The organism is Mucilaginibacter gracilis, assembly GCF_003633615.1.
Classification (GTDB): Bacteria; Bacteroidota; Bacteroidia; order Sphingobacteriales; family Sphingobacteriaceae; genus Mucilaginibacter; species Mucilaginibacter gracilis.
This window is the reverse complement of record NZ_RBKU01000001.1, coordinates 5,189,904-5,247,574: the sequence shown is the minus strand read 5'-3', so window position 1 is coordinate 5,247,574 and position 57,671 is coordinate 5,189,904. Positions and strand designations below refer to the sequence as shown.

At 43.3% G+C, this 57,671-nt stretch carries 46 protein-coding genes, 1 tRNA gene and 3 pseudogenes (2 of these 50 cut by a window edge); 37 read left to right on the top strand and 13 right to left on the bottom strand.

The features are described 5' to 3' along the window. Positions 1–743: the 5' portion of an ROK family protein gene (locus tag BDD43_RS23255; protein WP_121200225.1), read on the bottom strand. The gene continues 487 nt to the left of window position 1, outside the view; only the first 743 of its 1,230 coding nucleotides appear in the window; its start codon is at positions 741–743; the stop codon falls past the left edge of the window. Positions 744–896: 153 nt separating this feature from the next. Here BDD43_RS23255 and BDD43_RS23250 point away from each other — a divergent pair, with 153 nt between their 5' ends. After that, complete coding sequence (locus BDD43_RS23250) at positions 897–3,086, top strand: glycoside hydrolase family 3 N-terminal domain-containing protein (protein WP_121200223.1); 2,190 nt, start codon at positions 897–899, stop codon at positions 3,084–3,086. A gap of 398 nt (positions 3,087–3,484) precedes the next feature. Here the strand turns inward: BDD43_RS23250 and BDD43_RS23245 are convergent, their stop codons facing one another. The 6 genes from BDD43_RS23245 to BDD43_RS23220 all read right to left on the bottom strand — a co-directional run bounded on the left by BDD43_RS23245 (position 3,485) and on the right by BDD43_RS23220 (position 12,494). Further along, entirely contained in the window at positions 3,485–5,203 is a 1,719-nt protein-coding gene (locus BDD43_RS23245) for an OmpA family protein (protein ID WP_121200221.1), read from the bottom strand. A 4-nt stretch (positions 5,204–5,207) separates the two neighbouring features. Next, positions 5,208–6,194, bottom strand: a complete 987-nt coding sequence (locus tag BDD43_RS23240; protein WP_121200219.1) for a PorP/SprF family type IX secretion system membrane protein — start codon at positions 6,192–6,194, stop codon at positions 5,208–5,210. Next, entirely contained in the window at positions 6,194–8,680 is a 2,487-nt protein-coding gene (locus BDD43_RS23235; RefSeq protein ID WP_121200217.1) for a T9SS type B sorting domain-containing protein, read from the bottom strand. The genes BDD43_RS23240 and BDD43_RS23235 overlap by 1 nt, the downstream gene beginning before the upstream one ends. Positions 8,681–8,930: 250 nt before the next feature. Then, entirely contained in the window at positions 8,931–10,535 is a 1,605-nt protein-coding gene (locus tag BDD43_RS23230; RefSeq protein WP_121200215.1) for a Na+/H+ antiporter, read from the bottom strand. Positions 10,536–10,618: 83 nt separating this feature from the next. Then, complete coding sequence (locus tag BDD43_RS23225; protein ID WP_121200213.1) at positions 10,619–11,305, bottom strand: DUF2461 domain-containing protein; 687 nt, start codon at positions 11,303–11,305, stop codon at positions 10,619–10,621. A 13-nt stretch (positions 11,306–11,318) separates the two neighbouring features. Then, positions 11,319–12,494, bottom strand: a complete 1,176-nt coding sequence (locus tag BDD43_RS23220) for a metallophosphoesterase (protein WP_121200211.1) — start codon at positions 12,492–12,494, stop codon at positions 11,319–11,321. Positions 12,495–12,692: 198 nt separating this feature from the next. Between BDD43_RS23220 and BDD43_RS23215 the strand changes: the two genes are divergently transcribed. Together BDD43_RS23215 and BDD43_RS23210 are read left to right on the top strand one after the other, a co-directional pair. Beyond that, a complete protein-coding gene (locus BDD43_RS23215; protein WP_121200209.1) occupies positions 12,693–13,847 on the top strand; it encodes a phosphotransferase enzyme family protein in 1,155 nt (384 codons plus the stop codon). A 152-nt stretch (positions 13,848–13,999) separates the two neighbouring features. Continuing rightward, positions 14,000–14,431: an Hsp20/alpha crystallin family protein gene (locus tag BDD43_RS23210; RefSeq protein WP_121200207.1), complete on the top strand. Its 432-nt coding sequence runs from the start codon at positions 14,000–14,002 to the stop codon at positions 14,429–14,431. Between the two features lie 115 nt (positions 14,432–14,546). On the opposite strand, the gene BDD43_RS23205 is transcribed toward BDD43_RS23210, so the two are convergent. From BDD43_RS23205 to BDD43_RS23190, 4 genes are read right to left on the bottom strand one after another with little or no spacing between them, the layout of a single operon-like run. Further along, positions 14,547–16,934 (bottom strand): hypothetical protein, encoded by a 2,388-nt coding sequence (locus tag BDD43_RS23205; protein ID WP_121200205.1) that lies wholly within the window; start codon positions 16,932–16,934, stop codon positions 14,547–14,549. Positions 16,935–16,938: 4 nt separating this feature from the next. Then, positions 16,939–18,123 carry a DUF4249 domain-containing protein gene (locus BDD43_RS23200; protein ID WP_162847157.1) on the bottom strand — a complete coding sequence of 395 codons (1,185 nt, stop codon included), beginning with the start codon at positions 18,121–18,123 and terminating at the stop codon, positions 16,939–16,941. A 4-nt stretch (positions 18,124–18,127) separates the two neighbouring features. After that, complete coding sequence (locus BDD43_RS23195; RefSeq protein WP_121200202.1) at positions 18,128–20,899, bottom strand: TonB-dependent receptor; 2,772 nt, start codon at positions 20,897–20,899, stop codon at positions 18,128–18,130. Between the two features lies 1 nt (position 20,900). Then, entirely contained in the window at positions 20,901–21,626 is a 726-nt protein-coding gene (locus BDD43_RS23190; RefSeq protein ID WP_121200200.1) for a hypothetical protein, read from the bottom strand. Positions 21,627–22,205: 579 nt separating this feature from the next. Between BDD43_RS23190 and BDD43_RS30240 the strand changes: the two genes are divergently transcribed. The 20 genes and pseudogenes from BDD43_RS30240 to BDD43_RS23100 all read left to right on the top strand — a co-directional run bounded on the left by BDD43_RS30240 (position 22,206) and on the right by BDD43_RS23100 (position 45,683). Beyond that, positions 22,206–22,292: transfer RNA gene (locus BDD43_RS30240), tRNA-Ser, on the top strand. A gap of 250 nt (positions 22,293–22,542) precedes the next feature. Continuing rightward, complete coding sequence (locus tag BDD43_RS23185; protein ID WP_121200198.1) at positions 22,543–23,760, top strand: site-specific integrase; 1,218 nt, start codon at positions 22,543–22,545, stop codon at positions 23,758–23,760. Positions 23,761–23,870: 110 nt separating this feature from the next. Beyond that, positions 23,871–24,650, top strand: coding sequence for a hypothetical protein (locus BDD43_RS23180; RefSeq protein ID WP_121200196.1), 780 nt, complete (start codon positions 23,871–23,873; stop codon positions 24,648–24,650). Between the two features lie 172 nt (positions 24,651–24,822). Further along, positions 24,823–25,119, top strand: coding sequence for a helix-turn-helix domain-containing protein (locus BDD43_RS23175; protein ID WP_121200194.1), 297 nt, complete (start codon positions 24,823–24,825; stop codon positions 25,117–25,119). 111 nt (positions 25,120–25,230) lie between these two features. After that, positions 25,231–25,497 (top strand): annotated as a pseudogene (locus BDD43_RS23170) (helix-turn-helix domain-containing protein). After that, positions 25,494–25,805 carry a hypothetical protein gene (locus tag BDD43_RS23165; RefSeq protein ID WP_121200192.1) on the top strand — a complete coding sequence of 104 codons (312 nt, stop codon included), beginning with the start codon at positions 25,494–25,496 and terminating at the stop codon, positions 25,803–25,805. The pseudogene BDD43_RS23170 and the gene BDD43_RS23165 overlap by 4 nt, the downstream one beginning before the upstream one ends. 16 nt (positions 25,806–25,821) lie before the next feature. Next, positions 25,822–25,980: a hypothetical protein gene (locus tag BDD43_RS30235; RefSeq protein ID WP_162847156.1), complete on the top strand. Its 159-nt coding sequence runs from the start codon at positions 25,822–25,824 to the stop codon at positions 25,978–25,980. 250 nt (positions 25,981–26,230) lie between these two features. Beyond that, complete coding sequence (locus tag BDD43_RS23160) at positions 26,231–26,644, top strand: plasmid mobilization protein (protein ID WP_121200191.1); 414 nt, start codon at positions 26,231–26,233, stop codon at positions 26,642–26,644. Then, positions 26,641–27,537: a relaxase/mobilization nuclease domain-containing protein gene (locus tag BDD43_RS23155; RefSeq protein ID WP_121200189.1), complete on the top strand. Its 897-nt coding sequence runs from the start codon at positions 26,641–26,643 to the stop codon at positions 27,535–27,537. The genes BDD43_RS23160 and BDD43_RS23155 overlap by 4 nt, the downstream gene beginning before the upstream one ends. A 50-nt stretch (positions 27,538–27,587) precedes the next feature. After that, positions 27,588–28,271, top strand: a complete 684-nt coding sequence (locus tag BDD43_RS23150; protein WP_121200187.1) for a hypothetical protein — start codon at positions 27,588–27,590, stop codon at positions 28,269–28,271. A gap of 597 nt (positions 28,272–28,868) precedes the next feature. Further along, on the top strand, positions 28,869–29,294 hold the full coding sequence (locus BDD43_RS23145; RefSeq protein WP_121200185.1) for a type IV pilin protein: 426 nt from the start codon (positions 28,869–28,871) through the stop codon (positions 29,292–29,294). A 33-nt stretch (positions 29,295–29,327) separates the two neighbouring features. Then, on the top strand, positions 29,328–29,810 hold the full coding sequence (locus BDD43_RS23140; protein WP_147425724.1) for a hypothetical protein: 483 nt from the start codon (positions 29,328–29,330) through the stop codon (positions 29,808–29,810). After that, the gene (locus tag BDD43_RS23135) at positions 29,811–31,244 is read left to right on the top strand and encodes a GspE/PulE family protein (RefSeq protein ID WP_121200181.1); all 1,434 of its coding nucleotides are present in this window, start codon (positions 29,811–29,813) and stop codon (positions 31,242–31,244) included. Continuing rightward, the gene (locus tag BDD43_RS23130) at positions 31,244–33,169 is read left to right on the top strand and encodes a type II secretion system protein GspD (RefSeq protein WP_121200179.1); all 1,926 of its coding nucleotides are present in this window, start codon (positions 31,244–31,246) and stop codon (positions 33,167–33,169) included. The genes BDD43_RS23135 and BDD43_RS23130 overlap by 1 nt, the downstream gene beginning before the upstream one ends. 45 nt (positions 33,170–33,214) lie before the next feature. Beyond that, on the top strand, positions 33,215–34,426 hold the full coding sequence (locus BDD43_RS23125; RefSeq protein WP_121200177.1) for a hypothetical protein: 1,212 nt from the start codon (positions 33,215–33,217) through the stop codon (positions 34,424–34,426). A 6-nt stretch (positions 34,427–34,432) separates the two neighbouring features. After that, positions 34,433–34,954 (top strand): hypothetical protein, encoded by a 522-nt coding sequence (locus BDD43_RS23120; RefSeq protein ID WP_121200175.1) that lies wholly within the window; start codon positions 34,433–34,435, stop codon positions 34,952–34,954. 545 nt (positions 34,955–35,499) lie between these two features. Then, complete coding sequence (locus tag BDD43_RS23115; protein WP_147425723.1) at positions 35,500–39,474, top strand: DUF5977 domain-containing protein; 3,975 nt, start codon at positions 35,500–35,502, stop codon at positions 39,472–39,474. Positions 39,475–39,484: 10 nt separating this feature from the next. Continuing rightward, positions 39,485–39,925, top strand: a complete 441-nt coding sequence (locus tag BDD43_RS23110; RefSeq protein ID WP_121200171.1) for a hypothetical protein — start codon at positions 39,485–39,487, stop codon at positions 39,923–39,925. A 36-nt stretch (positions 39,926–39,961) separates the two neighbouring features. After that, positions 39,962–45,175 carry a DUF6443 domain-containing protein gene (locus BDD43_RS23105; protein WP_121200169.1) on the top strand — a complete coding sequence of 1,738 codons (5,214 nt, stop codon included), beginning with the start codon at positions 39,962–39,964 and terminating at the stop codon, positions 45,173–45,175. Position 45,176: 1 nt separating this feature from the next. Then, positions 45,177–45,683 (top strand): hypothetical protein, encoded by a 507-nt coding sequence (locus BDD43_RS23100; protein ID WP_121200165.1) that lies wholly within the window; start codon positions 45,177–45,179, stop codon positions 45,681–45,683. Between the two features lie 96 nt (positions 45,684–45,779). Here the strand turns inward: BDD43_RS23100 and BDD43_RS23095 are convergent, their stop codons facing one another. After that, positions 45,780–46,193, bottom strand: coding sequence for a helix-turn-helix domain-containing protein (locus BDD43_RS23095; RefSeq protein WP_211339718.1), 414 nt, complete (start codon positions 46,191–46,193; stop codon positions 45,780–45,782). Between the two features lie 85 nt (positions 46,194–46,278). Between BDD43_RS23095 and BDD43_RS23090 the strand changes: the two genes are divergently transcribed. The 7 genes and pseudogenes from BDD43_RS23090 to BDD43_RS23060 all read left to right on the top strand — a co-directional run bounded on the left by BDD43_RS23090 (position 46,279) and on the right by BDD43_RS23060 (position 51,650). Then, on the top strand, positions 46,279–47,898 hold the full coding sequence (locus BDD43_RS23090) for a hypothetical protein (protein WP_121200163.1): 1,620 nt from the start codon (positions 46,279–46,281) through the stop codon (positions 47,896–47,898). Between the two features lie 3 nt (positions 47,899–47,901). Beyond that, positions 47,902–48,795 carry a tyrosine-type recombinase/integrase gene (locus tag BDD43_RS23085; RefSeq protein WP_121200161.1) on the top strand — a complete coding sequence of 298 codons (894 nt, stop codon included), beginning with the start codon at positions 47,902–47,904 and terminating at the stop codon, positions 48,793–48,795. Further along, positions 48,782–49,642 (top strand): tyrosine-type recombinase/integrase, encoded by an 861-nt coding sequence (locus tag BDD43_RS23080; RefSeq protein ID WP_121200159.1) that lies wholly within the window; start codon positions 48,782–48,784, stop codon positions 49,640–49,642. Before BDD43_RS23085 ends, BDD43_RS23080 begins: the two co-directional genes overlap by 14 nt. A gap of 584 nt (positions 49,643–50,226) precedes the next feature. Further along, entirely contained in the window at positions 50,227–50,385 is a 159-nt protein-coding gene (locus BDD43_RS30230) for a hypothetical protein (protein ID WP_162847155.1), read from the top strand. Between the two features lie 100 nt (positions 50,386–50,485). Beyond that, a pseudogene (locus BDD43_RS30900) lies at positions 50,486–50,602 on the top strand (RHS repeat-associated core domain-containing protein); the annotation flags it as partial. A gap of 33 nt (positions 50,603–50,635) precedes the next feature. After that, a complete protein-coding gene (locus BDD43_RS23065; RefSeq protein ID WP_121200167.1) occupies positions 50,636–51,142 on the top strand; it encodes a M91 family zinc metallopeptidase in 507 nt (168 codons plus the stop codon). Position 51,143: 1 nt separating this feature from the next. Next, on the top strand, positions 51,144–51,650 hold the full coding sequence (locus BDD43_RS23060; RefSeq protein WP_121200165.1) for a hypothetical protein: 507 nt from the start codon (positions 51,144–51,146) through the stop codon (positions 51,648–51,650). A gap of 96 nt (positions 51,651–51,746) precedes the next feature. Here BDD43_RS23060 and BDD43_RS23055 read toward each other — a convergent pair whose 3' ends face one another. Continuing rightward, positions 51,747–52,160: a helix-turn-helix domain-containing protein gene (locus BDD43_RS23055; RefSeq protein ID WP_211339718.1), complete on the bottom strand. Its 414-nt coding sequence runs from the start codon at positions 52,158–52,160 to the stop codon at positions 51,747–51,749. Between the two features lie 85 nt (positions 52,161–52,245). Between BDD43_RS23055 and BDD43_RS23050 the strand changes: the two genes are divergently transcribed. The 7 genes and pseudogenes from BDD43_RS23050 to BDD43_RS23025 form a co-directional block, all read left to right on the top strand. Next, positions 52,246–53,865 carry a hypothetical protein gene (locus tag BDD43_RS23050; protein WP_121200163.1) on the top strand — a complete coding sequence of 540 codons (1,620 nt, stop codon included), beginning with the start codon at positions 52,246–52,248 and terminating at the stop codon, positions 53,863–53,865. Between the two features lie 3 nt (positions 53,866–53,868). Continuing rightward, a complete protein-coding gene (locus tag BDD43_RS23045; RefSeq protein WP_121200161.1) occupies positions 53,869–54,762 on the top strand; it encodes a tyrosine-type recombinase/integrase in 894 nt (297 codons plus the stop codon). Then, entirely contained in the window at positions 54,749–55,609 is an 861-nt protein-coding gene (locus BDD43_RS23040) for a tyrosine-type recombinase/integrase (protein ID WP_121200159.1), read from the top strand. The genes BDD43_RS23045 and BDD43_RS23040 overlap by 14 nt, the downstream gene beginning before the upstream one ends. Before the next feature lie 584 nt (positions 55,610–56,193). After that, the gene (locus tag BDD43_RS30225; RefSeq protein ID WP_162847155.1) at positions 56,194–56,352 is read left to right on the top strand and encodes a hypothetical protein; all 159 of its coding nucleotides are present in this window, start codon (positions 56,194–56,196) and stop codon (positions 56,350–56,352) included. Positions 56,353–56,452: 100 nt separating this feature from the next. Beyond that, positions 56,453–56,572: pseudogene (locus BDD43_RS30895) on the top strand (RHS repeat-associated core domain-containing protein); the annotation flags it as partial. Positions 56,573–56,581: 9 nt separating this feature from the next. Further along, positions 56,582–57,271, top strand: a complete 690-nt coding sequence (locus BDD43_RS23030; protein WP_246001752.1) for a hypothetical protein — start codon at positions 56,582–56,584, stop codon at positions 57,269–57,271. A gap of 2 nt (positions 57,272–57,273) precedes the next feature. After that, positions 57,274–57,671, top strand: partial view of a hypothetical protein gene (locus tag BDD43_RS23025; RefSeq protein WP_121200153.1) — the 5' portion only. 106 nt of this gene lie beyond the right edge of the window; only the first 398 of its 504 coding nucleotides appear in the window; it begins with the start codon at positions 57,274–57,276; its stop codon lies off the right edge, out of view.

Below are 57,671 nucleotides of genomic sequence, written 5' to 3'. Positions count from 1 at the left end.
CACAATTTGCCATTCTTAAACAAGGGGATATGGCTAAACTCGCCCGCTAAACCGTTATGGCCCCTAAAAATTTCGCCATTTAAAATCATACCGAGGCCAATTCCCCAGCCCAGGTTAATAACCATTACATTTTTTTTATCGGCAGCAATGCCAAATTTTTGCTCGGCCAGGGCAATTGCAGTGCTATCGTTATCAATAAAAACGGGCAGCAGCGTGCTTTTTTCCAGATGGCTTACTAAAGTATCGTCGGTTAAGCGCAGGTAACTGTGGTTGATGCCTTTTTCAACATCAATGAAGCCCGGCATAGAAATACCCAAGCCAAGTATTTTATTGCGGGCTATGCCCGAGTTTTCAATAAATTTATTAATATAATTGGTTAGGGTATCAATACCTTCGGTTTGGCGGTATAGGTCAAACTTATAATAACCTACCGGGGTTACAAACGTGTTGTTAATATCAACAATAACCATTTGCGTAGCAAACTGATCCATGGCTACCGATAAAATAAATAACTCGTTGGGTATTAACGAGTAGGTGAGGGGCTTGCGCCCACCGCTTGAAATGCCTAAACCATTCTCTTTAACATAGCCGTCCTTAATCAGTTCGTTTAAAACTTTTAAGGTATTGGGAATGCTTTTGTGGATATACGAACTAATATCTGTGTTAGAGGCAACTTTGTTATAATATAAATACTTTACTATTTCGCTGTAATTTACCAGCGTAGTAATATCATCCTTCACCATTATCAATTAAATTATAGTACATATTTAGCAATTAAAAACAAGAATTTAAAAAACTTTATAAATTTTTTAAAAAGTTTTTAATAGTTTAGCTCATACAAATAGAAGCAATTGGTTGTTTTGAAACTATTATCAGCATTTAATTAAATTATAAGCATGGCACCCATCCATTACCCAATTAAAACTAAAATAATTTTAAGGTTAATAACATACAGTGCCCTGCTGCTGTTAACGGTTAATGCGCATGCGCAAAATTCCGAAAGCTACAAAGATGCCGGGCAACCTATAGAAAGCAGGATTAAAAATTTAATAAGCCAGCTAACCCTGGCCGAAAAGGTATCGCTTTTAGGTTACCGCGCGGAAGCGGTTCCACGGCTGGGCATACCTGCCTATAACTGGTGGAACGAGGGTTTGCATGGTGTAGCGCGCGCCGGGCAGGCAACTATTTTTCCGCAGGCTATTGGCATGGCTGCTACCTTTAACCCGGCGTTATTGCAGCAGGTAGCTACAGCCATATCCACCGAAGCGAGGGCTAAGTATAACCTCACATCACAACAAAACAAGCATTTGCAGTATATGGGCCTCACATTTTGGTCGCCCAATATTAATATTTTCCGCGACCCGCGCTGGGGCCGTGGCCAGGAAACCTACGGCGAAGACCCTTTTTTAACGGCTAATATGGGCGTAGCCTATGTTAAAGGTATGCAGGGCAATGATGTTAACCATTTAAAAACATCGGCCACAGCCAAACATTTTGTAGCCCATAGCGGCCCCGAAGCTGTGCGCGATTCGTTTGATGCCATTGTGGATGAAAAAGACCTGCGCGAAACCTATCTGCCAGCATTTAAGGCATTGGTTGATAACGGAGTTGAATCCGTAATGACGGCCTATAACCGCGTAAACAACGAACCAAATTCTGTAAGTACATCGTACCTTAAAAATATACTGATGAACGAGTGGGGTTTTAAAGGACACGTAGTTACCGATTGTGGTGCGCTTGATGATGTTTTTTTAACCCACAAGGTTATGCCATCGGGCGTGGAGGTAGCTGCTGCCGCCATTAAGGCTGGCGTGAGTTTAGATTGTTCGAGCATTCTTCAGAATGATTTGTTACAGGCCGTAAAACAAAACCTGGTTACCGAGGCGGAAATTAATGCGGCGCTTACCCGTTTGTTGCGCACGCAGTTTAAACTTGGTTTTTTTGATGATGCCGCAAAAAGCCCCTACGCCACCTATGGTGCCGATAGCATTAGTAACGCAGCCCATGTTGCATTATCGCGCAGGGCGGCGCAGCAAAGCATGGTATTGCTAAAAAACAGCAATAATATTTTACCCTTAAAAAAAGGCAATTACAGTAGTATTACTGTATTGGGCAGCAACGCCACATCTATGGATGCCATGGTTGGTAGCTACCACGGTGTTAACAGCCAAATGGTTGATTTTGTTGAAGGTGTAACGGCTGCCGTTGGTTTAGGTACCCGCGTTGAGTACGATTTAGGTTGCAGCTATACCGATACCACACATTTTGGTGGGATATGGGCCGCAGGTAATAGCGATGTTGCTATAGCCGTTATTGGCCTAACGCCTGTTATGGAAGGCGAGGCCGGTGATGCCTTTTTATCGCCAACGGTGGGCGATAAGGCTAGCTTGAGTTTGCCCGCCGGTAATATTGCCTTTATGAAGGCACTGCGCAAAGGTGTACCCAATAAGCCTATTATTGCAGTAGTTACCGCAGGCAGCGCGGTTGATATTGCTGCTATTGAACCTTATGCCGATGCTATTATATTGGCCTGGTACCCCGGCCAGCAAGCAGGTAACGCATTTGCCGATTTGCTATTTGGGGAGGTTTCGCCGTCGGGCCATTTGCCGCTTACGTTTTATAAATCGGTTAACGACCTGCCCGATTTTAAAAGCTATGCCATGAAAAACCGCACCTACCGGTACTTTAACGGTGCTGTAGAATACCCCTTTGGCTTTGGCTTGAGTTATACTCAATTTGCTTACAACTGGATTGAAAAACCCGCAGCCACCTACAGCTTAAACGATGTAATAAACTTGCAACTTAACGTAAAAAACGTAGGTAATTTGGATGCCGACGAAGTGGTGCAGGCCTACATTGAATACCCCAATGCCGAGCGGATGCCATTAAAAGAATTAAAGGCATTTAAGCGGGTAAGCATATTAAAAGGTTCGCAATCGGCAGTTAATTTAAGGGTGGCTTTAAAGGACCTGCAAAAGTGGGACTTGAAAAAGCATAGCTGGAAACTTTACCCCGGAACCTATCAGGTTTTTGTTGGTAGCAGTTCTACCGATAAAAAGTTAACGGCTGCTTTTACCGTAAATTGATTGATGGTTGCTTAACTTTTTATTCAAGTATTAGTTGTTTTAAGATAAACCACCAACGAGGATTTATCAATCAATGTAGTTTAGTTAAGCTATTTAAGAATGCACCATCGGTGCAAAAGGTCGGTAGTCAATTAATAAATGCATGTTTGCATGCCTTAGGTATGCCACTTATACAGGTGTTGTACCTACGGCACAAATTTTTATTTAATTCGTTTTGCTACCGACCTGTGACCCCGATGGGGTCGTCCCTTAACTAAACAATATTGAATACTAATAAGATACTCATTATGCTGTGTGTTTGTTAAACATCATGATGTTTTTTGTGAGTGATAAGAAAGGGGCACGCCTAACCAGCGTTGCCCCTTTTTTTTATTTGGCGAACCCGGGATGAAAAATGGTTATTGCCCGGCTACTTTAAATTCGGTACGGCGGTTTAGTTGATGCTCGGCCTCGGTGCATTGGGCCGGTATGGCGCAATTATTTACCAAATGTGTTTTGCCGTAAGCGCTTGTTTTTATGCGGTTTGCTAAAATGCCATGTTGCGAAAGGTAGTATAAGGCGGCTTTGGCACGCCGCTCGGAGAGGGCCTGGTTGTAGCTGTATGAGGCGCGCGAATCGGTATACGATGCCAGCTCAATTTTGATGTTGGGGTGTTGCGTTAAAATAGCAACAAGCTGATTGAGCTTCATAGCGGCATCCGGCCTTATGGTTGCCTTATCCAAATCATAATAAATGGTTTGCAGTACAAAGCCCTCCTGTGGAGGCGCAGGTGCTATTGGCGGTGGTGTAACCGCCAGTATTGGCTTTGCAGGCAGCGTATCTGCTATAGCGGTAAAGCTGTAAATATCGTCGTTACCCTGGCCACCCTCGCGGTTTGATGAAAGGTATCCACTTAAACCATCACGGGTTATACAGTAAAAATCATCACTGGTGGAGTTGATGGGGTACTTTAAATTTTGCGGAGTGCTCCACTGGTTTTTTGCGCCTGTAGCACTGTAAATATCATAACCGCCCATGCCCGGCAAGCCTTTGCTGGCATAATAAAGCGTTCCGTTGGCTGCAACAAACGGAAAATTGTCTTCCTCGTTTGTATTGATGGTTTTACCGCAATTGGTTGGTGTGCCCCACGATCCGTCGCGCTGTTTCTCGCAATACCAAATGTCGGTTTTTCCCTGGCCGCCCGGCATATCCGAGGCAAAGTAAAGCACTTTACCATCTGAAGATAAGCAGGCATTACCAACAGAATATAGTTGGATTTTGTTGTATTTAAAGCTGTTAAATACCGTCCACTTGCCTTTGTTTTTAGCTGCCGCCAATAACTGCAAACGGCGCGTAACAACCCGCTGGCCCTTCTGGGCAGATGGGTCGATAGGTAATTTGCGGAGATCCTCTTCCGTAGTAACTGTAATATACGCCGTATCTGCACTGCTGTTTAGTGCTATTGGGCCTAAATGGTACGAGTTTGCTAATTCGTATCCATACATATCGGTAAATGCCATCTGTTTGGCCTGGCCGTTCCCCGTAGCACTTTGGTACAACTTGAAAAAGTTATTGCCGGTGCGATTATCGGTTTCGGGGTACTGCGCGTCCCTGTCGGAAGTAAAAATTAGCGCGGTGTTGCCTGCGTAAGTTGCTCCCCAATCGGAAGCGGCACTGTTTAACCCTTTTACGGCGTTTACCGCGTAACGTGTTGTTTGTTTCATCCAAAGTGCAGCCGAATCGCAGTTACCCAATTTAAGGTTTAGTGTTGCTGTGTCGCTTGGCAAAGCAAGTCGGTACTGTTGTTTGGCCAGCTCAAACTTTTGGTTGCGAAGTAAAACATCCGCGTAATGGCAATGTGCGGTTTTGGATGCTCTGGGTTTTGCTACAACTTTGGCGTACCACTCTTCGGCATCGTTATAGCGGTTTATGTTGAGGTAGCAATCGGCAATGCGCTCCAATAACTTAACATCGTTTTTATTACCGGAGGCCAGTTTTAGGTAATAGCTCAGGCTTTTAAAATACTCAAACCGGTTATACAGTATATCGGCCTGTTGCTTTACGCTGAGTTGTTCCTGCGCGTTGGCGTAGCCAATAATTAAGGTGATGAGTATAACGGTTAAACTGGCTTTTTTCATGCTGCTAAAAATATCGTGGACTAACAACCCGTTGTTTTTTACCGGGGAAACCAATGCTCAACGAAAGCTCGTGCGAGCCTGATTGATAGCTGGCAAGTTTGCTCGTAGTAAAATCGAACGAATATCCTATCCGGAAATGGTCGTTCACGTTAATTTGTAAAATGGCGGCAACGGCATCATCGGTACTCAGGCCGCTTTGCAAATCGCTGTTGCTCCATACCGGAACGCTGGTGCGGTATGACGAGCCAAGCCAAACCGTTTTATTAAAAACAAGGTAGGCACCAACATCTAAATTACCTGGCCCCTTAAAATCCGACTTTAGCATGGCCGATGGTTTGATGTCGATATAATCCGACAAAGGTAGCATAGCACCCGCTGTAAAATAGGCTGTGCGCACCTGCCTAATCAATTGCATATTATCAACCAGGTTAGTATTTAATCCCGAAAGAACGTTAAAAAGAGATGCCCCTGCATAAATATGCGGCGAATAGTAATACACACCCAGGCGAAAATCGGGAGTTAAATTGCTTTGAGTTCCGGCGGGTATGTTAGCGTCGCCGGCATCGGTAGCACTAAATACATCGCCGTTTAAGCGGTATTGAATTACGCCCAGGCCAATGCCAAAACAAAGGCGTTTGGTATCTAAAGCATCTAACCTTAAACGATAGGCATAGTTGGCGTAAACAGACGAGGTTGTTTCGGGCCCTAACTGGTCGAAAGTGGCAATAAGGCCCAGGCCTACATTTTTATCGGTAGTATTAAGCAAACCATCTATTGATGCCGTTCCGGTTTTTGGCGCGCCGGGGAAGCCTACCCATTGTATGCGGCTGCTTAGGTTTAGCGTTAAATAATCTTTATAACCAGCGTATGCGGGGTTAAGTGCCAGCCCGTTAAATACATACTGGCTAAACTGTATGGTTTGCTGCGCCTGCGCGTGCCGGGCCAGCAACGCTATAGATACAATTAGGATGTAGTGTTTTACGTGCCTCATTATTTATTGCGTTTTAAAAACACCCATCCCTTTAGGGGAGTAATTTGACCATCGCGATCGCGGCGATTTAAAATGTAAAAATAGGTTGCTTCGGCCAGGCCGCTGCCGTCCCAATTGTTGCGGTAATCGTCGGCGCGGTAAACTTCGCTGCCCCAGCGGTTAAAAATAATTAATTGCGTGCCCGGATAAGCTTCTAAACCGCGTATCCTGAAAACATCGTTTTTCCCGTCGTTATTGGGTGTGATGATGTTAGGTATTTCGAGGTCGGCGCGTATTACCTTTAACGTCACCGAATCGGCACAACCGTTGCTGTTGGTATAAGTAAAATGGTAAAGGCCCAAATAATCAAGTCCGGTTATTGTGGTTGTGTTGCTCAATTTATTGGTAATGGTTACCTGGTTAGCATCCGTTGCCAATTGCGCCCATGTACCGGTGCCTATAGCGGCCATTGTTGCGGGCAGGTATTGAAAAATGGTTTGATCGGGCCCGGCATTGGGGGCGGCGGCTATAACCGTGGTATTAACAATAACATTATTACAACCCGTGCCCGATGGTGGCGAATTACATTCGTTTACCGCATCGGTTGGGGCTGCGGCATCGGGGTTTGTGGCATCAGGGTCGGTAACATCGGCGGGGCGCAAAACCGAAGCTGTTACCCCTAAACCGCCGCTTGCAGTTAAGGCAACTTTTCCGCTTATGGTAAAAGTACGTATCGCGCCATTGGCCATATCAATACCGGTTGTATAATTACCGGCGGTAAATACTTCGGAATTAGTTGACGACGTGCCGCTTGTTGATACACTGCTAACCGTTAGGCCGGTAATATCAGCCGGGTAACCGAAACTAAATTTTGCCCCCGCCACATCGCCCGGCCCTTTATTGCTTACGGTTACGGTGTAAACAATAGGCTGGCCCGCGCAATTGGCTACCACGGCAACATTATCAACAGCCATATCGGCCTCGCGCAGTTGCAAACTAACCGAACTGTAAACAGGTTTGCTGGCTATATAACCCCAGGTATCAATGCTTTTGTTATTGCCAAAATCGGCATCGTTGTTAGGGTCGGTAGTGGTGGTGCCCCATTTGTGGCCGTTGATGGTGCTGCTTATACCCGTTAAGTTTTTTAAAGGATTTGATGGTGTACCCACTTTGGTAATGGGAGTATCATCCCAATACAAAGTATCATCGGGTGCATAAATGCCGTTAATACGGGATAACAAAAGGCCGTTTACATTACGTTCCACATCAAAAAACGGAAAATGGACCTCGCCCGCCACCGTGGTAATGCCTACACTAACGTTAAAGTTTGTGGTACCGCCTGCGCTTACCTTGTTGCCCAAGCCATCTAAGCCGTCCCAATGCACCTGGTTAATGCCCGAATTTGCTGTTCCGGTTATTTTACGGTCAATGGCATCGGTATAACTTCCGTTTTGGTTCACATCAATAACAATTAAATAACTGCCGTTGCCACTGGTAGTAAAGGCAAAGTTGCCGCCCAAAGGGCCGGTACCGGCTTTGCCGGGTGTGCCCTCGGTGCCGGTAAAGGTAACGTTGCTAACGGTTGGCAAAACCGGGGCAGTTAAAAGCCATGTTGTGCCGCCGCCAGGCGTGTTTGCGGTAGCAGGTAAATCGGCAGCGGGTGGGTTAAAAAATATTTTTTGGGTAATATCTGTAGGTGTATCGGCGGCGCGCGGGTCTTGCACGTTAACGTTGGCGCTGGCACCATCAACACTTTGGTAAGATGGTAAGCCTGCTGCATTTCTAAACCCCTTGTTGTTTACAAAAAAGCCAAAACCATTGCCTGCCTGGCCGTTATTGTTGAGGGTGTACTGATAGCCGTCTTTAGTAAGAATATTAAATATGCCGTTAAAGCCCACATCAAATGTGCCTAAAATGCCCGAGAATACGTTTGTAAACACGCGCCCGTTAATAAATTGTGTATTGGCGGTATTACGTACAGATACATCAAAGGCGGTTATGTACTGTGCGATGGGCTGCGTCCAGTTGGCGTTGGCAGCTACTGCGGGCGGATTGCCAGTTAGTGTTGCACCATTATTTTCGGGAATAAAATCAACCTCCCATACGCCCTCTTGCGCGGCGGTTACTTTGATGATAAAAGGTGTATAGCCATTTGCATTGGGCAGCGGGCCCGCTGCTTCCTGCGCCCGGTTTTTGATTAAGCCAATGTTAGCATCGTTGCCGCTGGTGTAGCTGGTGCCATCCGGAGCGCGGAAATTCATGGTGCCCGTGCTTATTCCCTGTGCGCTGGAACCGGCGTAAATGCTTTCGCCCGCTTTTACGTAAACCTTCATGGTGCCCAAGGTGGGGAAGGGCGACGAAGCAGTGGCAACCGTTGTAGAAAGCAGATAAGCCCGGTTACCGCCGTTTGAGGTTATCTCTTTACTGCCTTCGGCATATGCTGCCACCGAAAGAAAAGAAAATAGCAACCATAAGTAAACGGAAAAAAATACTGATTTAGGCTCCATAAATTATAAGGCTCAATTTATGAAATATAATTTACCTGCTAACCGGCCGGGTTATAAATTTTGTTTTTTTGCTGATATTACTGTTAAGTTAATAGTACTACGTCTTGAATCAAAAGTTTGATGTCTTTTTTTTTACTTAAATCTTGTGGCTGAAGACTATCCGCCATTACACAATTAAAATAATACTCTTCCTTTTTGGGGGACTGATGCTGCTTTTTTGTTTGCCTTATTGTTTATAAGCGGTTTAATATCACGCTTCAAAATGTTGCCGCAGTTTCTCTTCCTCTAAATCCAATAGGTCCATTTGTTGCTTTACCAGTTCGTCGCTAATGTTTTCTTTTTTGTTTAGGGTTTGCAACAGGGCGCGCTGCTCTTTAATTAGCCGGGCCATAATCATGCGGTAATCTTTATAAAAGTCATCGGCGCGGGCCTCATTGCCGTCTTTGTTCCAATCTTTTAATAAATCCATATCGGCGGTGTAGCGTAGTTTGAGGGCTTTTACCATGTCGTTGTTTTCGGTCTGCTCTTTATAATTACCATCTAAAATGGATAGCGAGAGGTGCGATAACTTTTTGCGCACCAGTTGCCGCTGTTGTTCCATGGTAATGGTTAAGTCGGGATCGGGCATGTTAACCCATTTAACCAGTGCGGGCAGGGTTAGGCCCTGTAATACTAAGGTAACCATGATAACCGCGAATGTAATAAAGAGAATAAGCTCCCGATTAGGGAATGCCTTGCCCGAACTTAAAGTTACAGGTATGCTTAACGCTGCCGCCAGCGAAACCACGCCCCGCATACCCGTCCAACCCAATAAAACGGGAGCTTTCCAGCCCGGGTTTGGATCTACTACGGTAATAACTTTGCTCATCACCATGGTGATAGCCGTGGCACCAAAAGTGCTGGCAAAACGCGTTAATATTAATACGCCGGTTATAATAAGGCTATATGTAACGGCTGGCCAAACGTTGGTGCCCAGGTTTTTAACAATAACCGGAAACTCTAACCCGATAAGAATAAAAACAAAACCGTTTAATACAAAGGCTACGGCTTCCCAAACGTTTACACCCTGCAAGCGGCTTCGGTGTGTTAAAAACTGGTGCCGCCTTGCGGAGAGGAAAAGGCCGCCACTTACAACCGCCAGCACGCCCGAAAAATGAAATTCTTCCGCAAGCATGTACATGGCGTAGGGTGTAACAAAGGTAAGCACTACATCAATATTAGTTGAGGTTGGCAGCCAACGGTGAAGGGTATAAAATATAAGCGCAACAGCAAGGCCAATAACAATGCCCATTGCAATTACCAATACAAAATCGGTAGCGGCTTGTGTAAAAACAAAAGTGCCCGTTAATACCGCCGCCAGTGCAAAACGGAACACAACCAAACTGGATGCATCATTGGCAAGGCTTTCGCCCTCTACAATAGTAATAAAGCGTTGGGGTACTTTAATGTTTTTTAAAATGGCGCTGGCCGAAACAGCATCGGGCGGCGAAACAATGCCTCCCAATAAAAAACCTGTTGCCAAAGTAAAGCCGGGTATTAACGCCGATGACACAAAGGCCACTACGCACGAGGTTAAAATTACCACCGGGAAGGCAAAACTGCTAATAACTCGTCGCCATTTCCAAAAGTCTTTCCAGGATGTGTTCCATGCGGCTTCGTATAGCAGGGGTGGCAAAAAAATCACAAAAATGAGTTCGGGTTGTATCTCAATTCCATGTAAAAAGGGCACAAAGCCCAATGGTAGCCCAACCAATACCAATAAAATAGGGTAAGCAACCTTTATTTTTTGTGCCAGCATCACCACAAATAAAATAACGATAAGCAGGCAGGCGTATTGAACAACGGTTTGATGCATAGGCTAATACAATAATTAAATTACACTATTAAAGCGGGGGCGGTGCTGCCCAACTTAGCCGGCGCAATACCCTGTATAATTGTTTAAATGCTAACGCCATTTACATCGGCACTTAGTACCTCGCTCATGTAATTTAAAAAGGGTCGCATTTCGCGGAAGGTTTGGCAGGCGGTATCAAAAAAAGGTTGGCTCAAAACTTCTTCATCGGTAAAACGCCGTATAACCAAAAATTGTTTGTAACGCAGTAAATCTATAGCATTATGAGTAACATCGTACCCTTTAGGGCTGGTTTTTAAGGTTTCGCCCTGCAAGGTGCCAAAATTTTTGACGAATGATGGTGAGTTTAAAATGTTGCGCAAAGGCTCGGCACTAAAGGCAATATCATCACGAATTAACTTTAAATCCTGCGCGTTTGGGCTCCAAAAACCAGCTAATAAAAAGTTGTTTCCGGGTTCAAAATGGTAGTAATAACCGCCGCGCCTATATTTAGTGGCGCGGCGAAAGCCGCCCGTCCAGTTGGCTTTAAAAGGTGTTTTATCTTTAGAAAAACGCACGTCGCGGTAAATACGGTGAAGGCTTTTTTTGCCGCTTGGCGTTTCAATAACATCGTGCGTGTTAAGGTTTTGCAGCATAGCGTGGGCAAAGCCTTCAACCAGGGCTAACTCCTTTTGGTAAGCCTCTTTGTTTTGGGCAAACCACTCGCGGTTATTGTTAAGTTTGAGCTGCCTCATCAAATTAAAAGACGAGGCGGGGAGTACAGGGCTAATCATGCCTGCAATTTAGTTATTTGCGCCTTAACGTAATAACGGCAACCTCCGGCCAAATGCCAACACGGCCCTTTAAGCCTAAAAAGCCAAAGCCCCGGTTAACATACAGGTAGCGGTTTTTTTTATGATACAAACCCGCCCATTGCTTGTAAACGTATTTAATAGGGCTCCATTTAAAGCCAAATAACTCAATACCAAACTGCATCCCGTGCGTGTGGCCTGCAAGGGTAAGATCGATCCGTTTTTCGTGGAGCAGGGTTTTGGCCTCCCAGTGGGAAGGATCGTGCGACATGAGTATCTTAAATTGGTCGTCGTTAACGGTTTCGGTGGCTTTAAGCAGGTCGCCATATTTATGGAAACCGCCTTTGCCCCAATTTTCTACACCAATTAAGGTGATAGATGCGCCGTCTTTCTCAATGCGCACGGCTTCGTTTAATAACAATTTAAAGCCTATTTGGCTATGTACTTGTTTGAGCTGGTTAAGGTTGGCTTGTTGATGTTCGGGGCTTTCCCATCGGATATAATCGCCATAATCATGGTTGCCTAATACCGAATATTTGCCGAAAGGCGCAGTTAATTTTGAAAATGCAGGTATCCACGCATCCATTTCCGAAGCCTTATCGTTAACCAAATCGCCTGTAAACAATATCAGGTTGCTGTTTTGGGCGTTTGCCAAATCAATGCCTTTGTTTACGCCTTTTTCGCTGGTAAAGCTGCCTGCGTGAATATCAGAAAGCTGGGTTAAGGTAAAGCCATCAAAAGCCTCCGGCAAATCGGTAAAATAGAGCGTTTCGCGGTGTACCCTGTAGTGGTGCCTGCCACGTGTTAGGCCAAACAGCAAACCAAAAAACGGTATGGCGGCAACAACAATGGTTAACTGGCTCACCCATGCGCTACGTTGCGGAAAGCTGCGAAACAAACGGGTTATATCTTCTAGCAACAATACAGGGATACCAATAAGTTTAGGAATAAATGACAACAGCATCAACGCCATTAACCACGAAATAAGCTTAGGTGAATGCTTGACACCCAAACTTATAACGGCAAACAGAATGCCGGCGGCAATTAAAACATCGGCCAGCCAGTAAGCTAAAAATACGTTGCTGTTGTTGGTGAGGGTATGGATGGCATTAAAAAAATACAGATCGGTAAAGAGCCAGAGTAAGATAATGATGGGAATGCGTTGTTTCATGTAATGGGTAAACGATTGAAAGCCAAAAATACTTTAAAGCTAAGGGCCGTTAAATTTTATATAACGGCTTTTTGGCAAAACAGTTGGGATAAAACTACACAATTGTTGCCCTAAGTTATTTTATTTATTTGCATTGGCCCTGATGTTTGTATTTTAGTAGCAGCCGTGTATGGTTAAAGGTAAAACAGCGTTATAGTTATGGAAAACGACATAGAAAAAGATCAAAATATTATTAAACTTGCTAATAACTTTACTATTACCGGAGTGATAGGAGGTATAAAACCCTTTGGTTCGGGACATATTAATGATACTTACCGCATTTGTAATGCTGATAAAAACGAGCCCGATTTTTTGTTGCAACGCATTAATCATCATATTTTTAAAGATGTTGGGGCTTTAACGGATAATATTTTATACGTAACCAATCACATCAAAAACAAGCTCAGGCTTATACCTGGCGCCGATATTGATAAACAGGTACTCACGCTAATAAAAACCGGTAACAATTTATTTTACCACAAGGATGAAAACGGCAATTACTGGCGCATGTACCGTTTTATGCAAAATACAAAAAGTTACGATGTGGTAACCACCACCAGGCAAGCCTACCAGGGTGGTTTGGCCTTTGGTAACTTCCAAACCATGCTTGAGGATGTTGATGCATCAAAACTGACTGAGATTATTCCGGATTTTCATAATATTTTGTTCAGGCTTAAACAGTTTGAGCAAGCCATGAGCGAGGATAAATTTAACAGGGTAAAAGATGTAAAGCCCGAAATTTTATTCATCAACCAACATGCAGATGGCATGGCCGAGATTGAGCGCATGGGCAAAGCAGGCCAATTACCGCTGAGGGTAACGCATAACGATACCAAGTTTAACAATGTTTTATTAGACGAAAATGATGTTGCCCAATGTGTGATAGACCTTGATACCATTATGCCCGGTTACACTGCTTTTGATTTTGGCGATGCCGTTAGAACCATCATCAATAGGGCACCCGAGGATGAAGCCGACCTTGAAAAAATACAATTGAATATGCCGCTTTTTAAGGCATTTGCCGAAGGCTTTTTGAGCCAAACCGTGCAATACATGGGTGCTGCCGAAATCCGCTCGTTGGTAAAGGGTGTGCTGTTGCTTCCTTACATGATTGGTGTACGTTTTTTAACCGACTATTTAAATGGCGATGTTTATTATAAAGTAAAGTTTGCCGGGCACAACCTTCAGCGTGCGCGGGCGCAGTTTCAACTGGTAAAAAAACTGGAAGAAAACTATGCGGAGTTATATGCCATTGTAATGCAAACCGTAAACGATAATAAAAGCAGTAACGGAACCGAAGATTTAACAAGTTAAAATAACGGTGCAGGCATAATGGCGGGTATTTATTTGCAGCGGCGTTTGTTATTTAATGTTGGTGATAAAAGTCAGTATTAATTGTGACAACCGTCATGTAGTTTGGTGGGCAAAGTGCCGAGATTTACATTGTAAATTAAACAGTATCAGCCATGTCAACAATAACAAAATCAACAGCTATTCCATCAGTAAAATCAATGATGGAAGATTTTTGGAGCCCGGATAGATTTTTTGATAAGCATATCCGCGAGCGCGAATTATTACCTGCCGTAAACGTGCGCGAAACAAAAAACCATTACCAGGTAGAACTTGCTGTGCCGGGTTTTAAAAAGAACGATTTTAAAATAATAACCGAAAACGGCTTTTTAACCATTGCCGCCGAAAGCGACGAAGAGAAAACCGAACATAAAGAAAACTATACCCGCAAGGAGTTTTCGTACTCGGCCTTTACACGCACTTTTAATTTACCCGACGATGTGATAGAGGATAATATTAATGCCAGTTACCATAACGGCGTTTTGAGCCTTGAAATAAAAAAATCGGGCAAACAGCTAACGGCAAAAAAACAAATTAAAGTTGATTGAGAATACCCAAGCAAATTATTTAGGGTTTTGTTTGAAGATTTTATAAACACCAATAGATACCTTAAAGTGCCTATTGGTGTTAACAAATTTAGAGCTAACCTTAGGGGTTTAAAAGCTATTTTTCTACATCAAAAATAAAGGTTTTGCTGCCTGTATAGCCATCGGCGGTAATTCCTTGTACAATACCAATATAACGACCGGGTTCATCTGATGTATAAAACGACATTTGGGTATTGCCCTTTAAATCGGTAATTACGCCTGGCGACCAGTAAAGCAAATTCCTAAAATCGGGAATACGGCTTTTTACCTTGTCATCAGTATCATACACGGGCGAGTAAAACTCCCTTTGCAATTGCATGCCTTCATAATCAAGCACAACAGCATGAGGGTTAATTTCAAAACCAGCCATATCGCCTTTGTAGGTAGTAAAGTTTAATATACCTTCAAACGTTGATGGGCCTAAATAAAAGCGGCGGTCAATATCTTCCAGTTTTCGTACTTTAAGTGGGTCAATGGCCATAACCCTATCCATATTAAATATGGGCACACCGTCAAGCATCACCAAAGGGTCGTCGCTTAAAAACACACCCTGGTCGCTTTTTACTTTAATATGAAAGCGTTTTTGAGTTTTTACCACGTTTAATTCGGCCACGTATTCGCGTAGTACCTCTTCCATTGTTGTAAAGCGGGTAAAATCATCAAGCAGGTAGGTTTTGCCTTTGCCATAAAAAGCCATACTATCAACACCGGGGCTGTAGTACTGTTTTAGTTTGGCACCCGAGTACAGGTTTTGCGTCTGCATGTTGATACTGTTATTTTCGAGCGAACGTTTCAGGCTGGCGTTCAGGCTGAAATTAGACAAGGTATCGGTTGAGTATTGCTCGGAGAAGGGGCTTAAAATATCCAGGTGGTAAACACTATCTTTTTCGATACCCAATTGTAAAACCAATTCGTTTGGCCCGTAAAAGTCTTTGGTGTTAAATAGCAGCCTGCCCGTACTGTCAGATACGGCACTGTACAATTGTACCTTTTTACCTGTAGCTGCCAGGTAGGCAATCATGCTCGGCACAGGCTTATCAGTACCGGCCTCAGTTAGTTTAGCAGTTACTAAATGACCATTGTATTCGGGCGAAAATTTGAAAGCGGGTGCGGGGCCGCTAAGTACATCGTTCCATTTAAATCTGCTCCAGCCCTGGGTCATCATCAAATTATCCAAAGCTTCGTCGCCTTCTGCATTGTTGTTTTTTAAATAATAATCTGCATTTTCAATATTGCCTTTCAATTCGGCCTTTAGCCACAAGTAACTTGATATTTGAGCCGGTTCATCCGTTTGTAACGAATCGAGCTTGTAAACCGATACCGATAAGTTTGCCGGTAATGGTTTTTCAGCGTCATTTTTGGTATTTACATCCACGCTAACTTTTTTACGCATATGGTAGGTTACCCTATCGGCGCTGGCACTTACCACTAATTGTTTGGGCCTTTTAAAGTATAAACGTTCGCAAAGCGGTGTTTTTTGGCTATTAAATAGAGTAATGTGCGATACACCATCGCCCAGTTTGCTTTTATCTATCATCAATTTAGCACTTCCGTTGCTTAACATAGCCGTTTCGGCAACCTTAACAAACTGGCCACTATTGGCCAAAACATAAATGGGTTCGTTTTCTTTACCGCTCAGTTTAGCATTAATGGTAACCGCCAACTGGTCGGTTCCGGCGTCGGTTAATTGCATTACATAGCCTTGTTTATTAATTTCGGGCAGGTCTTTAATTAATGCGTTGGTTTGGCCTATGCGTATTACCGCTTTGTAGCTGTTATTGGCCAGTGGTGTAAAAGTAAAACGGCCCATGCCGTATTTAAAGGTGTTAAACTTTGCTACGGTATCGTTACGCTGGTTTATCACCACGCCGCTTATATCAATACCTTTGCCATTAGGGCCAACAGCTTTAAAGGCAACCCTGCTTTTTAAGCCGTTAACCAAATACCCGCCTTCGGGAAAAAACCTGATGTCGTTATCGGCAACACTTTGCCGTACTGTTGCAACCGGCGGCGTTAGCGGATTAACGATAGTAATAGCCTGCTCAAAATAGAGGTTGGCATTAAAGTTTTTCATTAAGTTGGTATAGGCCCGCAATTTATAGTTGCCGTTTGTTGCCGTTATGGGTATGTAAAACGAGCCGGTGCCAATGCCGTTAATTAAATTTATTTTGGCCTGCAATAAAGGTGCGTTTTTATTATCAAGCACTTCAACATAGGCAATTTTGCTAATATTAACCGGCTTGTTTAAAGTTGCGCTAACGGTATAAACCTTAAACCACAATATTTCGCCGGTTAAAAAAAAGGATTTATTAACGTGTACAAAAACTTTCTCCTGCAAAACCTGGCTGTGGTATTGGTTAAAGCTGCTGGTTATCCCATCTACTATTTGGGCGCTTACCGCTAACGGGAGTGTTAAAAGCAACGCTAACACTGTTTTTTTAATTGTATATCTAATATATTTCATAGTGTTATTTCCAAAATGCAGGTTGTTTATTTACCCCTCTTAATGTGCAATCGCCACACAATCTGCTGGTTCGCGAATAACCCTTAATTTGTGTTCCACCCAAAACAGCATCAATTGCGATATATAGTGGCGGAATTACTTCCAGAGCTGCTTTAACATCATTGGAGCCACTCTTTGGGTTAGAAAAATAAAGCGTGTCTATTGTACTGCATTGTGTTGTACCCGCCACAAGCCAACTGGAGGGCAAGCTACTTTTACTTATAAACACTCTTTTGCTTTGAACCGTACCAACACTAAGGTATCCAATTACAGGTTCGGTGGCATCTGCAGTATTGTGGATGTTTCCTTGAATAGCACTTGGCTGCGAGTCAAAAATACTGCCTAAGTCTTCGGTATTTTTCTTTAGCATGGTCCAAAAGTTATAAGCGTCGGTGGTAAGTGCATATTGTTTTAAAATGATGCTGTATTTTATACCTATTTTTTCGGAGTTTGAAGGGATTGCTATTATTGCATTTTGATAAATTACATCTTGCGATAATTTGGCTGTTGAGCCTAATAATATGGTACTTGAGGAATTGCTTGCCCAGCACGTAAATATCTGCTGATCGGCAGTGCGCGGAACCATGGTTATACTGGTTGGAGTTGATTGTTGCGGCATGTAATTAGATACGTAATTAGCCTGAAACTGCCACGTTTCCTGGTAACTCCAACGGTAATAGCGGGTGTTGTTAGTGGCATCATGGGCGTTATTATACACAGTTATGCCATCGCTATTCATGGTATAGCCAATGCTATCAATAGGCGGTGCGTTTTTTACCTCAACATAATCAGATAAGTAAGTTTTGCCGTTTGTTGTTTTTATGCTTAGGCGATACTTTCTCGAGTTATCCAAATTTAAACCTATAGCCACATAATTACCGTTTGTTGTTTCTGTTAGGTTATAAGTATTGTTTTGATCGCTTTGCACGGTAACTATTGCCTTTAATTCGGGCTTGGTTGTTGTTTTTGCGGCAAGGGTTACGGTGCGGCTCAGTTTTATTATCGTTGAATCGGCACCCGAGTTAATTGCGCCGTCTACAACTAAATAATTATAGTTGGTAGTAGTGGCGTCGGGCAAATAAGGCTTTTTACACCTTAAAGCTATAAGCGATATTATTGTTAGTAAAACGTATATATATGTTCTCTTCATTACCTTAAAACCTAATGTTGTAATTAATAAACGGAATAGCCGAAGCAAATATGGATAGCTGGTACCCATTAATTACGCCGCCTTGCGAGCTAAAATAGGTAGAATATGCATTTTGCCGCCCTGTAACGTTGTATATACCAATGGTCCAGTCGCTATGGGTTAATTGTTTTATGTTGTGGTTACCATCAATATTGATAGAAAAATCTGTTCTAAAGTAGTCGGGAATACGGTAGGCATTCCGGTCCGAATAAATTACCCTGTCCGATCCGGCATAGTTAAACTTAGCTATGGGCAATGTAATTGGCCTGCCCGTGCTGTATGTGGTGTTGAGCGAAAAACTTACGCGGTGTGTAAACCTGTAATTACCCGTAAAGTTAAAATCGTGTGGTTTATCATAATTGGCCGGATAGTAGTCGCCGTTGTTTATCAGTTCGCCGGCAGTTGGGTCGTCTTGTTTTAAGAAAGTGCGCGAGTAGGTGTAGCTTAATAAACCGTTTAATTTACCGCTTTTTTTACGGATCAAAAACTCAATGCCATAAGCTTTACCTTGTGTGTTAATTACATCGGTTTCTATGTGGTGGTTAAGCAGCAAATTGGCGCCGCTTTTATAATCCAGATAGTCCTTAATGTGTTTATAATAAACCTCTACCGAAGTTTCGATCGTATTTGATCTCAAATTTTTATAAATCCCAAACGAAAGCTGATCGCCGTATTGGGGTTTGATATTAGGATCGCTCAACTGCCAAACATCGGTTGGAGATATGGAGGTTGTATTGGTAAGCAAATGAATATATTGCCTTAATGTGTTGTAGGAAGCTTTTAGCGAAAAATCGCTGCTAACGCTGTAGCGTATGGCAGCCCGTATTTCGGGACCATGGTAGGTGTTAATAATCTGGTTCTTTTTATAAGTTACGCTATCTACCAGGTTTGCACTTGTGCGGGGCAGGTTAGGCGCATAGTAATTAACCGTTCGCGGCCCTAAAAAGTTATATAACGAATACCTCAAGCCTAAATTAAGCGATAGCTTATCGGTTATGTCAAATTTATCTCCGGCGTATATAGCACTTTCTAAAGCTTGTTCGGCAGGTAGCACATCAGGTTTTTCCAGCGATGCTGTACCTACCGGCTGTAAATTGCCTTGTTGTAAGTTGTAATAAATAGAGCTAACACCAAAATCAATAGTATGCTTGGCACTGGCGTAATAATTAAAGTCGGCCTTAAAATTCGATTGGTTGATTTTGAAATCTAAATTATAAGCATTGATAGGCACGGCAGCACTGTTAATGCTATATTGGTAGCCCTGGTAAGCCCCCGTTACAACACTGTATAACTTATTGTTAAAAGTATGCTTCCACTTTAAGGCAAGGTTTTTATTGCTGTAACTGTATGATGTATCGCCATTAAGCTTAAAGCTATCGCTACTGATGTAGCCATACAGGTACAAGTTGTTTTTCTCGTTTATTTGATGGCTAATATCAAGGTTTATATCATAAAATGATGCTTTACTGTGTTTATAGGTTTCGGGTAAAAATTGAAGCAGCCAGTTAGAGTAGGTGGTACGCGCGCCAAATAAAAACGATGTTTTATCTTTCACAATAGGTCCTTCAAAACTTATGCGGCTGGTTAGTAATCCTAAACCTGCCGTGCCTGTAAATTTCTTTTTATTGCCTTCGCGGTCGTTCACATCTAAAACCGAAGCTAAACGGCCACCAAATTTTTCGGGAATGGTACTTTTGTAGAGTTGTACATCCTTAATAATATCGGGGTTAAATGCCGAAAAGAAACCGAAAAAGTGGGCCGGATTATACACTACGGCATCGTTCAATAAAATCAGGTTTTGATCTGCCGAGCCGCCGCGCACATTAAAGCCGGTAGTGGCCTCGCCAACAGTTTGCACGCCGGGTAATATTAAAACAGCCCTTAACACATCGGCTTCGCCAAAAATTGCGGGTATTTCTTTAATACTTTTAATATCCAAACGGTTAACACCCATTTCCAGGCTCCGTACATTCGCAATTTTTTCGGCAGAAATCTTTACTTCTTTGAGCGTTAAAATTTGTTCCTGCAATTCAATATTCAGTTTACCATCCGAGTATAAAATAACCTGCCGACGGGTATCGCGGGTAACCATTGAGCGGATTGAGAGTATATGTTTACCCTTAGGCATGGTTAGTGAGTAAAACCCAAACTGATCTGTAGCTACCGCCGATTTACTGTCGGCCACGTAAATGGTGGCCCCAATAATAGGTTCGCCGGTTTTAACATCGCGTACATAGCCGGCAATGGTGGCGTTGCCGCTTTTAATGTCGTTTGTTTTTATACCAATCTCGTAGGTTTTGTTTTCGGTAGTGGCTTCGGGTATTTTTTTCTCTTTTTCGTCGGTAATAAAATCAAGCGACTGTGTACCGTTTAATTGAGGCGTTTTTGCACGGTGCCCAAAAAAACCATCGGCAAGTTCTGTTTTTATTTCGTGCCCTTTGCTTAACAAAACACGTTGGCCAGGTACAATAGCATAATAATAGTTTGTGTTTTGAAAAGCAAGGTTAAGCACCGTGGCTAGCGGTTTTTGATTAACCTGTAGGGTTATTTTAAGGCTATCAAACAATTTGGGCTCAAAATAAAAATGATAACCTGTTTTAGTTTCCAAATCATTAACAAACTGCTGTATATCTGCATTTTGTAAACTTACACTAATGGGCTGCTGCTCATTTACCTGGGCGCGTACCAATTGGCATAAAAAAAACGAAAAAATTATTGTTAGGTAAATATGCCGCATATTAATTTGTTAAGCTGTCGTAAAAAGCAGCTAATAATTTGGCGCTGCCGGCAGGGTCTTTTTTAAACTTAATGTTATTGGTATCAATGTATTGCTTCAATTCTTTCTTTTTGTCTTTTAAAACACTTATCAAGGCTCCCTCGCTATTTATGCTATAATAGGTATTACCTTTTTTTAAAAAAAAGGAAGCGTTTTTACTATAGTATTTTTCAACATGCTGCTCAACCGATGTTATTTGGATAATTTTTTCGGTTTTTTTAAGTACCCTCAGCTTTTGGTTATAAAGCTCGTCGTAAAAGCCGGTTTTTAGGTTGGTGGTATCGCCGGTAATGCGCACGTAATGGTGGTTATCCATGTTAAAATAATTAACAAACTCGTTTACCAGGTTATATTGCGATACCTTATTGGGCAATAACGATAACAAAACACCCTTATAAATATCGTATACCAAGGGCACGTTTTTATACACTATACCGCCGTAGTTAACCTGGCTGTTTACAAACCGCAGTGTATCCTGCAAATAAACGTTTCCCTTAACTGTTGGGTCGTAAGGTATGGGTTCAAAACCAACATACAATGGCGATTGCTCCCCAATTATTTTATAAAAGCTGGCCACCGAAGCATAATATTGCAAACTATCGCTTTTTGCAGCCTGGCCATAACCCATGTTAATGGCCGTTACGCTTAAAAAGCTTAGTAATGCAATTTTTTTAATTGTTTTATTCATTTTTTAGAATAGATGATTGCAAAAACATGTTTTATTTAAAAATATGATATTTATATCTTAAAAAAACATACAGATTTTAAAGGTAACAAATACTATGCAACATAAAAATTTATATCTGTTTGTAACATTAGTTTTATACAAAAAATCTTAAAGAGGCGTGTTTTGACAAATTATTTGCAATTAAATAAGTATTCTACAGTCTTTTTTATCTGAAAAATTGAATTAAGCGAAATTTTGGAAATTGAACAATTCGGGCTTGTGAAAACCAATAAACACGCCTAAGCCACCAAAGTGGAAGTTAAAATGCTGAGCTATGTTTTGTAATGATGATTATGATATCGGCATATCAATACCCTAAATAGCGGGTTTGGTTTTAAGCTTAAGATAATTATCTTTGCGGGCGTTTACAAAACAGCAGTTGGCAGTAAGTTGCGAAAAGGCTGTAGTAAACAAAAAAAAGCAACACGTAAGGTACTGTAACAGGATATTTGAAATTGGACGCAAATCCATTTTTAGTTTAAACTAGCAAGCAAAATCCTGCCCCTCAGCGGGATTTGTTTTTTGAATTACGTGTTATCCGGAGAGGTGTCAGAGTGATCGAATGTGCCTGATTCGAAATCAGGTGTACTGTTAAAGGTACCGGGGGTTTGAATCCCTAGCTCTCCGCAAATAACCCTGTCAAAAACAGCTAAAAGCCTGCAAATCAAATGATTGCAGGCTTTTCTTTTGGTGCCAAAACTCCATTTTATGCACCAATTAGCAACAAAAAAGTGCGTATTTCGGTGCGTCAATTTCCAGTTATACCCTACGCACCGAATTTGATATATTTATTTGATTATCAGCATGTTCAATCATTGAACATCTTGACAAAAGTTAATTGCAGACTTAGTTTTGTTTCACTTTTAATGTTATTATTATGAAAACTAAATTCAGTTTGTTATTTTACATCAGAAAGCCAAAAAACTACGTAAGCGGCCCCATGCCGGTATGGGTACGTATCACCGTGAACGGCAAACGTTCCGAAACCCCGTCAGGTCGGGATTGTGAACTGGCGCAATGGAACAGTGCCGCAGGCCGCCAAAAAGGCACAAAGGAAGAAGTAAAATCCTTTAACGCATATTTAGACGACCTGCAAAGTAAAGTTTATGAGGCCCACCGTCAGTTGACCGAAACGGATGTGCTTATTACTGCTGAAACCATCCGTAATAAATTCATGGGCAAGACCGAAAAGCCCCGCTCCCTGATTGCTATTTTTAAGGAGCATAATCAAAAGATGGAAGCCCTGTTAGGTAAGGAATACACCAGAGGTACATTGTGTCGCTATAAAACCTCTTTAAAGCATACGCAGGACTTTTTAAAGTGGAAGTATAACCTGACCGATATTGACATTAAGCAAGTTGACCACGCCTTTATTACGGAGTATGAGTTTTATTTGCGTTCCGAAAGAAAATGTGCAAATAATTCCGCTGTTAAGTACATTAAAAATTTTGGCAAGATCATCCGTATTTGCCTGGCTAACCGCTGGCTGACCTACAATCCATTTTTAAGCTATAAGAACAAGATCAAAACCGTTGACCGGGTTTATTTAACAACCGAAGAATTACAGGAAATGGCGGCTAAGGATATGGCTACCGACCGTTTGACACAGGTGCGTGATATTTTCCTTTTCTGCTGTTTCACAGGTTTGGCTTATGCGGATGTAAAAAAGTTGCGCAGGTGGGAAATTGTAACCGGTGTGGATGGTGAAAAATGGCTTTCAATCAACAGGCTAAAAACCGATGTACCATCCCGCATCCCGCTATTGCCAACAGCTATGACTTTGATACAACGTTATGCCGATCATCCTCATTGCGAGAACAGCGGGCGCGTTTTACCGGTATTGAGCAATCAGAAAATGAATAGCTATTTAAAAGAGATAGCGGACGTATGCGGCATTAATAAACCCATCACCTTCCACATTGCCCGCCACACATTTGCCACTACGGTAACGCTGTTAAACGGCGTGCCGATTGAAAGCGTATCCAAGATGTTAGGCCATACCAACATTCAGACTACGCAGCACTATGCTAAAATATTGGATATTAAGGTTGGTGCCGATATGGCTTTGCTAAGGCAAAAATATTCAGCGGTGTAACAGGCTTCTTTTTCTATTTTGTCTAACAAGGGCGGTCATTGATATGGCCGCCCTTGTTGCTTTTCTGTTATTTATAATAAAGCTTTATTTTTGAATAAATCTATCTACTTATGAGCGTCACCTATTTTAAACCGCGTGATCGTTTTGGTTTTTCAAAGGATACGCTGGACATCGGTAATCCCTTGCAATGGGATCGTAAACATTTTTTGAAGCACCTTTTTAAAAGGGTGTTTGCGATCAGTGAAGATCGCATTGAAGAATTTTACCAACGCCACCTGGCTCATTACTTGGCAAAACATACCGATGGCAGTGAAGAGATTTTCTTTAAATATTTATGGGGTTTGATCGAAAGGCAATTAAAAGTATTGATGGGAAAAAACATTTACGATAAAGACCACATCGAAAACGAGCGGCAGATCAGGCAGCTTAACCTATTTACCGACATGCTGATCTCTGTTGACCGCTGGAATATTCACAAATCCAACGATACGGTCGTTGTACGGCAAGAGTTTGAAATCATTGCGCTTAAAACACAGGTGGCAGACTTAACAGCGGAACTGAAAGAGGCCCGCCAGTGGGACGGTTATATTATCGTCAGAGATGGTCAGGGGTTGGCTGTACTTGACCTCTGCATACAAATGCAGGAACTGAAATCTACGGATGGTAGAGAATTATTGATCACCCCTGCACAGAACACCTGGGCAAAGATGATCAGCAAGTACTTTAGGGAGATTGATGAAGAAAACACAGGTCAACTAAAAGAAATTAAAGTAGACAAATTAAGGTATTATTTGCGAGGCCTTGATCCTAAAGATTTGCTAAAACGGGAGAATGAAATACCCGCAAAACACAAACTTTACACGATCATACCAAAAAAAAAAGGCAAATAGTCCTTTATGTTGCTTGTTGGCATATCCAAAAGCAATAGTTCTATATCAAATTGATATAGAGTATTTTAATTGTCTGTTTTAGGTATAGCCAAACCCCTTCAAATTTACCACGCAGTCGTCGTGGTAACAAAAAGACAGTTCCATAGCATTCTTTTGTTCCAAAACAAAGGCTATGGAAATTATCAACGAACAAGCCCTTAGCCAGTGCGTCAAGGATGCAGTAAGGGCAGAACTACAACAACATTTTAAAACAGCGGGCAGCCCAGGCCGGGCAGCCGAAGAACGGCTATTGTCCAAACAGGAACTTGCCGCCGATTTAGGCGTGTCGCTCGTGACATTGACCGATTGGATGAAAAAGGGCCTGCCCTTTTTGCGGCTGCATAAACGGGTTTATTTCAAAAAGAGCGAGGTGCTGGAAATCATGCAGCAAAACAGTAAGGTTAAGAAAGGAGGTAAACCATCATTGTAAACCAGGCGCTTACATACAAAATTAGGGGACACCCCATACAAGTTACCAAGCAATAAAAAATGACTTGTACAAATTTGCACAAGGATTATTCATCATCAACATATATCAGCTATGACAGCAATTGAAATCGTGACCAGGGAAGATTTAAAACAATTTAAAAGTGAATTATTAACGGAGATCAAACAGCTTGTTAAACCGGAACAAGGGCAAGCTAAACAATGGCTTAAAAGCGCAGAAGTACGTAAGCTACTGAATATCTAACCGGGCACCCTGCAAAATTTAAGGATTAACGGAACGCTCCGTTATACCAAGATCGGCGGGATGATCTATTACAAATTGGAGGACATTACCAAGCTATTAGAGGGAGGCCAACCATGATACCAGCAGCAATCCAACAGGAAGCAGCCGACTATAGCCGATGGGTTAGGCGCATGAGCGTAGACAGCAGAATACTGGCTACTCATGTAAGCCTGTTTGCGGGCCTGTTCGTTTGCTGGCAGCGGAGCGGATTTGAAGATCCGTTTCCCGTTAACCGGAAAACGCTAATGGCTTACAGCCGTATCGCATCAATAGCGACCTATCACAAGTGCATCCGGGAACTGGACGAGTTTGGGTACATCCGTTACATGCCATCCTACCATCCGATAAAGGGAAGTTTAGTTTACTGGCCGGATTGGTCGGGCTAAGATTCGCTAAGCCCAGATGCAGCACCAAAGGTGCTTGCATCTGAAAGAACAACGGTCAGATCAGCAATACCGCAGGCGGTATGCTGAAAGCCTGGCACCCGTAAGCGGGTGTACAAACAGCTCCGGCGGCAAGCCGCCGAATACAACGGGCGGCACCTTTGGTGCCACCGTTTAAACAGCCCGATAATCGCTTGCGATTATCGGAGAACCGCGAAAGCGGCAGGCCGCTTTTGGCGGGGCAGCACCTTTAGTGCTGCATCTACATCCTCTATATATATGGCGATAGCCATATATATAGATAGCGGAACAGGCCCTTGGCCTGTAAGCGGAGCCAGCTATGTTTCGGCCATGCCGAAACTTGCTGGCCCCCGCTCATGCTATCGCATTCGGGGGGGGGGTAAGGATTTTTTAACGAATTGAAGCTTATGGAAAGTGTAGTTAAAAAGATAACAAACATCAAAGACCCGGCCCCGTTGGGCCGGATTAATAAAGGCGGCCGCCCGAGCGTACCGCATAAGCGGCGCAGTAGTGTGAGCGTCATGTGCACGCTCATCGAGAAAAAGATCATTGAGGCCAACGCGAAACGCGTAGGCATGAATCCGTCAGTTTTCCTGCGGAACCTGGGGTTGAATACACGTATAGAAGTCAGGGTCAAGACGCTGCCCAAACCGGTTATGGAAATGCGCGGCACGCTCAATCACATTGCCGCCAACCTCAATCAAATCGCAAGGCGTCGCAATCGGGGCGATGATCTGAATGCGATGGAAAGGGCTTTGCTCGATCAGGATGTGCGAAGCCTGCGGGGCTTGGTGAAGAACATTAACGCCTATGTATCATGATCGGGAAAGTTGGCACAGGTAAAAGTTTTCGGGGTGTGTTGCATTACCTTTTTGAGGGCAGGCGGCAGGAAAGTAAAGAGTTGCAAATGCAGGAATTGGAAAAGAAGCTGGTAGAGGTCATTGCTTATAACCAATGCTTCGGCACTCGGCTGGAACTGGTACGGGAGATGATTGAGGTTTCCAAACTGAACCCTGAACAATCCAAGCCAGTGTTTCATTTTTCATTGAGCTTCGCTCACAGCGATGCGGGGAAGTTAGGCTTGCAGAATAAGATCGACATCGTGGAAAAACTGGCCGAAAAATTTGATTTTAAAGACCATCAATATGTAGTCGTAGCACACAGAGATACCGATCATGAGCATTTGCATATTGTCGCTAACCGTATCGGCTTTGATGGCAAAACCGCCAGCGATAGTAATAGCTATAAGCATGCGGCCGAGTTCGCCCGGAAAATGGAATTGGAATACAAATTAGAGCGGGTATTAAGCCCGAATAAGTTTTTGAAGCCTGAGCAAAGGGTTGCACAAAGCCAGCGTATTGATAACCGTAAGGAAGCCTTGAAAAAGCACCTGCAAGCAGCCATCAAGCAAAGTAAAGATGTGCAGCAGGTGAAAAAATACATGGAGCAACGGGGCTACGCAGTGGAGTTAGGCCGGGGTATCGCTTTTACCGATGCGCAGTACGTTCGTTTCAAAGGCAGTCAGGTCGGCTACGCCTTGATGGATATTGAGAAAAAGCTCAAACAGGAACATCTTTTACAGCAGCAGCAGGAACAAAACAGGCAGGCGCAGTTACTAAGACAACAGCAGGAGGAATTAAAGAAACAGCAACAGCAGGAAAAGGAACAACAGCAACAACAAGTACATCAGCATACCCCAAGCATAGGCCGGTGAGCGATACTTATTTACAGTGAACAGATTTATTACTATTTAATGATAACATCATGAAACCAAATGAAGAAACCCCAATAGATGAGATCACCTTAACATCTGTGTTAAACGAGCATGCCACAGACTTAAAGGAGATCAAAAATTTCATAAAAGAACAACAGCAGCAGATCGATCAAAAGAATGCGCTTATTGCGGAAAAGGATAATCATACCCAAAAACTGATTAGCAACTTTGAACAAAAATATCAAAAGATCGAGGTAACGGTACCCGCACCGAGTACTTCAACCATTTCCAAAATTGCTAGTGACGGTATGGAAAATACCAAAACGTCTGTTATGCAGGTATTGAATGCGGCCTTTTCCAAGAACAGGATCTTGGTATTGCCGGAGGATGCTGGCAAGGGTTTTATAAAGACTATGGCAAAGCGCAGTATGTACTTAACTGCCATAGCTATTGTGGTTGGCCTTGTTAGTTGGTTCGGCTTCCATAATTGGTATAAGGACAGCCAGAACAGCCGTTTCCGCAAAGCCTGGTACTGGAATTATTTGATTGCAGATACCACTAAAAGGCAGAAATTACAGAACCAACTGGATAGCCTGAATATATCGACTATCAATGAATACCGGACGGATAGTATACAACGGTATCTGAAAGTACAGGCAACGGAATTGAGGATTAAGCAATTAGAAAGGGAGGCAGACAGTTTGAGGAAAATAAAGGGGCAAGCCCTGAAATAATAAACTTCTTTAAAGTTAGATGAAAAAAAATTAATTTTATCGGAGTTTTATATAGTAGGCACCAATTTATTTGATCAAATTGAATGATTACGTTATTGAAAAAACACAAACTTGGTTTAACTAATAGTTACAGAAGTGGTGCGATTTTTAGCTGGTTGCAAGATCGGCTTTCCGGTAGCCCGATGGACTTATAGGTAGTAATTACCCTCTGCGATTATGGCGCCAGGTTCTATGATCCTGTGATGGCACGTTCTACCACAGTTGACCTGAATATTAAAGATGGGCGGAAAGCACATCGCCTTATGATTATGTCTTTGATAGTTCCTGTAAAACTAACTAATCCTGATGGTAGAGTACCTACTGATAATTATAATTAACGTGTTGTGCGATTGCAATTAAGAATAAAAACGGATAAAAAGTTTCTTGTTTTCAACCGCACAGCACGATATGAGTTAAACGCCTATTTCAAATCCTTTTTATTGTTTTTATTAATAGAGCAAATGGTTGTTTAGAAATACCCATGATCAGATATAGATTGCAAACTCCCCTTGTATTATTCCATCCAAATAAATACTTTTAGGCAATATTAAAAAAGAAATGGTTATTGATACGCCCATTCATCAAAGAAAACTTAAAGCTTATACCTTAACAGAAATATTAGTGGTGCTTTGCATTATTGGAATTCTGACTTTATTAGCACTACCCGTACTTATGCCCTTAATAACCAAAGCTAAAAGTACCGAAGCCAAACTCCAGTTAGAACACTTGAATGGTTTAGAAAAAAGTTACTTCTATGAGCATTCCAGATACAGCACGGATTTAAAAGAGCTTGGTTTTGTTCAGGAGAAATTAAGTACAGACAGCAAAGACGGAAGAGCTAATTACCGTATCGAAGTTGTGAGCGCCACCAACAATACCTTTGTGGCCAGGGCAACCGCAGTGGTTGATTTTAATGGCAATGGCACTTTCAATGTATGGGAAGTGGATCAGGATAAAAATATTCGCGAAGTAACACCCGATTAAGTGCCGGTTATACAAATTTCTACCATCCTGGTATTGCTTGCGATTTTCAAACAGGATATGCGGAGCAGGGCTGTTTACTGGTATTGGTTCCCTATATTAACCATATTGTTTTTAGTACAGGGCATCAAACAAAAACCGTTTCCCGAAATATTAGCGACATCGGCCATGAACATTGGGTTTGTGCTACTTCAACTTTTGCTGATCTCCGTTTACTTTTCAATTAAAAACAAAAGAGCTGTAAATATTACCCATAGCCTTTTGGGTTGGGGCGATATTCTGTTTCTGCTCTGCATCGCAACTTATCTTTCTACTATCAATTATATCCTGTTTTATATTTTAAGTTTAGTGATCGTTATCATCATGACGGGCATTTACTTACTGTTTCATAAAAAAGCCGAACAAATTCCGTTAGCAGGCTTGCAGGCAATGATATTTATTGTATGTTTAATACTTGATTGGTTGAGTCCCCGAATCGATCTGATCCATGATGATTGGCTAACGCCTTACTTGTTATAAATGAACACTACCGAGGACATTATATTACTTACTGATAATATTCACCTGCTTACTAAGGATCAGGCCTGGCATTATCGCGTCCTGCCCAAACAAAAAAGCAACGGCACTTTTACGCTATACTGCGAAGACGGTGCTAATCAGAACGAAATCATTTCGGAACTCGAAATTTTGCTGGGATTAACCGTTAACCTGGACGCAATCCCACCGGTACAGATAGCCCGGTTGCTTTCTAAATATTATATTAAAGATAATGCTGCGCAGGGAGCTATTCAATTACAACTGCATAACAATGCCGATGATTTTTTGCTGAACCTGATTAGCGAGGCCAAAAATCTCAAAAGCAGTGATATTCATATCGAAAGCTATGAAAACAAATGCCGGGTACGCATACGTATAGACGGGATGATGGTAGAACGCTACCTGTTAAAACGGGACGACTATCCGGCCCTGATTAATAAGATCAAGATATTATCTAACCTTGATATTTCAGAAAAACGTCTGCCGCAGGATGGCCGGATTAATTTTAAACACAAAGACCAGCAATTCGACATTCGTGTTTCGATATTGCCGACTTTGCATGGTGAAAAAGTGGTGCTGCGTTTATTAAATAACGATGCTACCGAGATAGACCTAAATAGCCTTGGTTTTTCGGCTTTCGACCTGGATAATTACCTGCAAGGAGTTAAACGACCTAACGGCATCTTGTTAATCAGCGGCCCGACAGGATCCGGCAAGACGACAACACTTTACGCTACTCTAAAACTACTCAATAAAGAAACCCGCAATATTTTAACGGTAGAAGACCCCGTTGAATATACCTTAGAGGGTATTAATCAGGTACAACTCAAGGAGTCTATAGGCTTGGGTTTCGCCGCTGCGCTCAGGACTTTTTTAAGACAGGACCCGGATGTAATTATGGTGGGTGAGATACGCGATACCGAAACCGCGAATATGGCCATAAGGGCTGCGCTCACAGGCCATTTGGTGCTATCAACCATCCACACCAATTCCGCCTGGGGAACGGTGTCGAGGCTCATTGATATGGGTATACCATCTTTTCTGGTAGCAAACACCTTGAACACAACGGTGGCGCAGCGGCTAATCAGGCTGCTTTGCCCGCATTGTAAAAAGGAACAGGATTTTAAAAGCGACATGTACCCCAAGCAATTCAAACCCTATTCCGAAGTAACAAAGCACTATGTACCGAACGGCTGCGAAGTTTGTTATTACACGGGCTATAAAGGGCGTAAAGCGGTTTATGAAGTTATCCCGGTAGATCAGGATCTGGCCCTTGAGATCAAGAACGGGAATATGTATATTCAGGAACTTTTAAAAGAGCGTGGAATACAAACACTGGCGGAAAACGCCTTTTATATTTTTAGTGAAGGAACGACAAGTCTGGAGGAGATTTATCCTCTGTTATTTAATTATTAATGCGTACGAATCAAAAGTTTACTTTTTTTATTTCCTTTTTTCTACTTTTTACGGTGCAGCTTTTTGCGCAGCAGCCCGACCGTATCCAGGCTATTCAGGATAAACTGGAACAACTGTCGTCAACAGTTCCCGGCCTTCATGATAAAGTCCAGCTATCTTTCAACAGCGTATCCATACAAGACTTTTTAGGTGCCTTATCCAAATCAAACGGATTGAGCATCAATGTTGACACAAAACTGAGCATCAGGATCACCAATAACTTTACTAACGTAACGGCACTCAACATTCTTGTTTTCCTGGTTAAAAACTACAATCTCGACCTTTCCTTTACCGGCTCAATTATAACCGTTACACCATACCAGGATCCTAACCAAAACTTTCGCCCGGTTAAGCAAATAAAAGCCAGTTACAGGCCAGGCGATAACACCTTATCATTTGAACTGGATAACGATAGCCTGTATACCGCAGCCAGGAAAATAACGCAGGTTTCGGGCAAAAACATTGTGGTTACACCTTCGCTGATGGGTAAACGGGTGAGCTCGTTTATCTCTAACGCGCCCTTTGACAACGCGCTGGAAAAACTTGCCTTTGCCAATGATATTAAAATGGTCAAAACCAGTGATAACTTCTACCTGTTCCAATCCTTAACCGATGGGGAGGAATTGTATGTTAACGGCGATAAAAACACCAGCGTACGTAAAGCTTACAAACCGGTCAATAATACAGGCGGCGGCAACGTGGGCTTATCCAGCCGTACGGTGCTGGGGCAAAAGCTTATTTCCTGCGATGCTGTTAATGCTTCCATACTCGACCTCGTTAAGGCCGCATCCCAGGAAATGGGCAAAAGCTATTTCCTGTATTCGGATATCAAAGGAACGATCACCTCACATGTAACAGATATAAGTTATGATAATTTCCTGGGTTCTCTTTTTAAGGGTACCGATTATACGTTCAGGGTAGAGAACGGTATTTACCTTTTGGGCGACCGTAAACTGGAAGGCCTTCGAACGAGCCGGATCATCGCTTTACAAAACCGCTCGATAGATACCGTACAGGCGATGATACCCGCAGAATGGAAAAAAGGCGTGGAGATCAAAGAATTTAGAGAACAAAACACCCTGCTGCTATCAGGCTCCGGTCCTCAGATTGCCGAACTGGTTGACTACATTAAACAGCTTGACCAATTGGTGCCTATGGTGATGATCGAGGTCACTTTGGTGGATATCAATAAAAGCAAAACCAATTCATCGGGCATAGCCCTGGGCGTTGCCGACAGCGTAAAAACCGGCGGAACGCTTTTACCGGGTGTTAACTTTACATTCGGCGCATCGTCTATCAACGGCTTGCTGGATAGGCTTGGCGGTTCGTACCTTAACCTCGGTCATGTGGTGCCCAATTTTTACGCCACCATCAGCGCGCTGGAATCTCATGACAATGTTGAGGTTCATTCCGTACCCAAACTTACCACGTTGAACGGCCACACAGCATCACTCACCGTGGGCAGTTCGCGCTTTTACCTGGTGCAAACCCAGAATGTAATCCAGTCCATATCATCGCCAACCATCAACTTCACGCAGCAATATAATAAGATAGATGCCAATATGGTTATCAATATCAAACCCATTGTATCGGGCGACGACCAGGTAACACTTGGCATTAAGATAGACATTACCGATTTTATAGGAACCCCGCCGGCAAACGCCCCTGCACCTACCTCGACCAGTAAATTTGAATCGATGATAAGGGCGCATAACGAAGATATGATTGTGCTGGGCGGACTGGAAAGAACGCAGGAAAGCGAAGGTTCATCAGGCACGCCCATCCTCTCCCGGATACCCTTGTTAAAATACATTTTCAGCACCCGAACCAAAACGGTCTCCAAGATCGTAACGCTGATGTTTATCAAACCAACTATCATCCGCTAACTATCAAGAATAAACAAACCATCGAGTACAAACAACAAAGTAGATATGCTTAAACAGTATTTTGGGATAAACACGGCAATTGGCATACAGCTCAACATCCTGAGCGATGGTGCGGTAACCGTGAGTGCCTGCCAAATACTGAAACAAGGTAAGCAACTTGATTTTGAACACAAGATAACGGGTTTAAATTCGCTTAAAGAGACCAGCAAAACGCTAAGTATTAAAGTACCTGTGGCTTTTAATATCTGCGGGAAGGGCGTGCTTATCAGGCAAACCGAAAAGCTGGCCGAATTAACATCGCTTAATTTTGGGCAGGTATTGCCGAACGCAAATTTCGATGATTTTTATATCCAGAACTTTGTTTCCGGTGAAAGGTCATTTATAGCCGTCATCCGCAAAAGCGAAGCCGATAAATGGATAACGCAACTGGAAGAGATTGGCTACCGCGTTGTTATGTTAAGCCTCGGGCCGTTTGTGCTTGACCATATTTTGCCGCAGCTTAATTTTTATGACGGCGAGGTGGTTTTTGACGGACACACAGTTCAAAGAGACGAGCAGAAACATTGGAAATTATACCGTTTTGAAGAAACAACTGCTGCACCATTCCCACTTAAAATAGAATCTGAAAAGATCGACGAGAAACTGGTACTTGCTTATGCATCCGCCTTTCAGTTGATTATGGCGGCTCAACTGGAACCCATACAGGCCCATCATAACACTGTTGAACAAAATTATAAGGATGCGCTGACAACAAAATGGATCAAAGCTTTTGGTTCGATAGTTATTGTCCTAATCTTCATCCTGCTGCTGATTAATTTCGTCATCTTTTCCTGGCTTGGCAGCGAGAATACGAAATTAGCTTATCAGGTAAGCAGATCGGCACAAAGCACGAGCGATATGAAGGGAATAGAGGAGCAGGTTAAACTGAAAGAACACAAACTAAAAATACTGGGCTGGTATGGCGGCATCAATAAAGCACACCTGGTGGATGAACTTGCGGCAATTTTGCCGAATGAGATTATCTGGAAAAATATAGAGATCAACCCTATAGATGCACAAGGTAGTCGCGATCAAAAAACACTGGTGTTTAAGGATCGAAAAATAAGGGTGACGGGCTTATCACAACAGGTTATCCCCGTAAACGAATGGATGGCACGGATTAAAACTAAAAGCTGGGTAAAAACAGTGGAGTTAGAGATCTATAGCCCTAACCAGGAGTTAAATACAGGAGAATTTACTATTATAATTACCTATTGATTTGATATGCTAAAAAACCTGTCCATTAACAAACGGTATCTCGCTATAGCAGCATCGGTTCTCCTGCTGATTATCTGCTACCAATTAGCATTTAAAAGCACTATAGCCGCCTGGCAAACCAACCGCGAACTCTGTTCAAAACTAACCGCGGTATCAGACCTGTCTTACCAGCCCGGACTATTAGAGCGAAAAAGTAAAAATCTGGATTTGATCCTGAACCGCTACCGCTCTGATTCATCAGCCTTCCGTGGTAACACCATTACCGCCATTTCTCGCATCGCCGAAAAGCAAAACGTAAAACTATCCGGCATCCCGGTAGACGACCCTAACCTGCACACCGATCAATTTGTGATCGAGCGGCTGAATTTCGAAGGCGATTTTGTTTCGTTGGTTAAAGTGTTAAATGATTTAGAATCGGCGAATAAGTTAGGGATGCCGAGATCAATCGCCATAAAACCTTTGAAGAAAGGGATTGCGTTTGATGTGAAAAACCTTTCGATGGAAGTATGGATGGAAATTGGGAAGTAGTTATATTACCATTCATGTGCCATCATGATTGTTTGTCCATGCCGTTGCGTGAACATGCTCATCTTTAAAATACTTTCACTCAAAATATCCGGGGGATTTCGCGCTGGAATTCGTATTATCATAGCATTCAGATAAATGATTGGTTTATTTAATATTCCCTTGTGAAAATACTTTAACTGTTAGTTACAGGAAATCATAAGTTGATCATTATTAAAAAATAATGCAATTAAACCTTAAAAATATTTTTTTATTCATTGATAATTGCTAATATTTACCTAATAAATTATTGATGTTAAAACTATGCTTTTCCCCGAAGCGGTTGTTTTAATATTTGCAATTAATACATATAAAATCGGTGTTTTATCCGATTGCTTTTGACGTTTAAGGCAAATCAAATTTGCTCTAACCCCATTTTCAATAACATCAGTTTGAAACATATTAAACAGCTATCATGAAGAAAATATTTCTCTGTGCGTCTTGAGCACAAGAACGCCATAGTTCCGTCACTGCAATCAACCTACTACCTAAAAATCATTATCCTCTTTATGTCAAAGAAAGGAATACTCCTATATTTCGCGTTGTTTATTGGCGTGTTATGCGCCAGGGCCCAGGATGGGTCTATAAGCACGCCATTGCTAACCACTGTTTTGCCACCCGCGCCAAACGCCTATGAGATCACCAAATACAGCGCGCTCCCGGTAAACCTCTCGACAGGATCGGTCTCGGCGAATATCCCGCTCGGCCAGGTCAGTTCGGGAAAGGTACGGGTTCCCATTTCGCTCGCCTACAACTCCGGAAGCGGGGTGAAAGTTAACCAGATCGCATCCCGCGCGGGTATGAGCTGGGTTTTAAAAGCCGGTGGAGTAATTACCCGTTCCATGTACGATAAGCCAGATGAGAGTTACACTTTTGTTCATACTCCAGCTTTGGTTCCAAATTTTGACTCATGGGATTATTACAACTTTGTCACTGGTGTAGTTGGAGAACTCGTCGATTCTCAATCAGACATCTTTAATTTCGATTTCAACGGCTACTCCGGCAGATTTATCCTGAATCCGGACAACAAAACGCAGGCGATGATGATATCAGCAAGCCCCTTGAAGATAGAAACCAATTTTCATGGCGAGTTCACCGGCGATTGGACGTTCAGGGTGACCGACCCCTCCGGAACGAGATATATGTTCGGTGGAACTGGAGCTACCGAACAATCCAAGACCGTTCCCGGTGGCAACTGTGGCAAGACATTCGCAAGTTACGTCCCTAATGCCTGGTATTTAAAAAGCATACAACATTATACCGGCGAATACATCTGGCTCACTTATGCATCGTGCACCTTCGATTATCTTGCCGATGTATCTGAAAGCATCGTCCGCACACCTTTATCTACCTACTTCAAGAGTAAAGACTGCGTTAGCATGTGCGACGAAAGAACCGAAACGCAGATTTGTCCAAATGATCTGCGAAGTAACGGAGTCGTCCTAAAATCCATTAATTCCCGGTTCCAGAGTGTGAAGTTCAATTACGCCTCCAGGCTGGATGTTATCGGCGATTCACTCCTAACCAGTGTGGATTTTTACAGCAGAGACCTTATAGATACCGTTCAAATCACACTTAAAAGCAGTTTTGGTTTAAATTATATATACGCCTATAACTCTACTTATTACAACCCGCTTGGTACTTCTACACCATTAATGTACAGGCCATTTCTAATGCAGGTGCAGCGGACTGGCACAAATTTGCAGACCGAAAACCACAAAATGTCGTATTATAACATGAATGGACTTCCTTCCAGACTTTCATTTGCTCAAGACTACTGGGGGTACGCCAATGGCGTCAGCAATACCCACCTCGTTCCCAAAGACTCCGATCCCGACGAGGCGCTTAAGTTTCCAAGCGATATGGCCAATCGTGAACCGAACTCTGGATATGCCCGTTTTGGCTTATTGAGTAAGATCAGTTACCCAACGGCAGGGACAGACAGCATTAGTTACGAGCCACACACCGTATATGATAGCCGTTTCGTATACCCCAATCCCACTAATGTTGAACGGGCGGTAACGGGTACAGGGATACACGATGAAGTTACGGATATCTATGGGTTTTCCATTGGTCCTTCTCAAATCGTTAACATCCATGGGTGGTGCACCTATAGTGGAACTGGGGCTAATGACAATATTCACCAGCATATGTTCATTGAAGTATTCGCCAGCAGTGATACCTATCTCTCGACGCCACTCTGGAGTGATGAACTTAATATAGACAGTTCATACTACAAATCTATGCCCTTGTTGTCGGGAAACTATATCCTTCGTTTAAGAGCCGATGGCGCGGCGGCTGTGGCACATGGCACGATGACCTGGATCGCCCAAGGAACCAGCGTTACCGACAATTTTGAAACAGGCGGTTTTAGGGTCTCAAAAATTATGACCACGCCTCTCACCGGTAGTGTAATGACCAAGAAATACGTTTATGGTGAATTAGAAACGCAAGGCAGATCTTCTGGCTTGCTTAAGGCTAGGCCTGATCCTTCGGATTACTATTCTTACATTTACAGTTCACATAGATGCATTGGCAACGGGGATGCCGCACAAAAGGTTTGCCCTTATTATAATGGTAGCACAACTCCCTCAAAGGCCTATGAATATACCGACGGCGGGCATATTTATTATACGCATGTTATCGAACTTAAAAGCGAAAACTGGGAAAGTGGGGGCACAGAACACCGCTATATTCCCACCCAAGAAATACCTCCTTCGGTGATTATGCACAACCCGATTGCCGGGGCTCCTTCCAGTAATACCGGCTTCCCGCGGGGGCTGGAAGATAGAAGCAGGACATTTTTTACCACCGGTGGAGCGTCTGGAGCGTTTGGGTTTAAAGTGGTGAACTGCACTACTACGCACTATAAATCCGATCCTGCTTTTTACAAAGATTTTCCAAATGCTGTCGTCAAACAAAATTGGACAAATTGGATTCTTGGGGGGGATACACCAGGTGCGAGCGTTATGAGTGCTTATGATGAGGTTATGTACTCTATCATATGTCAATGGGTATACGCCGACACCACAGTGACGACCAACTACGATCTTGCGGGTAACAATCCTATCGTTACAAGCCAGTATGATACCTATGCGGACCTGACTCACCAGCAACTGACCCAGCGCAAAACGATCGGCAGTGATGGATCGGTCAAAACCGTATTGTACAAATACCCGCACGATATGGTGTTGGGCGGTACCACGGTACCTTATCAGGCCATGATCGACAATAACCTGATCACCCCGGTCATTGAGCAATTATATTATAAAGACGGCATACTCAAACAGGGCGTCAAAACGAATTACGGCAGTTTTGGGAACCATATCTACGAACCAGACAGTATCGAAACCAAAACAGGAACGGGAAGTTACGAGTCACGCATCCGCTTATATAATTACAATACAAACGGCGGCTTGCTTGCTCAATCCAAAACGTTTGGTTCAAAAACGAGTTACCTTTGGGGATACGGCAATTTGTTACCGGTTGCCGAAGTCAAAACTGCAAATGAGAATGAAATATTTTACGAGGGCTTTGAATATACTTCGGGAGCAAGCACCGCTTACAGCCATACCGGCAGCAGGAGCAATCATAGCGCATTAACCATCAATTTCAGCCCGCCAACAGGTAAAGCCTACGAGATCAGCTGGTTCCAGAAGAACGGCAGCGTGTGGGATTACCACAAGGAACATTATAACGGAAGTAAGGATTTTTCCGCGTCAGATTACATCGATGATATCTGCGTTTATCCGGAAAGGGCGCAAATGTCGGTTTACGCATACGACCCTTATATTGGTCAAACGGCCGGGATAGATGCCAGGGGCTCCACAACCTCTTATGAATACGACAACTATCAAAGGCTGACCAATGTACGGGATCTAACCGGTAATATTTTAAAAAGCTACCAGTACCATTTTAACAGCAGTCCGCCGGCAACGGTTTATTATAATACAGCGCAAACCCAATCCTACCACAAAAATTGCACCAGCGGTGTTGGCGGTTCACTAAGCTATACTGTATTTGCGGGCACGTATAGTTCCACCATCAGCCAGGCTGATGCAGATGCCCAGGCAATAGCCGAGATGAATATTAACGGACAAGCAAATGCCAATAATAACGGCCAATGTTTTACCGGTAACCGGCATTTTACGTACGAGAACGATTGTAATATAGCCAGCGGTACAAGCACGCCGTCGGGTGGTATCACTTCCCTGAAATTTAAGGATGCTTCGGGCACTGTGCTTTACACTTTTACCGAAAGCCAACTGGCGGCGGGTATAGACGTGCCGGTAGGCATTTACAACCTGGAACTGCAAACTTACGGTTCGACATATAACCTGACCACTCACCTGGGCTGGTCAATACTATCCGTTAATGATTTTATCGTTAACAATACCAATGCGGCCGGAAATATATACACCATCAGCAATGCCGATTTAACAACGGCAGGTTCATGGGCAATAACAGTAGGTAGCGCACTTTAAAAACGGGAAAATGAAAAGGAAACAGCCGGATAATAAAACACATCAATTACCCTTACCAGGGACAATAAACCGCTATCATATGAAAAAGATATTCACGATACTAAGCCTCATTCTGTTGATTTCAGTAAGAGGTTACAGCCAGCAGCGCGATACAACCAAACATAAAGAAAGCGAGCATCACCGGATGACGCGGTTCATCCGCCAGCGCCTGAACGTGGACTCGGTTAAAGCGGCGCAGATTGCGGCGATCCAGGACAGCTATAAAGCGGGTATGAAACAGGTGATTAATAACGGAAGCCTGAATGAGACGCAGAAACATCGGGCGATAGATTCCTTGGTGATAAAAAAGAACAACAGCCTTTCGGCGATCCTGACCCTGGAACAGCAGGAGAAGATCATTCCTTCTACCGAGCGTCAAAAAAAAGGATTGCAAGGCAATCAGAAACCCTAAGCACCCAGTTACAAAACCTTCACAATAACAATCTTGATGAAAAGGATTATTACACTAACGGCCTTCGTGTTATTAGGTATGCGTGCGCTTACGGCCTCGGCGCAGGACGGTTTACATATTTCTACTGCCCTCGATGCAGGCACTTTCGGCTGCGGTTCGGGAAGCTTCTCGGATGTGAACAACACAAATTATGCGGTTGAAAGCTATAACAATGCTTACAACGTGATCTGGCATAAGTTTACGCTCACACAAACGGCCAATGTGGCTGTATCGTTATGCGGATCGGGCTGGGATACCTATTTGTACCTTTTGGACCAGAATGGAAACTATGTTGACGCCAACGATGACAACAGTAGCGTCTGCATGGGTGTTTCCTCGTATGTGAGCGAGACAAGCCTGTCAGCCGGAACCTATTACATCGCAACCGGCGGTTACGGATCCAATACGGGTAATGTTTCCCTGGAACTGGATGTAACAGGCACAGTCAGCGTGATCCCGGGTGCGGGAACAGCCAATGCTATCCCAGCCGGTACTTTTACTTCCGCGGGGGGCACTTATACCGATACGAGAAGTAATGACAATACCTGCCTGGGCAATTATGTCGGGCAGTTGAGCAATGATATTTTTTACCAGTTCACGCTAAGCAGCGCGGCAACAGTTAATATCAATACCTGCGGCAGCGGTATAGATACCTATCTGCACCTGATAAACGCCGCTACGAATACCGAGATCGCAGCGGACGATGACGGCGGTTGCGGTAATACCTCGGCGATCTCGGCACCGCTTGCGGCGGGTACCTATTATGTGGTGAGCGAGGGCTATGGTACTGCCCAGGGTTCAATTACCACGACAATCACGGTGGGTGCAGGTTTACAAGCCCCTTGCATCACTTATACCACGCCCGAAACCTTTTATACCGGGACAGCCATCACGGCACTGATACCGGCTAATGCCTGCGGGGCGGTAAGCATTGGTGGTACTTCTACTTTTTCCACCGGCTATAGCCAGCCACTGGGGGCAGCAGTAGACGCTACGGGGAATGTTTATGTGGCTGATGCAGGCAATCACCAGATCTATAAAATTACACCTGCGGGCACAAAAACGCTGCTGGCGGGAGGCGGTTATACAGGCTTTACTAACGGCAATGGCAGCAGCGCTTTGTTCTACCACCCGGTAGGCATGGCCGTTGATGCCTCGGGGAACGTGTATGTGGCGGATGAAGACAACCATGCGATCCGCAAGATCGACCCGTCGGGAAATGTGACTACTTTTGCGGGAACAGGTTCCCAGGGCAGTACCAACGGCTACCGTACCTATTCAAGCTTTTACTACCCCTGCGGTGTTGCTGTAGACGCTTCGGGAAATGTTTATGTAGCGGATACCTATAACAACCTCATCCGTAAGATAGACGCTGTTTCGGGCAACGTAACCACACTGGCAGGTACGGGCACGGCGGGATGGCTGGACGGCAGCGGAAGTACCGCTAAATTCAACCAGCCATTCAGTATCGTGGTTGATGCATCAGGTAACCTTTTTGTAACCGACAGGAGTAACCATCGGATCCGGAAGATTACGCCCACGGGTGTGGTGAGTACCGTAGCAGGCAGCGGCACGGCAACTTTCGCCGACGGCAGCGGAACGGCGGCAAGCTTCAGCGCCCCTACGGGCCTGACCCTCGACCAGGCAGGTAACCTGTATGTGACTGACGAGAACAACCAACGGGTGCGTAAGATCGATGCATCAGGCAATGTAAGCACCTTTGCAGGCAGCGGCAGTATCGGATCGGCCAACGGCGCGGCTAACGCATCCAGCTTTTACAACCCCTTCGGTATAGCGGCAGATAAGACTGCCGGATATTTATACGTTGATGATGATAGCAATGCACAGGTGCGTAAGCTCAATTATCTCGGTTATACCATTACGCCTGCCTTACCGGCGGGGCTGAACTTTGATAGCACGACCGGAACAATCAGCGGAACACCAACCGCAGCATCCACCGCAACTACCTATACCATCACCGCTAATAACAACATCGGCAGCAGCACGACCACCCTGAGCATAACGGTATCAGCCACCGGCTGCTCCTCCATGGCAGCAGTGCCCAGCAGCGATCAGAATTATGTTGCGACCTATACGCCACGAAAAGAACTCATTAATGTAACGGACCTGTCGGTTAATGCATGCGACGTGATGCAAACCGTGCAGTACTTTGACGGCCTGGGCAGGCCGGTACAAACCGTGCAGGTGAAAGGCAGCCCCGGCCGGAACGATATGGTTCAGCCCAGCGCCTATGACCGGTTCGGCAGGGAAGTAACCAAATACCTGCCTTATACCACAACATCTGGCATGCCGGGCAGTTACAAAGCAGATGCGCTGCCCGGTGCCCAGAATAATTTTTACCAGTCTCACGCAGGGCAGGACTTTAGCCCGATCAGTGTACCATCGGCGGGTACGGCATTTGAGCCGTCGCCATTGAACAGGGTATTGGAGCAGGGCGCGCCGGGTACCGACTGGCAGCTTGGCGCGCATACCAATAAAATAGACTATGGCACGAATGATGCCACTTCCCTAACCACCGGTACGGGGTATTGGGCAAAACTATTCCGCGTGAGTATTGACGCGGTAACGGGAGCCAGAACGCTTACAGACCAGGGAGTTTACGGAACAAACCAACTCCACGTAACCGTGACCAAAGATGAGAACTGGACAAGCGGAAAAGATCATACCACTGAAGAATACAAAGATAAGGACGGGCATGTTGTTTTGAAGCGCACTTTTAATACACAGAATAATACGGCGGAAATATTAAGTACCTACTATGTTTATGACGACTTCAATAATCTTTGCTTTGTACTGCCACCAAAAGCCGAAGCTGATAACATCAACGCAAGCAACCCGATCAGCCAGACTACCCTGGATAACCTTTGTTACCAATATCAATTTGACGAAAGGAACAGGCAGGTTGCCAAGAAGATACCGGGATCGGGCTGGCAATATACGGTTTACAATATTCTTGACCAGGTGGTTGCTACCCAGGATGCTAATCAACGCGCACAAAACCAATGGATCATCACCAAATATGATGAATTGGGACGAGCTGTAATCATCGGGATATGGAACAATGGCAATACGGCCATTAGCCCTGCCGGTTTAAAAACACAGGTATATGCACAAACCATGCAATGGGAAGTTAGGGCTATCGAGGATATCAATGGGTACACTTTAACAAACACGTATCCCAATAGCCTGAATACCATATTATCGGTGAACTATTATGATGACTATAACATCATGGGGATGCCGTACGACCATCATACCGAAAACAGCACCATGACCAATGGATTGCAAACAGCCACTAAAGTGAATGTATTGGGCACGGGCGACATGTTATGGACGGTGAATTATTATGATGATAAAGGAAGGGTAACCCATGCTTATGCCCAGCATTATTTGGGCGGTAGTGCAAACTTAAGCATTAACAATTACGATCATATTAGTAATACTTATGATTTCTCCAACGAGGTTATTAGTACGACGAGGCAGCATTATAAAGACAACAGCGGAACGGCGAGCCTTGCCGTAACGGTAATAGATAGCATGGTTTACGATCATATGGGGCGTAAGCTGCAAAGCTGGTCTAAGATCAATAATGGCGCGAATATATTACTGAGCCAAACAGATTATAACGAACTCGGCCAGTCTAAAACCAAGCATCTGCACAGTGAGAATAGCGGGTCAAGTTATCTGCAAAATATAGCCTATACCTATAATGAACACGGTTGGTTAACCAACGCAAACAGCACGAAGTTTACGTTGAACCTGGCTTATAACACCAACATCAGCACAGGAGCGGCGCCGCAGTTTAACGGCAATATCGCCGAGATGTATACCACATCCGACAATACGGCTGCCAATAGCAAGATGAAGTACAGCTACGATGCCTTAAACCGCTTGATCGCAGCGGATCATTCGAATGGCCTGCTGACAGAGAACGGCATTACGTACGATAAGATGGGCAATATCATGACCCTCAACCGTATGGGGGCAAGTTTAGCGGCATTAAGTTATAATTATAACGGCAATCAACTAACCACCGTTTGGAAAGGCGGAGCCACGTTTAGAACTTATACTTACGATGGCAACGGTAATGCGACCACCGACGGAGGTACCAAGAGCATCAATTACAATATGCTCAACTTACCTGCGACTGTAGCGCAGGGCGGTAGCACTTTAGCCACTTACACCTACGAAGCATCAGGCACCAAGGTCAGGAACACAGGCAGCGATGGCACATGGGATTATGTAAGCGGGATTGTTTATAAAACTCCTTTGGGCGGAACATCTCCTGCTATAGCCTTCATACAAACGGAAGAAGGAAGGGCGATACCCAACGGCAATGATTACAGCTATCAATACAACTTAAAAGATCATTTAGGTAATAACCGGGTAAGTTTGGATAAGAACGGTGTTTTGCAGGAAGATGAATATTATGCATTCGGCTTGCGGAATCCAAAGTATGATAACTCCAACAACAATCGTTATCTTTACAATGGAAAGGAGATACAGACAGATTTAGTTAGCCAATACGATTACGGTGCCAGGTTTTACGATCCGGTAATTGCAAGGTGGACAAGTGTCGATCCGCTGGCGGAGAAGTATCAACTTTTATCACCATACACTTACGTTGCGAATAATCCATTAAGGTTCATTGATGAAGATGGGCGCGAAATTGTTATCCCAACGATGAAAGGCGATTTGACTTACAGAAATGGTCAGTTGTATCAAGAAAATGGTAAAGTATACAAAGGAAAAGATGCGTTTGTTACAAAAACATTAAGTGCATTACAGACATTAAGCAAGTTGAAAGATCCGACAGTGAAGTCGGTCTTAAAGACGCTTGAAACAAGTAAAGAGAAGGTTTCCCTTGAAGCGGGGTATGATGGGGGTATAACGTATCCCGAAGATCCTTCAGCTGTAAACGAAGGTAAAAGCACAGGGTCAATTATTTCTTTAGATTATACTGTTAAAGGAGAAGATGGAAAGACTGTAGAATCCGAAATTCTTGTAGGCCACGAGTTGTCTCATGCATATGATAATTTAAAGGGAAATAATAAAGGTGAGGCAAATACAAAGTCTTCCGCTTCAAAAAAAGGAGAAATACGAGCCGTTAAATTTGAAAATAAGATAAGGAAGGAAGAGGGTAAAAAAGAAAGAACCACTTATGGCGGAGTGCCAATAAAAAACAAATAAAATGAAATCTTTACTTCTATTTTCATGGCTTATATGCAATGTTTACATTCAAACCCCTTCAAAGGAAAGTTTCGTTAAAGCATTGTACACTAATCCTAAGGCTCGATTTTATGTAATAATACCCACTCAAAAAAATCAAGATCCTTACGATTATTACTTAACTACCAATAATGAACTGTATCGATATTACTTAAAAAATAAAAATGCTTTAAGCTATCGGGATTTTATTTATAAGCTAATTGAAAACAAAATATCACATAGTAATTTGACTTCAAAAGATTATAGCTCTTTTATTAAGGGAAACGTACTCGTAATGAAAGAATATCAAAAATATGGACTTAGTCACATTAAGCGGAAATACCTAAAGCGAATAGGCAACGAATGGAGAAATACCACATCTGACCCAAGTGTGAATAATACTGTGATTAAAATAATGGTTAACAACTATTACATAGCTTATTATTCAGGATACTCCGGATTCTATTCCTTTAAAGAACAAATTGAGTAGATTCTTAGTATCTCCTCCCGGCTAAGCGTTCCGCTTGGCCGAAATAAGGGAATTACTGTAGAAAGCAAAGCCTGGCCATGCGCCGGGCTTTGTTATTTATAGTGTTGCTACATTATTATTAAAGAAGTCCTTAAACTTCTTTTTGGTAAGCATGGTATCAATGATCTTAAAAACCACGGTGCGATCTTCCTCGTCTAATTGGTTAATCAAGTTGATCTGCTCGAAATTAGGCTTGTCCTGAATGCTCACATCAACCGGCTGAACATCAAAATGTACTACCTGGTCAATGGTCATCCCGAAATATCCGGCAAAGCGTTCCAGTTCATCAATAGCAATATCACGTGTATTGTTCTCTACCTTGTTATAGCTGGTATAGGGTATGTTCACTTCAGCAGCTAATTGCTTTTGCAGCAATCCTTTTTGCTCCCTGATCTTCTTAATGTTATCGCCTAAGCTCATTACGTTTGTTTTTCTTCCAAAAATATCCATAAAAGCTATTTTAATCAACATGTTGCGTTTTTGTAAATTATTAAGTTGCTAAAATAGGTATTAATAAATATTTTTGCCATATCGAAAATCGCAATAAATAGTTTCAATGAATAAAAGCGGCAAACTAATAACGGAAAATGCAGAACTACTCATCTACCTGGACGGCAAATTGCATATCACCATCTTAGGCGGTATCAAGCTAACGGGCTTAGACCGTATGAAAGTAACGCTGAAACTAACCAGTACAGACCATAAGCAAAACGCATTCCGCCATAACTTAGACCTGTACAACAGCATCCAAACGGAGCAGTTGATAGAGAAATCAGCTGAAGCCCTGGACATCAGTACCAATGAGATCAGCACGGCCATCAGCCAGTTAACGACTGCCTTAGAAAATTACCGGTCGGAACGCCTGGAAGCGATAAAGCCCAAACAGGTCGAAAAAAAGCAGCTAACCGAGCAGGAGCGCAAAGCGGCTATAACCTATCTCAAATCCCCCGACTTGTTAACCAGGACAAAACAGGCGATCGCGCAAAGCGGCCTGGTGGGCGAAGAAACGAACAGCCTGATCGCCTACTTAACCTATACAAGCAGAAAACGGCATACCCCGCTGCACCTGATGTGCCTGGGTGCCAGCGGTACGGGCAAGACCTGGTTACAAGAAAGAGTAAGCGAACTAATGCCGGAAGAAGATAAAATAGAGATCACTACGCTAAGCATGAATGCTTTCTATTACTTCGGCAAAGAAGAACTGAAACATAAACTGCTGCTGATTGAAGACATGGACGGCGCAGAAGCGGTATTGTACCCGCTAAGGGAACTGCAAAGCAAACGCAAAATATCCAAAACGGTAACGCTTAAAGACAGCAAAGGCAATCTCAAAACAGTAACCCTGAATGTTGAGGGCCCGGTTTGTATATCAGGCTGCACCACCAGGGAGCAGCTTTATGAAGACAATGCGAACCGCTGCATCTTGCTCTACATGGACAACAGCCCGGAGCAGGACAAAAAGATCATGGACTACCAAAGAAAGCTAAGTGCAGGGCTGATCAACCAGTACGAAGAAAGAAAGGTCAGGGAGCAGGTAAAAAATGTACAGCGCATCCTAAAACCTATCAGCGTTAGAAATCCTTATGCCACCTATCTACACCTGCCGGAAGCTGTTTTCAAGCCACGCCGCACCATGCTGCTGCTGTTAATGTTCACCGAAACGATCACTTATTACCACCAGTACCAAAGGGAACTAAAAACGGACGAAGACACCGGCGAACAATATATTGAAAGCACGATAGCCGACATTGAAGCCGCTTTTACGCTACTGGAAACTACACTATTGAAAAAGAGCGACGAGTTAAACGATGCCTGCCGGAACTTTTTTGAGCGGATGAAAACCTACTTGAAAGAACAGGACACCGAGGCTTTTTATAGCAAAGAGGTAAGGTCAGCCATGCGGTTAAGCCCGAGCAGTTTAGGCCGTTACCTGTACGAACTGGAACGGATGGGCTATATAAAAATAACCAGGGGCAACCGCTATAAAGGCTTTGAGTATAAAATACAGAACTGGAACGACCTGGAAACATTGACCAATGATGCGCAGAACATGGTAAAAACCATCCTCGAAAACATCAAAGCAGTAACCCGCAACCCAGTAGTAACCCAGAGCACTGATGGGTTACTTAAAGTACAGAGAGCCAGTAAGAAAAAGGCAGTAACCCAAGAACAATAAAAAATGCAAGGCACCCTTAAAAATCCGTTATATATCCGCCTACAGGCAGGCTTTTCGGAATGGCTGCGCATATTGAACTTTGAACCGACGAGCCAACGGGATATGCCTAAAATGTTGGCCGAGCTTCTGGAATACCTGGAGAACCAAAATTGTAACCACCCGCACGAGATACAGGAAGCGCACTTAAAAAGCTACCTGAACCATCTGCACGAGCGGCCATGTAAAACAAAGGCCGGAGCGATCAGCCTGAACTATATCCGTAAGCATCTACAGGTCATTAAAAAGTTTAGCCGGTACCTGACAGAAAGCGGACAGGAAAGCTTCACAGTCAAGCTTCGCATTAAGGGCAAGGCCAGTAATGTTAAAAGCATATTGACCACTAACGAGGTTAATAAATTGTATGATGCCACCAAAGAGGATGCTTTAGGAATGCGGGATAAAGCTATGCTGGCTTTATATTACGGCTGTGGCTTGCGTAAAAACGAGGGTGTAAAAGTTGATCTGCGGGACATACTGATCGAAAAAGACCTGGTATATGTGCGCAAAGGAAAAGGCCACAGGGAGCGTTATGTGCCATTGGCCAAAAGCAACAAAGCTGACCTCGAAAACTATATCCAGTATGCCCGGCCTTACCTGGTTAGCGGTAAAAAAGATGATGCCTTATTGCTCAATATTAACGGTAAAAGATTGAGCGGTGCCACCGCTTACGAACGTTTGCAAAAGCTACGAGCCGAAGCCAGGCTAAAGAAAGCCGTAGGGCTGCATACGCTTCGCCACAGCATTGCCAGCCACCTGCTGCATTCAGGAATGAAGTTAGAACAGATCCAACGCTTTTTAGGCCATAGCAGCTTAGAAAGCACGCAGATCTATACCCACTTAAAGCATGAGCAAGTTTGAGGAATACTTACAGGGAACGGGCTTTAAGCCGCAAACCGTTTATCAGCACCGTAAATATGCCAGCTACTTTTTAGCATGGATGGCTGAACAAAGCCTGGCTATAGAGCAAATTACCTACACCGAAATACTGGACTTTGCAGACCACTTAAAAAAGGATAATAAAAATATCAACCTGATCAATAGAATGATGTTAGCGGTCAGGTATTACTTCACTTACCTGCAAAATGAAAGGCAGATCAGTTACAACCCGGCAGCAGGTATCAGCCTGAAAGGAACAATCAGAACTGTGCCCCATGACCTGTTAGAAAAAGCAGACCTGGAAGCACTTTATCATAGCTACGAGATCAAAGACGAACGAACCCATCGTAATAAAGTAATTATAGGCATGTTGGTTTACCAGGCATTGACCAGGGAGGAACTGGAAACTATCCGGCCGGAGCATTTGAGATTGAGAGAGGGTAAAATCAATGTACCAAAAACAGGTAAGCAGAACGACAGGATATTACCACTACAACCCCATCAGATCTTAGACCTGCAGGAATATATCTTACTGATACGGCCAAAACTGCAAAGCAAATCAGAACGTTTGTTTACCGGCAGGTATGATATTGAAAACCTACAAAACACCTTGCTGCACCTGGGCTATGCATTGAAAAGGATCAATCCTAAATACAAACATGCGGTACAGGTCAGGCAAAGTGTGATCACTGAATGGCTAAAAGAAAAAGACCTGCGGACAGTTCAGTACATGGCCGGCCATCGATACGTCAGCAGTACCGAACGTTACCGGGAAAGTAACCTGGAAGAACTGAAAGAAGCCTTGCTAAAACATCACCCTCAAAAATAAAAAGTGCCCTAACGGTATCAAAAACGCAGATCGAAAGTCGGAGTTTGAATTGTTGCATATAAGATAAATCCATTAGAAAGGAAGACAGCACCCTGCCGGGACTGTCAAATGATGGTTTATACAACCTGTAATAGCAAGCTTAATCCCCCCGCACATGGAGGCCTTTTGTTTAATTTGGGGCTATCTCCCAAAGCCCCCAAACCCCCGTTGGATCGTTTACGTGCCGGATGCAAGCCGCACATATCCACCCACAACCCACGCTTACATCCAGCCCGAAAACGTCTGCCTTTTTTACGCTTAATAAATTGCCTTTTCCAAATTAGCAAGATGTACGTTTGTGCCACAAACAGATCTTGCGGCCATGCCGAAAAAATGCGTTTTGGCATTTAGCAAGATAAACGATTGTCCGACAATCGATCTTGCCCCGACTGCTCCGAAGTCGCCGGGGGAACTGCTGAAAGACCTTTGTAATTATATATCTCACACCATAAAAATAAGAGCATAGGGGTTCAGGTGATCTTCTGTTAAGCAACCAAAAGCGGGAGAAGCGGGAGCTGTCAAGGGAACGTGGAATAAATGGCCTGGTGCGTGAAAGGCTTGTGGGTTTATGCCGCGAAAGTCCCTTTACTGCTTCCGGTTCGGAGGCTACCTTTGCGGTAACAGATGGTCAGCTTAACCAGGTCAACAACCACCAACCCACCAAAAAAACCAACGCACCCACGGCCTTGCAAAAGCAAAACTAACGCTTATCTTTACCCTTACAAACGTTCTTTATAGCACCCAAAAAGTGCAAACCGAAAACCTGGAAAACAGTAAAAAAAGTGTGGTAGCCAGTACGATTACGGTGCCAGGTTTTACGATCCGGTAATTGCAAGGTGGACAAGTGTCGATCCGCTGGCGGAGAAGTATCAACTTTTATCACCATACACTTACGTTGCGAATAATCCATTAAGGTTCATTGATGAAGATGGGCGCGAAATTGTTATCCCAACGATGAAAGGCGATTTGACTTACAGAAATGGTCAGTTGTATCAAGAAAATGGTAAAGTATACAAAGGAAAAGATGCGTTTGTTACAAAAACATTAAGTGCATTACAGACATTAAGCAAGTTGAAAGATCCGACAGTGAAGTCGGTCTTAAAGACGCTTGAAACAAGTAAAGAGAAGGTTTCCCTTGAAGCGGGGTATGATGGGGGTATAACGTATCCCGAAGATCCTTCAGCTGTAAACGAAGGTAAAAGCACAGGGTCAATTATTTCTTTAGATTATACTGTTAAAGGAGAAGATGGAAAGACTGTAGAATCCGAAATTCTTGTAGGCCACGAGTTGTCTCATGCATATGATAATTTAAAGGGAAATAATAAAGGTGAGGCAAATACAAAGTCTTCCGCTTCAAAAAAAGGAGAAATACGAGCCGTTAAATTTGAAAATAAGATAAGGAAGGAAGAGGGTAAAAAAGAAAGAACCACTTATGGCGGAGTGCCAATAAAAAACAAATAAAATGAAATCTTTACTTCTATTTTCATGGCTTATATGCAATGTTTACATTCAAACCCCTTCAAAGGAAAGTTTCGTTAAAGCATTGTACACTAATCCTAAGGCTCGATTTTATGTAATAATACCCACTCAAAAAAATCAAGATCCTTACGATTATTACTTAACTACCAATAATGAACTGTATCGATATTACTTAAAAAATAAAAATGCTTTAAGCTATCGGGATTTTATTTATAAGCTAATTGAAAACAAAATATCACATAGTAATTTGACTTCAAAAGATTATAGCTCTTTTATTAAGGGAAACGTACTCGTAATGAAAGAATATCAAAAATATGGACTTAGTCACATTAAGCGGAAATACCTAAAGCGAATAGGCAACGAATGGAGAAATACCACATCTGACCCAAGTGTGAATAATACTGTGATTAAAATAATGGTTAACAACTATTACATAGCTTATTATTCAGGATACTCCGGATTCTATTCCTTTAAAGAACAAATTGAGTAGATTCTTAGTATCTCCTCCCGGCTAAGCGTTCCGCTTGGCCGAAATAAGGGAATTACTGTAGAAAGCAAAGCCTGGCCATGCGCCGGGCTTTGTTATTTATAGTGTTGCTACATTATTATTAAAGAAGTCCTTAAACTTCTTTTTGGTAAGCATGGTATCAATGATCTTAAAAACCACGGTGCGATCTTCCTCGTCTAATTGGTTAATCAAGTTGATCTGCTCGAAATTAGGCTTGTCCTGAATGCTCACATCAACCGGCTGAACATCAAAATGTACTACCTGGTCAATGGTCATCCCGAAATATCCGGCAAAGCGTTCCAGTTCATCAATAGCAATATCACGTGTATTGTTCTCTACCTTGTTATAGCTGGTATAGGGTATGTTCACTTCAGCAGCTAATTGCTTTTGCAGCAATCCTTTTTGCTCCCTGATCTTCTTAATGTTATCGCCTAAGCTCATTACGTTTGTTTTTCTTCCAAAAATATCCATAAAAGCTATTTTAATCAACATGTTGCGTTTTTGTAAATTATTAAGTTGCTAAAATAGGTATTAATAAATATTTTTGCCATATCGAAAATCGCAATAAATAGTTTCAATGAATAAAAGCGGCAAACTAATAACGGAAAATGCAGAACTACTCATCTACCTGGACGGCAAATTGCATATCACCATCTTAGGCGGTATCAAGCTAACGGGCTTAGACCGTATGAAAGTAACGCTGAAACTAACCAGTACAGACCATAAGCAAAACGCATTCCGCCATAACTTAGACCTGTACAACAGCATCCAAACGGAGCAGTTGATAGAGAAATCAGCTGAAGCCCTGGACATCAGTACCAATGAGATCAGCACGGCCATCAGCCAGTTAACGACTGCCTTAGAAAATTACCGGTCGGAACGCCTGGAAGCGATAAAGCCCAAACAGGTCGAAAAAAAGCAGCTAACCGAGCAGGAGCGCAAAGCGGCTATAACCTATCTCAAATCCCCCGACTTGTTAACCAGGACAAAACAGGCGATCGCGCAAAGCGGCCTGGTGGGCGAAGAAACGAACAGCCTGATCGCCTACTTAACCTATACAAGCAGAAAACGGCATACCCCGCTGCACCTGATGTGCCTGGGTGCCAGCGGTACGGGCAAGACCTGGTTACAAGAAAGAGTAAGCGAACTAATGCCGGAAGAAGATAAAATAGAGATCACTACGCTAAGCATGAATGCTTTCTATTACTTCGGCAAAGAAGAACTGAAACATAAACTGCTGCTGATTGAAGACATGGACGGCGCAGAAGCGGTATTGTACCCGCTAAGGGAACTGCAAAGCAAACGCAAAATATCCAAAACGGTAACGCTTAAAGACAGCAAAGGCAATCTCAAAACAGTAACCCTGAATGTTGAGGGCCCGGTTTGTATATCAGGCTGCACCACCAGGGAGCAGCTTTATGAAGACAATGCGAACCGCTGCATCTTGCTCTACATGGACAACAGCCCGGAGCAGGACAAAAAGATCATGGACTACCAAAGAAAGCTAAGTGCAGGGCTGATCAACCAGTACGAAGAAAGAAAGGTCAGGGAGCAGGTAAAAAATGTACAGCGCATCCTAAAACCTATCAGCGTTAGAAATCCTTATGCCACCTATCTACACCTGCCGGAAGCTGTTTTCAAGCCACGCCGCACCATGCTGCTGCTGTTAATGTTCACCGAAACGATCACTTATTACCACCAGTACCAAAGGGAACTAAAAACGGACGAAGACACCGGCGAACAATATATTGAAAGCACGATAGCCGACATTGAAGCCGCTTTTACGCTACTGGAAACTACACTATTGAAAAAGAGCGACGAGTTAAACGATGCCTGCCGGAACTTTTTTGAGCGGATGAAAACCTACTTGAAAGAACAGGACACCGAGGCTTTTTATAGCAAAGAGGTAAGGTCAGCCATGCGGTTAAGCCCGAGCAGTTTAGGCCGTTACCTGTACGAACTGGAACGGATGGGCTATATAAAAATAACCAGGGGCAACCGCTATAAAGGCTTTGAGTATAAAATACAGAACTGGAACGACCTGGAAACATTGACCAATGATGCGCAGAACATGGTAAAAACCATCCTCGAAAACATCAAAGCAGTAACCCGCAACCCAGTAGTAACCCAGAGCACTGATGGGTTACTTAAAGTACAGAGAGCCAGTAAGAAAAAGGCAGTAACCCAAGAACAATAAAAAATGCAAGGCACCCTTAAAAATCCGTTATATATCCGCCTACAGGCAGGCTTTTCGGAATGGCTGCGCATATTGAACTTTGAACCGACGAGCCAACGGGATATGCCTAAAATGTTGGCCGAGCTTCTGGAATACCTGGAGAACCAAAATTGTAACCACCCGCACGAGATACAGGAAGCGCACTTAAAAAGCTACCTGAACCATCTGCACGAGCGGCCATGTAAAACAAAGGCCGGAGCGATCAGCCTGAACTATATCCGTAAGCATCTACAGGTCATTAAAAAGTTTAGCCGGTACCTGACAGAAAGCGGACAGGAAAGCTTCACAGTCAAGCTTCGCATTAAGGGCAAGGCCAGTAATGTTAAAAGCATATTGACCACTAACGAGGTTAATAAATTGTATGATGCCACCAAAGAGGATGCTTTAGGAATGCGGGATAAAGCTATGCTGGCTTTATATTACGGCTGTGGCTTGCGTAAAAACGAGGGTGTAAAAGTTGATCTGCGGGACATACTGATCGAAAAAGACCTGGTATATGTGCGCAAAGGAAAAGGCCACAGGGAGCGTTATGTGCCATTGGCCAAAAGCAACAAAGCTGACCTCGAAAACTATATCCAGTATGCCCGGCCTTACCTGGTTAGCGGTAAAAAAGATGATGCCTTATTGCTCAATATTAACGGTAAAAGATTGAGCGGTGCCACCGCTTACGAACGTTTGCAAAAGCTACGAGCCGAAGCCAGGCTAAAGAAAGCCGTAGGGCTGCATACGCTTCGCCACAGCATTGCCAGCCACCTGCTGCATTCAGGAATGAAGTTAGAACAGATCCAACGCTTTTTAGGCCATAGCAGCTTAGAAAGCACGCAGATCTATACCCACTTAAAGCATGAGCAAGTTTGAGGAATACTTACAGGGAACGGGCTTTAAGCCGCAAACCGTTTATCAGCACCGTAAATATGCCAGCTACTTTTTAGCATGGATGGCTGAACAAAGCCTGGCTATAGAGCAAATTACCTACACCGAAATACTGGACTTTGCAGACCACTTAAAAAAGGATAATAAAAATATCAACCTGATCAATAGAATGATGTTAGCGGTCAGGTATTACTTCACTTACCTGCAAAATGAAAGGCAGATCAGTTACAACCCGGCAGCAGGTATCAGCCTGAAAGGAACAATCAGAACTGTGCCCCATGACCTGTTAGAAAAAGCAGACCTGGAAGCACTTTATCATAGCTACGAGATCAAAGACGAACGAACCCATCGTAATAAAGTAATTATAGGCATGTTGGTTTACCAGGCATTGACCAGGGAGGAACTGGAAACTATCCGGCCGGAGCATTTGAGATTGAGAGAGGGTAAAATCAATGTACCAAAAACAGGTAAGCAGAACGACAGGATATTACCACTACAACCCCATCAGATCTTAGACCTGCAGGAATATATCTTACTGATACGGCCAAAACTGCAAAGCAAATCAGAACGTTTGTTTACCGGCAGGTATGATATTGAAAACCTACAAAACACCTTGCTGCACCTGGGCTATGCATTGAAAAGGATCAATCCTAAATACAAACATGCGGTACAGGTCAGGCAAAGTGTGATCACTGAATGGCTAAAAGAAAAAGACCTGCGGACAGTTCAGTACATGGCCGGCCATCGATACGTCAGCAGTACCGAACGTTACCGGGAAAGTAACCTGGAAGAACTGAAAGAAGCCTTGCTAAAACATCACCCTCAAAAATAAAAAGTGCCCTAACGGTATCAAAAACGCAGATCGAAAGTCGGAGTTTGAATTGTTGCATATAAGATAAATCCATTAGAAAGGAAGACAGCACCCTGCCGGGACTGTCAAATGATGGTTTATACAACCTGTAATAGCAAGCTTAATCCCCCCGCACATGGAGGCCTTTTGTTTAATTTGGGGCTATCTCCCAAAGCCCCCAAACCCCCGTTGGATCGTTTACGTGCCGGATGCAAGCCGCACATATCCACCCACAACCCACGCTTACATCCAGCCCGAAAACGTCTGCCTTTTTTACGCTTAATAAATTGCCTTTTCCAAATTAGCAAGATGTACGTTTGTGCCACAAACAGATCTTGCGGCCATGCCGAAAAAATGCGTTTTGGCATTTAGCAAGATAAACGATTGTCCGACAATCGATCTTGCCCCGACTGCTCCGAAGTCGCCGGGGGAACTGCTGAAAGACCTTTGTAATTATATATCTCACACCATAAAAATAAGAGCATAGGGGTTCAGGTGATCTTCTGTTAAGCAACCAAAAGCGGGAGAAGCGGGAGCTGTCAAGGGAACGTGGAATAAATGGCCTGGTGCGTGAAAGGCTTGTGGGTTTATGCCGCGAAAGTCCCTTTACTGCTTCCGGTTCGGAGGCTACCTTTGCGGTAACAGATGGTCAGCTTAACCAGGTCAACAACCACCAACCCACCAAAAAAACCAACGCACCCACGGCCTTGCAAAAGCAAAACTAACGCTTATCTTTACCCTTACAAACGTTCTTTATAGCACCCAAAAAGTGCAAACCGAAAACCTGGAAAACAGTAAAAAAAGTGTGGTAGCCAGTACGATTACGGTGCACGTTTCTACGACCCTGTAATTGGGCGTAATACATCAATTGATCCTAAAGCAGAATTAAATCGAAGGTGGTCACCTTACTCTTATGGTTTAAATAATCCGATTAGATTTATTGATCCAGATGGTATGGTTCCAAGTGACTTTACGGATGAGGATGGAAATAAAAGACACGTAGAAGATGGTTCAACAGCTCAATATCAGGAGGTAGGAAGTGATGTAAACAGGCATTACGAGTTTACAGGTTTCGATCAATCTAAAGCCAATCCTGGTGTTCCATTTGCACCTGAATCTAATACGGTAAATTTAACAACAGCTATTCAAGAACAACAGAACTTAAATGCGTCTAATACAGCTTTAAATCCAATTCCAGGTGGAGCTACTTTTTGCAATTATGCAACCCAAAATATCTTCAGTACGGTGGCTTCTGCAACGAATAATTCATCTGGTTTACCTATAACTGGTATGGCTAATAGCATGGTTGACCAAATGAATTGTAATACTACTTTTATCAAAACGGATCAAAGCAATGCTCAGGCAGTTGCAGATAAAGGCGGATTAGGAATTGTGGGGTTAAAAGAAGCAGGTCATGGCCATGTTGTAACTTTCTCAGTTGGAGCTAATGAAGATAAAGGGCAAATGGCAAACATTGGGCGTAATAACGGGTTCTTGAATATAAACAATCAGGGCGATGGCACAACGCCTGTTTTTGGCTCTAAAAATATGGCTAATACTCAATACTTTATATTAAATCCAGCGATTACCCCGAAATCACTTCCGGCTCCAAAACCAACAACAAATCCATTAACAGGCTTTTAATCATGAAAAGAATAATAATATTAATTATAGTCATACAATCCATTGGTAGTCAATTATATGCCCAAAGTGATTTGCCTATAAGCAAACAAAACCTTACAGGTGTTTGGCAAATAAACAGTCCACGTGTTGGAAATGGTTATGCAGAATGCTTTAGCTTTTTTGGAGATGGTACTTTTGTTTTTCAATACGATCCTTCAGATGATACAAGAGGCATCATTAAACTAAAAGGTAAATATCGATTAGATAAAGGTGGTTTATATTTGACGATTTTATCCCGAGTTGAAAGAGTTGGCGGAAAAATACTAACAGGTGCTGGGGGGACTGACGAATACTTATTTGTTTTTGATAATGATAAAATAAAGCAGGTCAATGAAATAGCACCAAAGGAATTAGATCCCCT

Bases quoted from the DNA above. Each gene is read 5' to 3' on its own strand.
- BDD43_RS23250 (WP_121200223.1), top strand. From the start codon at position 897: ATGGCACCCATCCATTACCCAATTAAAACTAAAATAATTTTAAGGTTA.
- BDD43_RS23245 (WP_121200221.1), bottom strand. From the start codon at position 5,203: ATGAAAAAAGCCAGTTTAACCGTTATACTCATCACCTTAATTATTGGC.
- BDD43_RS23240 (WP_121200219.1), bottom strand. From the start codon at position 6,194: ATGAGGCACGTAAAACACTACATCCTAATTGTATCTATAGCGTTGCTG.
- BDD43_RS23235 (WP_121200217.1), bottom strand. From the start codon at position 8,680: ATGGAGCCTAAATCAGTATTTTTTTCCGTTTACTTATGGTTGCTATTT.
- BDD43_RS23230 (WP_121200215.1), bottom strand. From the start codon at position 10,535: ATGCATCAAACCGTTGTTCAATACGCCTGCCTGCTTATCGTTATTTTA.
- BDD43_RS23225 (WP_121200213.1), bottom strand. From the start codon at position 11,305: ATGATTAGCCCTGTACTCCCCGCCTCGTCTTTTAATTTGATGAGGCAG.
- BDD43_RS23220 (WP_121200211.1), bottom strand. From the start codon at position 12,494: ATGAAACAACGCATTCCCATCATTATCTTACTCTGGCTCTTTACCGAT.
- BDD43_RS23215 (WP_121200209.1), top strand. From the start codon at position 12,693: ATGGAAAACGACATAGAAAAAGATCAAAATATTATTAAACTTGCTAAT.
- BDD43_RS23210 (WP_121200207.1), top strand. From the start codon at position 14,000: ATGTCAACAATAACAAAATCAACAGCTATTCCATCAGTAAAATCAATG.
- BDD43_RS23205 (WP_121200205.1), bottom strand. From the start codon at position 16,934: ATGAAATATATTAGATATACAATTAAAAAAACAGTGTTAGCGTTGCTT.
- BDD43_RS23200 (WP_162847157.1), bottom strand. From the start codon at position 18,123: ATGAAGAGAACATATATATACGTTTTACTAACAATAATATCGCTTATA.
- BDD43_RS23195 (WP_121200202.1), bottom strand. From the start codon at position 20,899: ATGCGGCATATTTACCTAACAATAATTTTTTCGTTTTTTTTATGCCAA.
- BDD43_RS23190 (WP_121200200.1), bottom strand. From the start codon at position 21,626: ATGAATAAAACAATTAAAAAAATTGCATTACTAAGCTTTTTAAGCGTA.
- BDD43_RS23185 (WP_121200198.1), top strand. From the start codon at position 22,543: ATGAAAACTAAATTCAGTTTGTTATTTTACATCAGAAAGCCAAAAAAC.
- BDD43_RS23180 (WP_121200196.1), top strand. From the start codon at position 23,871: ATGAGCGTCACCTATTTTAAACCGCGTGATCGTTTTGGTTTTTCAAAG.
- BDD43_RS23175 (WP_121200194.1), top strand. From the start codon at position 24,823: ATGGAAATTATCAACGAACAAGCCCTTAGCCAGTGCGTCAAGGATGCA.
- BDD43_RS23165 (WP_121200192.1), top strand. From the start codon at position 25,494: ATGATACCAGCAGCAATCCAACAGGAAGCAGCCGACTATAGCCGATGG.
- BDD43_RS30235 (WP_162847156.1), top strand. From the start codon at position 25,822: ATGCAGCACCAAAGGTGCTTGCATCTGAAAGAACAACGGTCAGATCAG.
- BDD43_RS23160 (WP_121200191.1), top strand. From the start codon at position 26,231: ATGGAAAGTGTAGTTAAAAAGATAACAAACATCAAAGACCCGGCCCCG.
- BDD43_RS23155 (WP_121200189.1), top strand. From the start codon at position 26,641: ATGATCGGGAAAGTTGGCACAGGTAAAAGTTTTCGGGGTGTGTTGCAT.
- BDD43_RS23150 (WP_121200187.1), top strand. From the start codon at position 27,588: ATGAAACCAAATGAAGAAACCCCAATAGATGAGATCACCTTAACATCT.
- BDD43_RS23145 (WP_121200185.1), top strand. From the start codon at position 28,869: ATGGTTATTGATACGCCCATTCATCAAAGAAAACTTAAAGCTTATACC.
- BDD43_RS23135 (WP_121200181.1), top strand. From the start codon at position 29,811: ATGAACACTACCGAGGACATTATATTACTTACTGATAATATTCACCTG.
- BDD43_RS23130 (WP_121200179.1), top strand. From the start codon at position 31,244: ATGCGTACGAATCAAAAGTTTACTTTTTTTATTTCCTTTTTTCTACTT.
- BDD43_RS23125 (WP_121200177.1), top strand. From the start codon at position 33,215: ATGCTTAAACAGTATTTTGGGATAAACACGGCAATTGGCATACAGCTC.
- BDD43_RS23120 (WP_121200175.1), top strand. From the start codon at position 34,433: ATGCTAAAAAACCTGTCCATTAACAAACGGTATCTCGCTATAGCAGCA.
- BDD43_RS23115 (WP_147425723.1), top strand. From the start codon at position 35,500: ATGTCAAAGAAAGGAATACTCCTATATTTCGCGTTGTTTATTGGCGTG.
- BDD43_RS23110 (WP_121200171.1), top strand. From the start codon at position 39,485: ATGAAAAGGAAACAGCCGGATAATAAAACACATCAATTACCCTTACCA.
- BDD43_RS23105 (WP_121200169.1), top strand. From the start codon at position 39,962: ATGAAAAGGATTATTACACTAACGGCCTTCGTGTTATTAGGTATGCGT.
- BDD43_RS23100 (WP_121200165.1), top strand. From the start codon at position 45,177: ATGAAATCTTTACTTCTATTTTCATGGCTTATATGCAATGTTTACATT.
- BDD43_RS23095 (WP_211339718.1), bottom strand. From the start codon at position 46,193: ATGTTGATTAAAATAGCTTTTATGGATATTTTTGGAAGAAAAACAAAC.
- BDD43_RS23090 (WP_121200163.1), top strand. From the start codon at position 46,279: ATGAATAAAAGCGGCAAACTAATAACGGAAAATGCAGAACTACTCATC.
- BDD43_RS23085 (WP_121200161.1), top strand. From the start codon at position 47,902: ATGCAAGGCACCCTTAAAAATCCGTTATATATCCGCCTACAGGCAGGC.
- BDD43_RS23080 (WP_121200159.1), top strand. From the start codon at position 48,782: ATGAGCAAGTTTGAGGAATACTTACAGGGAACGGGCTTTAAGCCGCAA.
- BDD43_RS23065 (WP_121200167.1), top strand. From the start codon at position 50,636: ATGAAAGGCGATTTGACTTACAGAAATGGTCAGTTGTATCAAGAAAAT.
- BDD43_RS23060 (WP_121200165.1), top strand. From the start codon at position 51,144: ATGAAATCTTTACTTCTATTTTCATGGCTTATATGCAATGTTTACATT.
- BDD43_RS23055 (WP_211339718.1), bottom strand. From the start codon at position 52,160: ATGTTGATTAAAATAGCTTTTATGGATATTTTTGGAAGAAAAACAAAC.
- BDD43_RS23050 (WP_121200163.1), top strand. From the start codon at position 52,246: ATGAATAAAAGCGGCAAACTAATAACGGAAAATGCAGAACTACTCATC.
- BDD43_RS23045 (WP_121200161.1), top strand. From the start codon at position 53,869: ATGCAAGGCACCCTTAAAAATCCGTTATATATCCGCCTACAGGCAGGC.
- BDD43_RS23040 (WP_121200159.1), top strand. From the start codon at position 54,749: ATGAGCAAGTTTGAGGAATACTTACAGGGAACGGGCTTTAAGCCGCAA.
- BDD43_RS23030 (WP_246001752.1), top strand. From the start codon at position 56,582: ATGGTTCCAAGTGACTTTACGGATGAGGATGGAAATAAAAGACACGTA.